This window comes from Streptomyces violaceoruber (genome assembly GCF_033406955.1).
In the GTDB taxonomy this organism is placed as follows: Bacteria; Actinomycetota; Actinomycetes; order Streptomycetales; family Streptomycetaceae; genus Streptomyces; species Streptomyces violaceoruber.
The window spans coordinates 6,993,825-7,051,495 of sequence record NZ_CP137734.1 but is presented as its reverse complement, the minus strand read 5'-3'; the positions used below and the strand labels follow the sequence as shown (position 1 = coordinate 7,051,495).

Annotated in this window: 40 protein-coding genes, 3 rRNA genes and 1 riboswitch (2 of these 44 cut by a window edge); of the genes, 12 read left to right on the top strand and 31 right to left on the bottom strand. The window is 71.3% G+C overall.

Annotation, left to right across the window (positions count from 1 at the left end; all coding sequences use genetic code 11):
* On the bottom strand, nt 1–779 hold the 5' portion of the coding sequence (locus tag R2E43_RS31590; protein WP_011027753.1) for a CPBP family intramembrane glutamic endopeptidase. Its footprint begins 49 nt before the window's first position; only the first 779 of its 828 coding nucleotides appear in the window; the start codon lies at nt 777–779; the stop codon falls past the left edge of the window.
* 81 nt (nt 780–860) lie between these two features.
* On the bottom strand, nt 861–2,378 hold the full coding sequence (locus R2E43_RS31585) for a hypothetical protein (RefSeq protein WP_003977453.1): 1,518 nt from the start codon (nt 2,376–2,378) through the stop codon (nt 861–863).
* Nucleotides 2,379–2,937: 559 nt separating this feature from the next.
* Here R2E43_RS31585 and R2E43_RS31580 point away from each other — a divergent pair.
* The 4 genes from R2E43_RS31580 to R2E43_RS31565 all read left to right on the top strand — a co-directional run bounded on the left by R2E43_RS31580 (nt 2,938) and on the right by R2E43_RS31565 (nt 5,878).
* Nucleotides 2,938–3,522, top strand: a complete 585-nt coding sequence (locus R2E43_RS31580) for a hypothetical protein (protein ID WP_016325749.1) — start codon at nt 2,938–2,940, stop codon at nt 3,520–3,522.
* A gap of 299 nt (nt 3,523–3,821) precedes the next feature.
* Nucleotides 3,822–4,025: a DUF5999 family protein gene (locus R2E43_RS31575; protein WP_003977451.1), complete on the top strand. Its 204-nt coding sequence runs from the start codon at nt 3,822–3,824 to the stop codon at nt 4,023–4,025.
* A 230-nt stretch (nt 4,026–4,255) separates the two neighbouring features.
* Complete coding sequence (locus R2E43_RS31570) at nt 4,256–5,326, top strand: LacI family DNA-binding transcriptional regulator (RefSeq protein WP_003977450.1); 1,071 nt, start codon at nt 4,256–4,258, stop codon at nt 5,324–5,326.
* A gap of 132 nt (nt 5,327–5,458) precedes the next feature.
* Nucleotides 5,459–5,878 carry a TOBE domain-containing protein gene (locus R2E43_RS31565; RefSeq protein ID WP_003977449.1) on the top strand — a complete coding sequence of 140 codons (420 nt, stop codon included), beginning with the start codon at nt 5,459–5,461 and terminating at the stop codon, nt 5,876–5,878.
* A 67-nt stretch (nt 5,879–5,945) separates the two neighbouring features.
* Here the strand turns inward: R2E43_RS31565 and gcvP are convergent, their stop codons facing one another.
* Entirely contained in the window at nt 5,946–8,831 is a 2,886-nt protein-coding gene (gene gcvP / locus R2E43_RS31560; protein WP_332056767.1) for an aminomethyl-transferring glycine dehydrogenase, read from the bottom strand.
* 178 nt (nt 8,832–9,009) lie between these two features.
* Nucleotides 9,010–9,105: riboswitch (glycine riboswitch) on the bottom strand.
* Between the two features lie 150 nt (nt 9,106–9,255).
* On the opposite strand from gcvP, the gene R2E43_RS31555 reads away from it, so the two are divergent.
* Nucleotides 9,256–9,639, top strand: a complete 384-nt coding sequence (locus tag R2E43_RS31555; protein WP_173668708.1) for a PRC-barrel domain-containing protein — start codon at nt 9,256–9,258, stop codon at nt 9,637–9,639.
* Here the strand turns inward: R2E43_RS31555 and R2E43_RS31550 are convergent.
* The 13 genes from R2E43_RS31550 to R2E43_RS31490 all read right to left on the bottom strand — a co-directional run bounded on the left by R2E43_RS31550 (nt 9,549) and on the right by R2E43_RS31490 (nt 24,887).
* Nucleotides 9,549–10,988 carry a DNA polymerase IV gene (locus R2E43_RS31550; protein WP_011027755.1) on the bottom strand — a complete coding sequence of 480 codons (1,440 nt, stop codon included), beginning with the start codon at nt 10,986–10,988 and terminating at the stop codon, nt 9,549–9,551. The genes R2E43_RS31555 and R2E43_RS31550 overlap by 91 nt on opposite strands.
* Nucleotides 10,989–11,052: 64 nt before the next feature.
* Nucleotides 11,053–11,739, bottom strand: a complete 687-nt coding sequence (locus R2E43_RS31545) for a MerR family transcriptional regulator (protein WP_003977445.1) — start codon at nt 11,737–11,739, stop codon at nt 11,053–11,055.
* 162 nt (nt 11,740–11,901) lie between these two features.
* Nucleotides 11,902–12,375, bottom strand: a complete 474-nt coding sequence (locus R2E43_RS31540) for a bifunctional nuclease family protein (protein ID WP_003977444.1) — start codon at nt 12,373–12,375, stop codon at nt 11,902–11,904.
* Nucleotides 12,376–12,458: 83 nt separating this feature from the next.
* Nucleotides 12,459–13,199 (bottom strand): transcriptional regulator FtsR, encoded by a 741-nt coding sequence (ftsR, locus tag R2E43_RS31535; RefSeq protein WP_003977443.1) that lies wholly within the window; start codon nt 13,197–13,199, stop codon nt 12,459–12,461.
* A gap of 44 nt (nt 13,200–13,243) precedes the next feature.
* Entirely contained in the window at nt 13,244–14,089 is an 846-nt protein-coding gene (locus R2E43_RS31530) for an FHA domain-containing protein (protein ID WP_003977442.1), read from the bottom strand.
* A gap of 148 nt (nt 14,090–14,237) precedes the next feature.
* Nucleotides 14,238–15,092, bottom strand: a complete 855-nt coding sequence (locus R2E43_RS31525; protein ID WP_106518392.1) for a DUF881 domain-containing protein — start codon at nt 15,090–15,092, stop codon at nt 14,238–14,240.
* A 5-nt stretch (nt 15,093–15,097) separates the two neighbouring features.
* The gene (locus R2E43_RS31520) at nt 15,098–15,430 is read right to left on the bottom strand and encodes a small basic family protein (protein WP_003977440.1); all 333 of its coding nucleotides are present in this window, start codon (nt 15,428–15,430) and stop codon (nt 15,098–15,100) included.
* Nucleotides 15,427–16,332: a DUF881 domain-containing protein gene (locus tag R2E43_RS31515; RefSeq protein ID WP_332056766.1), complete on the bottom strand. Its 906-nt coding sequence runs from the start codon at nt 16,330–16,332 to the stop codon at nt 15,427–15,429. Before R2E43_RS31515 ends, R2E43_RS31520 begins: the two co-directional genes overlap by 4 nt.
* A 99-nt stretch (nt 16,333–16,431) precedes the next feature.
* Nucleotides 16,432–18,927 carry a mannose-1-phosphate guanyltransferase gene (locus R2E43_RS31510; RefSeq protein WP_011027759.1) on the bottom strand — a complete coding sequence of 832 codons (2,496 nt, stop codon included), beginning with the start codon at nt 18,925–18,927 and terminating at the stop codon, nt 16,432–16,434.
* 112 nt (nt 18,928–19,039) lie between these two features.
* Complete coding sequence (locus tag R2E43_RS31505; protein WP_007388195.1) at nt 19,040–19,648, bottom strand: CDP-alcohol phosphatidyltransferase family protein; 609 nt, start codon at nt 19,646–19,648, stop codon at nt 19,040–19,042.
* A 109-nt stretch (nt 19,649–19,757) separates the two neighbouring features.
* Nucleotides 19,758–19,874, bottom strand: a 5S ribosomal RNA gene (rrf, locus tag R2E43_RS31500).
* 84 nt (nt 19,875–19,958) lie between these two features.
* Nucleotides 19,959–23,080 (bottom strand): 23S ribosomal RNA (locus R2E43_RS31495).
* 280 nt (nt 23,081–23,360) lie between these two features.
* Nucleotides 23,361–24,887, bottom strand: a 16S ribosomal RNA gene (locus tag R2E43_RS31490).
* The 16S, 23S and 5S rRNA genes sit together here, the layout of an rRNA operon.
* A 570-nt stretch (nt 24,888–25,457) precedes the next feature.
* Between R2E43_RS31490 and R2E43_RS31485 the strand changes: the two genes are divergently transcribed.
* Together R2E43_RS31485 and ptsP are read left to right on the top strand one after the other, a co-directional pair.
* Nucleotides 25,458–25,907 carry a PTS sugar transporter subunit IIA gene (locus R2E43_RS31485; RefSeq protein ID WP_003977435.1) on the top strand — a complete coding sequence of 150 codons (450 nt, stop codon included), beginning with the start codon at nt 25,458–25,460 and terminating at the stop codon, nt 25,905–25,907.
* Nucleotides 25,908–25,993: 86 nt separating this feature from the next.
* Nucleotides 25,994–27,664, top strand: a complete 1,671-nt coding sequence (ptsP, locus tag R2E43_RS31480) for a phosphoenolpyruvate--protein phosphotransferase (RefSeq protein WP_030866927.1) — start codon at nt 25,994–25,996, stop codon at nt 27,662–27,664.
* Nucleotides 27,665–27,736: 72 nt separating this feature from the next.
* On the opposite strand, the gene R2E43_RS31475 is transcribed toward ptsP, so the two are convergent.
* Together R2E43_RS31475 and R2E43_RS31470 are read right to left on the bottom strand one after the other, a co-directional pair.
* Complete coding sequence (locus R2E43_RS31475) at nt 27,737–28,639, bottom strand: hypothetical protein (RefSeq protein ID WP_003977433.1); 903 nt, start codon at nt 28,637–28,639, stop codon at nt 27,737–27,739.
* 123 nt (nt 28,640–28,762) lie between these two features.
* Nucleotides 28,763–30,739, bottom strand: a complete 1,977-nt coding sequence (locus tag R2E43_RS31470) for an acetoacetate--CoA ligase (protein WP_332056765.1) — start codon at nt 30,737–30,739, stop codon at nt 28,763–28,765.
* A gap of 213 nt (nt 30,740–30,952) precedes the next feature.
* Between R2E43_RS31470 and R2E43_RS31465 the strand changes: the two genes are divergently transcribed.
* Nucleotides 30,953–33,340: a glycoside hydrolase family 31 protein gene (locus R2E43_RS31465; RefSeq protein WP_332056764.1), complete on the top strand. Its 2,388-nt coding sequence runs from the start codon at nt 30,953–30,955 to the stop codon at nt 33,338–33,340.
* On the opposite strand, the gene R2E43_RS31460 is transcribed toward R2E43_RS31465, so the two are convergent.
* Together R2E43_RS31460 and R2E43_RS31455 are read right to left on the bottom strand one after the other, a co-directional pair.
* Nucleotides 33,331–33,867, bottom strand: coding sequence for an NUDIX domain-containing protein (locus R2E43_RS31460; protein ID WP_134112125.1), 537 nt, complete (start codon nt 33,865–33,867; stop codon nt 33,331–33,333). The genes R2E43_RS31465 and R2E43_RS31460 overlap by 10 nt on opposite strands.
* Before the next feature lie 47 nt (nt 33,868–33,914).
* Nucleotides 33,915–34,739, bottom strand: coding sequence for a M15 family metallopeptidase (locus R2E43_RS31455; RefSeq protein WP_011027763.1), 825 nt, complete (start codon nt 34,737–34,739; stop codon nt 33,915–33,917).
* 149 nt (nt 34,740–34,888) lie between these two features.
* Here R2E43_RS31455 and R2E43_RS31450 point away from each other — a divergent pair, with 149 nt between their 5' ends.
* Nucleotides 34,889–36,514 carry a GGDEF domain-containing protein gene (locus tag R2E43_RS31450; RefSeq protein ID WP_332056763.1) on the top strand — a complete coding sequence of 542 codons (1,626 nt, stop codon included), beginning with the start codon at nt 34,889–34,891 and terminating at the stop codon, nt 36,512–36,514.
* A gap of 222 nt (nt 36,515–36,736) precedes the next feature.
* Here R2E43_RS31450 and R2E43_RS31445 read toward each other — a convergent pair whose 3' ends face one another.
* From R2E43_RS31445 to R2E43_RS31430, 4 genes are read right to left on the bottom strand one after another with little or no spacing between them, the layout of a single operon-like run.
* Nucleotides 36,737–37,342, bottom strand: a complete 606-nt coding sequence (locus R2E43_RS31445; protein WP_003977427.1) for a GTP-binding protein — start codon at nt 37,340–37,342, stop codon at nt 36,737–36,739.
* A gap of 49 nt (nt 37,343–37,391) precedes the next feature.
* On the bottom strand, nt 37,392–37,787 hold the full coding sequence (locus tag R2E43_RS31440) for a DUF742 domain-containing protein (protein ID WP_003977426.1): 396 nt from the start codon (nt 37,785–37,787) through the stop codon (nt 37,392–37,394).
* 10 nt (nt 37,788–37,797) lie between these two features.
* Nucleotides 37,798–38,232, bottom strand: a complete 435-nt coding sequence (locus tag R2E43_RS31435) for a roadblock/LC7 domain-containing protein (protein ID WP_003977425.1) — start codon at nt 38,230–38,232, stop codon at nt 37,798–37,800.
* On the bottom strand, nt 38,229–41,060 hold the full coding sequence (locus R2E43_RS31430) for a sensor histidine kinase (protein ID WP_329432701.1): 2,832 nt from the start codon (nt 41,058–41,060) through the stop codon (nt 38,229–38,231). The genes R2E43_RS31435 and R2E43_RS31430 overlap by 4 nt, the downstream gene beginning before the upstream one ends.
* A 419-nt stretch (nt 41,061–41,479) precedes the next feature.
* Between R2E43_RS31430 and R2E43_RS31425 the strand changes: the two genes are divergently transcribed.
* The gene (locus R2E43_RS31425; RefSeq protein ID WP_011027767.1) at nt 41,480–42,022 is read left to right on the top strand and encodes a hypothetical protein; all 543 of its coding nucleotides are present in this window, start codon (nt 41,480–41,482) and stop codon (nt 42,020–42,022) included.
* A gap of 46 nt (nt 42,023–42,068) precedes the next feature.
* Here R2E43_RS31425 and R2E43_RS31420 read toward each other — a convergent pair whose 3' ends face one another.
* The 7 genes from R2E43_RS31420 to R2E43_RS31390 all read right to left on the bottom strand — a co-directional run bounded on the left by R2E43_RS31420 (nt 42,069) and on the right by R2E43_RS31390 (nt 56,194).
* Nucleotides 42,069–45,092 (bottom strand): hypothetical protein, encoded by a 3,024-nt coding sequence (locus tag R2E43_RS31420; protein ID WP_030866943.1) that lies wholly within the window; start codon nt 45,090–45,092, stop codon nt 42,069–42,071.
* Nucleotides 45,093–45,094: 2 nt separating this feature from the next.
* Complete coding sequence (locus R2E43_RS31415; RefSeq protein WP_016325763.1) at nt 45,095–46,942, bottom strand: HSP90 family protein; 1,848 nt, start codon at nt 46,940–46,942, stop codon at nt 45,095–45,097.
* 92 nt (nt 46,943–47,034) lie between these two features.
* Nucleotides 47,035–48,021, bottom strand: a complete 987-nt coding sequence (locus R2E43_RS31410) for a hypothetical protein (RefSeq protein WP_011027770.1) — start codon at nt 48,019–48,021, stop codon at nt 47,035–47,037.
* Between the two features lie 105 nt (nt 48,022–48,126).
* Nucleotides 48,127–52,788 (bottom strand): coiled-coil domain-containing protein, encoded by a 4,662-nt coding sequence (locus R2E43_RS31405; protein WP_191849199.1) that lies wholly within the window; start codon nt 52,786–52,788, stop codon nt 48,127–48,129.
* A gap of 105 nt (nt 52,789–52,893) precedes the next feature.
* Nucleotides 52,894–53,775 (bottom strand): hypothetical protein, encoded by an 882-nt coding sequence (locus R2E43_RS31400; protein WP_003977418.1) that lies wholly within the window; start codon nt 53,773–53,775, stop codon nt 52,894–52,896.
* 88 nt (nt 53,776–53,863) lie between these two features.
* Complete coding sequence (locus R2E43_RS31395; protein WP_003977417.1) at nt 53,864–55,390, bottom strand: hypothetical protein; 1,527 nt, start codon at nt 55,388–55,390, stop codon at nt 53,864–53,866.
* A gap of 108 nt (nt 55,391–55,498) precedes the next feature.
* On the bottom strand, nt 55,499–56,194 hold the full coding sequence (locus R2E43_RS31390) for a GntR family transcriptional regulator (protein WP_003977416.1): 696 nt from the start codon (nt 56,192–56,194) through the stop codon (nt 55,499–55,501).
* A 137-nt stretch (nt 56,195–56,331) separates the two neighbouring features.
* Between R2E43_RS31390 and R2E43_RS31385 the strand changes: the two genes are divergently transcribed.
* Both R2E43_RS31385 and R2E43_RS31380 read left to right on the top strand, forming a co-directional pair.
* A complete protein-coding gene (locus tag R2E43_RS31385; RefSeq protein WP_003977415.1) occupies nt 56,332–57,654 on the top strand; it encodes an MFS transporter in 1,323 nt (440 codons plus the stop codon).
* A protein-coding gene (locus R2E43_RS31380; protein WP_030866955.1) for a putative hydro-lyase crosses the window boundary here: on the top strand, nt 57,651–57,671 show its start. It continues 813 nt past the right edge of the window; the window shows 21 of its 834 coding nt (coding positions 1–21); its start codon is at nt 57,651–57,653; its stop codon lies off the right edge, out of view. The genes R2E43_RS31385 and R2E43_RS31380 overlap by 4 nt, the downstream gene beginning before the upstream one ends.

The window sequence follows — 57,671 nt, the reverse complement described above, 5'->3', positions numbered from 1 at the left end:
ACGAAGGCCCCGATGTCGAGCAGCGAGTGCGCCACGACCAGCGGGCCCACGCGGCCCCAGCGGCGGTACAGGTGGACGAACACGACGCCCATCACCATGTTGCCGACGAACCCGCCGATCCCCTGGTAGAGGTGGTACGACCCGCGCAGCACGGAACTGGCCGCCAGTGACGCACCCGCGCCCCAGCCGAGCTGGTCGAGCCGGCGCAGCAGGTAGCCGACGACGACGACCTCCTCCAGGACGGAGTTCTGCACCGCCGAGAGGATGAGCACCGGGTATTTCCACCACACGTCGGGCAGGGCCTCGGGCACCACGGTGAGGTTGAAGCCGAGGCCGCGCGCGGCGAGGTAGAAGGCGATGCCGGTGCTGCCGATGACGGCGGCGACGGCGGCCCCGCGGCCCAGGTCCGGCCAGGGGCGGGTGCGGTCGAAGCCGAGGGTGCGCAGACTGCGCCCCTCGCGCAGCAGGAAGTGCGCGACGAGGGCGACCGGGACGAGCGCCGTGGTGATCCCGAAGAGCTGCCAGGCCAGGTCGAGCCAGGGACGGCCGGGCGCCGCGGAGGCGTTGAGCGTGGCCGCCTGGTCCTTGAGCCCGCCCGGCCGGGTGACCGAGCCGATGAAGCTGATGAGCGCGGACACGCCGCTCGCCCCGAGCGACAGTGCGAGGACGAGCAGCGTCTCGTCACGCAGGATCCGCCGCGCGGGGCGCTCCTCGGTCGAGGACTGCTCGCCGAGTCGCTTCTGAGGGAACGCATCGTCCACCGGGCCCGCCTCCGCCATGCACACCTGCCTCCAGCTGGGACGTCACAGCTTGCCCGATCAGTATGGGGCGGCGCGCGGCGGGGGCGGGTCGGACGGCGGTCAGCCGAGCGGCACCGGTTCCGGAAGGCCCACCGGCCACAGGTGCACCGGGTCCCCCTCGCGCATCAGCTCGACGTAGCGGCGGGTCGTGGCGGCCAGCGCGGCCTCCCGGGACATTCCCGCCTCCAGCGCCCGGTGGAACGTGGCGGCCTGCCAGGACGCGCCGTTGACCCGGCGGCGGCACCGCTCCTCGATGACGCCGAGGTAGAAGTCCCGGTCGGCGGGCTCCACCCCCCACGCGTCGAGACCGGCCTCGGCGAGCGGCAGCAGCTCGTCACGGACGAGTACGGCGGCGTCGACCTCGGTGGTGCCGCCGAGGCGGCCGCGCCGGGGCCATTCGAAGCGCGCGTCGATGCCGTGGCGGCACGCGGCCTCGAAGTTGGCGGCGGCGGCCTCGAACGGCAGCCTGGTCCACACCGGCCGGGGCTCCTCGGCGAGCGCGCGCACGACCCCGTAGTAGAAGGCCGCGTTGGCGATGACGTCGGTGACGGTGGGCCCGGCGGGCAGGACGCGGTTCTCGACACGCAGGTGCGGGACGCCGTCGGCGATGTCGTAGACGGGCCGGTTCCAGCGGTAGACGGTGCCGTTGTGCAGGACCAGCTCGGACAGGGAGGGCACGCCGCCCGCGTCGAGGACGTCCAGTGGGTCCTCGTCGTCGCAGATCGGCAGCAGCGCCGGGAAGTAGCGCCGGTTCTCCTCGAAGAGGTCGTGGGCCGAGGTCACCCACCGCTCCCCGAACCAGGTGCGCGGCCGCACGCCCTGGGCCTGCAGTTCGGGCGGGCGGGTGTCGGTGGACTGCTGGAACAGCGGGGGCCGCGACTCGCGCCACAGTTCGCGCCCGAAGAGGAAGGGTGCGTTGGCGCCGAGGGCGATCTGGGCGGCGGTCACCGCCTGGGCCGCGTTCCACACGTCGGCGAAGCGGTCCGGGGTGACCTGGAGGTGGAGCTGCACCGAGGTGCAGGCCGCCTCGGGCGCGATGGACTTGGAGGTGCAGGTCAGTCGTTCGACGCCCTCGATGTCGAGGGTGAAGTCCTCCCCGCGGGCGGCCACGATCTGTTCGTTGAGCAGGGCGTAGCGGTCGACGGCGGAGAGATTGGACGAGACCAGGTCGTCCCGGTCCAGCGTCGGCAGAATTCCGATCATCGCGATTCCGGCGTCGACCTCGCCCGCCTTGCGGTCCGCGTATGCCAAGGACGTGCGGATCTCCTCGGCGAGGCGATCGAATACCCGGCCGCCGAGGCGGTGCGGGGCGATGTTGACTTCCAGGTTGAACATGGCGAGCTCCGTCTGGAAGTCACGGCTCGCGATGCGCTCGAGGACTTGCGCATTCAACATTTTCGGCATCCCGTCGGCACCGACGAGATTCAATTCGATCTCCAGCCCCATCAGGTTCTTCGGGCGGTCGAACCGCTTCTCCGCCAGAAGTCGCTCCAGGCCCGTCAGGCACCGCTGGAGCTTCTCGCGGTAGCGCTGGCGATCGGACAGGTCGAACTGACCTGCCGCGACCTTCTCCCCCATGGAAGAGTCCCTTCTCGGAGCGATGAGTGGAAGATCCGGCCGCCGCTGGCCGGTGGCCGGTCAGGTTGGATGATGCCCAGCCGAAGCGATCGATAACGTCCCCGCACCGGCCCGGCAGCCGCTACGCTGTGCCGGTGTGACCGGTGGCACATTCACCGGGCATGGCACGTCGAGCAGTTTCCCGGGCCGACAACTCGTGAAAAACGCCGACGACAATTGGCCGACCGCTCGGTGAACATTCCCCGAGGTCACCGCCGTACACCCGGTCCGGAATCCGGAGGATTCCCACATATCGACGGCCGAATGCAACCTTGTACCGGTTACCGGAATCGGCTAGCCGAAACACAGTCTGAACACATGTCGTATAAACTCCGCGGACAGGCAGTGGACCGGCTCCCACGGTCGCAGGATCCTGCCGTCGAGTTGACGCGCGGCAGGCCTCTCCCACTTCTCGGTTCCCGGACCCGGTCCCTGCCTCTCCCAGCCCTGTGAGCCGACAGCGTCGTCCGCCCAGCTCCGCCCTCGCGCCACCGTGCCTTCGAATGAGAGGCGACCCATCATGCCCCTGCGTGTCCCCCCGGCCCCCGCGCCCGCCCTGCGCTCCGTCCTCACCGCTCTCTCCTCGCCCACCGCGGTCCGCGAGGCCCGGACCCCCGCCCTGCTCGGCGCCCAGGGACCCGCCACACCCGAACTGCCGCTTCCCGTGCACGTCCTCGACCGGGTCACGACGGAGGGCGTGGCGGCGACGCGGCTGGCCGGGTGGCGGTTCCACATCCGGCTGGGCGACCGGGCGGTGGCGGCGGCGGAGACGATGCTGACCCCCGACGGCTGGGCGTTCTCGCACTTCTTCGAGGGCCCCTACGTCGCCTCGACCGAACGCGCGCTGCGGCAGGCCGAGTCGGTGCCCCAGTCCTACCAGCCGCGCCTGCTGTCGGTGCCCGAGCTGTACATGCTCACGCTGTGGCTGCACGGCGACTGCACGGCGGACGCCGGCACGGGGCACCCCGCGGCCACCGATCTGCTGGTGCCGCTGGCGCCGGCCCCGCCCGGCATCGCCGCGCACCGGCCGCACCGGGTCGCCGAACTGCTGCCGGTCCTCACGCACCGGGTGACGCCGACGCGGTTGCTGGGTTCTCCCGCCTGACCTGCCCCGCGCCCCGCTCGCCACCCCGTCGCCCGGTCACCCACCCGCGCGGACTAGCCCCATCCGGCCATGCCGAACCATCCGAAGTGACAGTGCGGTTCAGCTGAACCGTCCGCGCGGGTGATGCGTCATCAACCTGTGAGAAGCGGTGCTGCCAAATGCCTGCGGATCGAGGCCCGCGGGGCAACACTGGGTTCCGAACGACTCGACAACGGGGGGCGGCCATGAACGAGGCTTCACGCCGCAGGACAGACAACACAGCGACCTCACCCATCACCACGGACCGAGAGACCCCACTCATGTGTCAGCACCAGCCACCGTGCCCCTCAGCCGTCTCCGCCGACCGGGAGTCCGCCCGTCTCGTGGCGCACCACCCGGAGCAGGGCTGGAGCCTGCTGTGCAACGGTGTCGTCCTCTTCGAGGACACCGGTGAGCTACTGCCGGACGGTCGGGTCATCGCCCCGCACCGTCCCGTCGGCGCGGGCCTGACGACCGCCGCCTGACCACCGGCCGGGCGGGGGCGTCCCCCTGCGCCCGGTGCATCACGGGGCCGGCCCGCAGCCACGGCTGTGCACCGGCCCCCACACGTGTCCGTGGCCGGTCACTCCGCGTGGTCTGCCCGCGCGGACGTGGTGACTGCCCGGTTTCCGGGTCCGGAACGCCTTCCCCCGAGCACCCGGTTTCCGGAAGACTCCGGGGCGTCCGGCGGTCGGCGTCGGCGGAGGTGGGGGAAGTGGCAACAGACGAGGCCCGGGCCGAGACGGTCTCCGGCCGCCGGGGCAGGGTCACGATCACGGACATCGCGCGCCGCGCGGGCGTCTCGGTCCCGACCGTGTCCCGGGTGGTGAACGGCCGCTCGGACGTGTCGCCCGGGACCAGGGCGCGGGTGGAGGAACTGCTGCGCCGGCACGGGTACCGCAAGCGCGCCGCGGCGCCCGGCCGCCGGGCCGCCCTGATCGACCTGGTCTTCAACGACCTGGACAGCCCCTGGGCCGTGGAGATCATCCGCGGGGTCGAGGAGGTGGCCCACGCCGCCGGGGTCGGCACCGTGGTCTCCGCGATCCACGGACGTTCGGGCGACGCCCGTCAGTGGATGCGCAATCTGCGGGCCCGGGCCTCCGACGGCGTCGTGGTCGTCACCTCCGCCCTGGACCCCGTGCTCCACCAGGAGCTGCGGATCCTGGGCGTGCCCCTGGTGGTCGTCGACCCGGCCGGCGCCCCCGACCTGGACGTGCCCATCGTCGGCGCCGCCAACCATTCGGGCGGACGGGCGGCCACCGAGCATCTGCTGGCGCTGGGGCACCGCAGGATCGGGCTGATCGCCGGTCCGCCGCGGCTGCTGTGCTCGCGGGCCCGCCGCGACGGCTACCGCGCCGCCCTGGAGGACGCCGGGGTCGCCGTGGACGAGTCGCTGGTCGTACCCGGGGACTTCCGTCACGAGTCCGGCTTCGCGGCCTGCGCCACCCTGCTGGGCCTGCCCGAGCCGCCGACGGCGGTCTTCGCGGCCAGCGACCAGATGGCGCTCGGCGCGATCGAGGCACTGCGCCGTCGCGGGCTGCGGGTGCCGCAGGACATGAGCGTCGTCGGCTTCGACGACCTTCCGGAGGTCCGCTGGTCGGCGCCGCCCCTGACGACCGTGCGCCAGCCGCTCGCCGACATGGGCAGGCAGGCCGCGCGCGCGGTGCTCCGCCGTACTCGCGGCGAACCTGCGGACCCGCCACGGACCGAGCTGGGCACGGAGCTGATCGTCCGCTCCAGCACGGCGCCGCCGCCCCCGCCCGTCCCGGCGACACCCTCCCGCTGAGTCGTCCCGCCGATCACCCTCCCGCTCGGGGCCCGGCGTGGAAGGTCCGCGACGTCTTCGTCCCGGCGAGGCCGAGGCGACGCGGACGCACGCGTACCCGCCGCAACGCCTTCACCGGGCTACCGTGCCCCCATGAGCCTGAGCATCCGCAACCAGCTCCCCGGCACCGTCACCGCCGTCACCCCGGGCGAGGCCATGGCGACGGTCGCCGTCCGTCTCTCCGGCGGCCAGGACCTCACCGCGGCGATCACCCGGGAGGCCGCCGAGGACCTCGCGCTCACCCCCGGCACCGCCGTACGGGCCCTGGTGAAGTCCACCGAGGTGGCTCTGGCCACCGGGCGGGTGGACGGGCTGTCCATCCGCAACCGGCTGCCGGGCACGGTCACCGCCCTCACCACCGGCGCCGCGATGGCCACGGTCGCGGTCGCCGTCGAGGGCGCCGAGCTGACCGCGGCCGTCACCCGGCAGGCCGCCGACGACCTGGGACTGTCCGTGGGGACTCCCGTCGTCGCGCTGGTCAAGTCGACGGAGGTGTCGCTCGCCACGGCCTGAGACGCCGAAAGGCCCCGCCCGGACACCGCGGGCCCGGGCGGGGCCTCCCTCACCTTCTTGGCGGGACTCAGTCCTCGTACGCGTCCAGCGGCGGGCAGGAGCAGACCAGGTTCCGGTCGCCGTAGGCCTGGTCGATGCGGCGCACCGGCGGCCAGTACTTGTCGGCGGCGGACACCCCGGCCGGGAAGACGGCCTCCTCGCGGGTGTACGCGTGGTCCCACTCACCGCCGAGCGCGTCCGCGGTGTGCGGGGCGCCGCGCAGCGGGTTGTCGTCGGCGGGCCAGGCGCCGGAGCCGACCTTCTCGATCTCCGCGCGGATGGCGATCATCGCCTCGCAGAACCGGTCCAGCTCGGCCAGGTCCTCGGACTCGGTCGGCTCGATCATCAGCGTGCCGGCCACCGGGAAGGACATCGTCGGCGCGTGGAAACCGTAGTCGATCAGCCGCTTGGCGACGTCGTCGACGCTCACGCCGGTGGCCTTGGTCAGCGGGCGCAGGTCGATGATGCACTCGTGCGCGACCAGCCCGCCGGGGCCGTTGTAGAGCACCGGGAAGTGCGGCTCCAGGCGCTTGGCGATGTAGTTGGCGGACAGCACGGCGACCTGCGTGGCGCGCTTGAGGCCCTCGCCGCCCATCAGGCGGACGTAGGACCAGGAGATCGGCAGGATGCCGGCCGAGCCCCACGGCGCCGCCGAGATCGGGCCGACGCCCGTCTGCGGACCGGCCGCGGGCTGCAGCGGGTGGTTGGGCAGGTACGGCGCCAGGTGCGACCGTACGCCGACGGGGCCCACGCCGGGGCCGCCGCCGCCGTGCGGGATGCAGAACGTCTTGTGCAGGTTCAGGTGGGAGACGTCGCCGCCGAAGTGGCCGGGCTTGGCGAGGCCGACCAGGGCGTTGAGGTTGGCGCCGTCCACGTAGACCTGGCCGCCCGCGTCGTGCACCTGCGCGCAGATGTCGGCGACGTGCTCCTCGAACACGCCGTGCGTGGACGGGTAGGTGATCATCAGCACGGCCAGCTCGTCGCGGTGCTTGTCGATCTTGGCGCGCAGGTCCTCGACGTCGATCTCGCCGTCCTCGGCGGTCTTGACGACGACGACCTTCATGCCGGCCATCACGGCGCTGGCGGCGTTGGTGCCGTGCGCCGAGGACGGGATGAGGCAGACGGTGCGCTGCTCGTCGCCGTTGGCCCGGTGGTAGCCGCGTACGGCGAGCAGGCCCGCGAACTCGCCCTGCGACCCGGCGTTCGGCTGGAGCGAGACCTTGTCGTACCCGGTGACCTCGGCGAGCCGCTCCTCCAGCTCGCGGATGAGGGTGAGGTAGCCCTGCGCCTGCTCGGCGGGCGCGAAGGGGTGCAGCGCGCCGAACTCGGGCCAGGTGACCGGCTCCATCTCGGTGGTCGCGTTGAGCTTCATGGTGCAGGAGCCCAGCGGGATCATGCCGCGGTCCAGCGCGTAGTCCCGGTCGGCGAGGCGGCGCAGGTAGCGCAGCATCGCGGTCTCGGAGCGGTGCTGGTGGAAGACGGGATGGGTGAGGAAGTCGTCGGTGCGCAGCAGCGCCTCGGGCAGCGTCTCCCCGGCCTCCGCGTCCAGCGACTCGATGTCGCCCTCCACGCCGAAAGCGTGCCACACGCCGCCGACCTGGGCGCGCGTGGTGGTCTCGTCGCAGGCGAACGACACGTGGTCGGCGTCGACGAGCCGCAGGTTGATGCCGTTCTCGCGGGCGGCGTGCACGATCCCGGCGGCCCGGCCGGGCACCCGCGCGGTGACGGTGTCGAAGTAGGAGCCGTGGACGATCTCGACGCCGCCAGCGGCGAGGCCGGCGGCGGTGATCGTGGCGTACCGGTGGGTTCGGCGGGCGATGGCCCGCAGGCCCTCGGGGCCGTGGTAGACGGCGTACATGCCGGCCATGACGGCGAGCAGCACCTGCGCGGTGCAGATGTTGCTGGTGGCCTTCTCGCGGCGGATGTGCTGCTCGCGGGTCTGCAGAGCCAGGCGGTAGGCCTTGTTGCCGTCGGCGTCGACGGAGACGCCGACCAGGCGGCCGGGGAGGCTGCGGGCGAACTTCTCGTGCACCGCCATGTAGCCGGCGTGCGGTCCGCCGAAGCCCATCGGCACGCCGAAGCGCTGGGTGGTGCCCACCGCGATGTCCGCGCCCAGCTCGCCGGGCGAGGTGAGCAGGGTGAGGGCGAGCAGGTCGGCGGCGACGGTGACGAGCGCGCCCAGCTCGTGCGCCCGGTCGATCACCGGCTTGATGTCGCGGACGGCTCCGGAGGCGCCCGGGTACTGGAGCAGGACGCCGTTGATCTCGCGCTCGGCGATCTCGGCCGGGATGCCCTCGCTCAGGTCGGCGACGACGACCTCGACGCCGGTCGGCTCGGCGCGGGTCCGTATCACGGCGACGGTCTGCGGCAGGGCGTCCGCGTCGACCAGGAACAGGCCCTTCTTGTTCTTGCCCATGCGCCGGGAGAGGGCCATCGCCTCGGCGGCGGCGGTGCCCTCGTCGAGCAGCGAGGCGCCGGAGGTGGGCAGGCCGGTCAGCTCGGCGACCATCGTCTGGAAGTTCAGCAGGGCTTCGAGACGGCCCTGGGAGATCTCCGGCTGGTAGGGCGTGTACGCCGTGTACCAGGACGGGTTCTCCATGACGTTGCGCAGGATCACCGGCGGGGTGAAGGTGCCGTAGTAACCGAGGCCGATCATGGAGTCGAGGACCTGGTTGCGGTCGGCCAGGGAGCGCAGCTCGGCCAGCACCTCGGCCTCGGAGCGCGCGCCCGGCAGGTCCAGCGCGTCGGCGTTCTTGATCACATCCGGCACCGCGGCGGCCGTCAGTTCGTCGAGCGAACCGTAACCGACCTGCGCGAGCATCTTGGCCCGGGCCTCGTGGTCGGGGCCGATGTGGCGCTGCTCGAAGGGCATGGCCTGTTCGAGTTCGGAGAGCGGAGTGCGATGGGCGGTCATTGCGGAGGCCTCCTGGTCTGACGACCTTCGAGGGGCACCACGGCGCGGGTACCCGGACGGCCTCCCCCTCTGTCATCTCAACCTGAGAGCTTCACCGGGCGAGCCCTGGAGCTCTGCCCGGCTTTCACCGTCGGTGAGAGCGGAAGCCGTCGACACCCGCCCTGCTTTCCAGAGTGACCTCGTCCGTGCGGTACGTGAGCCTGAGAGATTCCGGGGAGGATTTGCTCCTTCGGCGCCTCCGGTGATGTCCGGAGGACTCTCCCGCGCGGGGTCAGCAGCCGTTTGCCAGCGTACCAGCGAGGTCGCCGCACGGACTTCGAGTGGCCGACCGGGCATTTGTGCCGTTTTGTAGTACTTACGGATGATTAGGCGGCTGGTGTGCGACCCCAGTCCGGCCCAGTGGTGCGATCAAGTGGAGGGCCCCGTGCGTACTGACATCGATCCGCGGAACCTGATCGGCCGCAAGGCGTTCGACCGCGACGGCAGCAGGATCGGCACCGTGGACGAGGTCTACCTCGACGATGCCACCGGCGTCCCCGAGTGGGCGGCGATACGGACCGGCCTCTTCAGCAGGGACGCCTTCGTCCCGCTGGAGCCCAGCGAGCTGGTCGACGGCGCCCTGCGCGTGCCCTTCGACCGGGCCCTGATCAAGGAGGCGCCCGACTTCGGTGTCGGCCGCCACCTCTCGCCGGAACAGGAGCTCCAGCTCTACCACCACTACGGCCTGGACGTGGCGGCCGCTCCCCCGCCTCCCGACCACGACTTCGGCAAGCTGGCCGGCAAGGGCAAGGGGCCCGACGAGGGCTGACCCGCCCCGCCCTCCGTGTCGGCGACCAGCGGCAGTGGATCCGCCGGTGTCAGCTCCGGGTCGTCCACCAGGAAGGTCCGCACCCGCCCGACCCCCGAGTACGGCGTCTCGAAGCGCACGGTGACCCGTCCGAGACCGCTGCCCTGGACCCAGCCGTGCCCCAGCTCCGTGTGCCGCACGTCGTGCCCCGACGGCCACCGGCGCTCGGCGGGCGAGGGGCTGTGCGCCTCGGCGGGCTCGGTCCCGGGCTCCTCGGCCGGTTCCTCCGCCCGGTCCCCTGCCGCCTGCGCGAACAGGTCCTCCTGCGTGTAGTCGGCGAGCCCGCTGACACCCACCCCGAGCAGCCGCACGCCGCCCGTGGTGTCCACCGAGTCCAGCAGTCTGGCCGCCGCCTCCCGCACCACCGCGGGGTCGTCGGTGGGGCCGCGCAGGGTCTCGGAGCGCGTGAGCGTGGAGAAGTCGTATCTGCGCACCTTGAGCACGATGGTCCGCCCGGACAGTCCGGAGGCGCGCAGCCGCCGCACGCACCGGTCCGCCAGCCGCCCCACCTCGACGCCGACCCGCACCCGGTCGTGGATGTCCACGTCGTAGGTGTCCTCGACCGACACCGACTTGGTCTCCCGCTCGGCCACCACCGGCCGCTCGTCCCGCGCCAGCGCCATGGCGTACAGGGCGTGGCCGTGCGCCTTGCCCAGCAGCCGCACCAGCTCGTCCTCGCCCGCCTCGGCGATCTCGCCGACCGTGGTGATCCCGGCCCGCCGCAGGTGGTCTCCCGTGGCCGGTCCCACCCCGGGCAGCGTCCGCACCGTCATCGGCTCCAGCATGGCGCGCTCGGTCCCCGGCGGGATGAGCACCAGTCCGTCGGGCTTGGCCGCCTCCGAGGCGATCTTGGCGAGCATCTTGGAGGCGGCGAGGCCCACGGACCCGGTGAGGCCGGTGACGGTGCGGATGTCCGTGCGCAGCTTCGTCCCGGCCAGTCGCGCCGTCTCCGCGTCCCGGGCCGCCCCGCCGGCGTCCAGGTCCACGAAGGCCTCGTCCAGGCTCAGCGGCTCGACCAGCGGCGACAGCTCCCGCAGCAGCCGCATCACCTGCTCGCTGATCGACCGGTAGAGCTCGAAGCGCGGCACGAGGTAGGCGGCGTGCGGCGCGAGCCGGCGGGCCTGGCCCATCGGCATCGCGGAGTGCACCCCGAACACCCGCGCCTCGTACGAGCAGGTGGCGACCACGCCGCGCGGTCCGAGGCCGCCCACCACGACGGCCTTCCCACGCAGGCTCGGCTTGGACGCCTGCTCCACCGAGGCGAAGAAGGCGTCCATGTCGAGATGCAGGATCGTGGGCGCGGTTCTCACATCTCCGATGCTGCCCTACGCCACTGACAATGCCCTCACCGGACGGCCCCGGGGCGCGGCGGGATCAGACCGCCCGGTTGTTCCGCCGCCGGGCCAGTTCGTCGGCCGGATTGTGTCCGACCAGGGTCTCCCCCGTGTCGATCCGCTCGCCGTGCAGCTGGGACAGCGCGCTCTCCACGTCCCGCCAGACCACGCCGACGGCGATCCCGAAGATGCCCTGCCCGCCCTGGAGCAGGGCGTGCACCTCCTCGGGCGAGGTGCACTCGTGGACGGTGGCGCCGTCGCTCATCAGCGTCATCCGCTCCAGGTCGCGAAAGCCGCGCTCCCTGAGGTGCTGGACGGCGGTGCGGATGTTCTGCAGGGACACACCGGTGTCGAGGAAGCGTTTGACGATCTTCAGCACGACCACGTCGCGGAAGCTGTACAACCGCTGCGTCCCGGAACCGTGCGCGGGCCGCACACTGGGCTCGACGAGGCCCGTGCGGGCCCAGTAGTCCAGTTGCCGGTAGGTGATGCCGGCGGCCGCGCAGGCCGTCGGCCCGCGGTAGCCGATCTGCTCGGACGCCATGGACGTCGCCCCTCCGCTGGTCGGCACCGCTGCCGGTCGCTGCGGACCGGGATCGGCCGCAACACCGTGCTGGGCGTGGCCCGCGCCTGCGCGAAGCCGGGAGCCCGGGGGAGGGTACGGACCACCTGCCCCGAAGCTGTGCCCGGGGCCACCCCCAACCGTACCGTCGCCGCTGATTCTCACGCCGACCTCCGTCCTTGACCTGCCTCCTCGAAGGTAGGCAGTCACCAAGGGTGCGTCAACGATCGCCACACTCGGCACGCCGAGTGATAATCACCCTACGAGTGGTTTCCCGTGTCCGATCCCGGGAAAGGCTAGCCGGATGTGCCCGTACGGGCCCGCGTCTCACTGATTGCTGGTCCCGAAGTCCTCCGGCGAGATCTGGTCGAGGAACTCGCGGAACTTCTCCACCTCGTCCTCCTGCTCGTCCGGAATGGCGATACCGGCGTCGTCGAGGACCGTGTCGCTGCCGTAGATCGGCGTACCGGTACGCAGGGCCAGCGCTATGGCGTCGGACGGCCTGGCGCTGACCTCGACCCCGCTCGCGAAGACCAGCTCGGCATAGAAGACCCCGTCGCGCAGGTCGGTGATGCGTACTTCGGAGAGCTCCTGGCCGACGGCTTCCAGCACGTCCTTGAAGAGGTCGTGGGTCAGCGGCCGTGCGGGAGCCATGCCCTGCTGGGCGAAGGCGATCGCCGTCGCCTCCCCCGGTCCGATCCAGATGGGAAGGTAACGGTCGCCGCCCACCTCGCGCAGCAGCACGATCGGCTGGTTGGAGGGCATCTCGACCCGGACACCTACGACATCGAGCTCGTTCACACAGCAACCCTAGGCCGTGCCCGGGACGTTTGGGTAGTCGGGCCGGGATCGGGTGGGCGATCCGGGTCCCCGGCCCGCCCGTTTCAGGGCAGCCGCACGCCCAGAGCGGTCTGCACCAGCGCCGCGTGCAGTTTCACCGCGAGTCCCGCCAGCTCCTTGGTGCGGGCTTCCGCGTGTGCCCTGGTCTGAGGGTTGCGGTGGCGCTTCAGCGGAGCCACCACCTGGTCCACGAGCCCGGCCTCGCGGTCGGCGGCGGCCTTCATCACCCGCAGGTGCCGCGGCTCGATCCCGAACCGCCCCAGCTGCACCACCAGCGACGCCACGGTGACCGCCTCGGCGTCGTACGCGCCGTCGGGCAGCGGGACGAGGAGTCCGTACGACTCCCACTCCTTCAGCTCCTGCTCGCCGATCCCGGCCGTGGCGAGCAGCTCGTCCCGCCCGATCCGGGCCACCGTCGGGCCCTCGGCGGGCTCGGGCGCGGCCGCCTCGCCGTCCCGCTGCCGGCCGACCCTCGGCAGCGCCACGGCCTCGCCGCGCTCCACGGCGTCCAGATGCTCACGGATCACCTTGAGCGGCAGATAGTGGTCCCGCTGCATGCGCAGCACCTGGCCGAGGCGCTCGACGTCGTGCGCGCCGAACTTGCGATACCCGGCCGGGGTCCGTCGCGGCTCGACGAGGCCCTCCGACTCCAGGAAACGGATCTTGGAGATGGTGATGTCGGGGAACTCGTCACGCAGCGCGTTCAGCACTGCGCCGATGCTCATCAGCCCACTGTCCGCGGCGGCGGCGCCTTGCCCGGCACCGCCGCTCGGTGTTTGAAACATGGACCTTCCCTGAAGGTTCCCCGGGCGGGCGGCCCGGGGGCGGGTCAGTAACCCCGCTGGCTCGCGTAGAACACCAGCCGGTACTTGCCGATCTGCACCTCGTCACCGTTCGACAGGGCGACCTGGTCGATGCGCTCCCGGTTGACGTAGGTGCCGTTCAGGCTGCCGACGTCGGCGACCGTGAAGGAACCGTCCGGACTGCGGCGGAACTCCACGTGCCGGCGCGAGACCGTCACGTCGTCCAGGAAGATGTCGCTCTGCGGATGACGCCCGGCGGTGGTCAGCTCGCCGTCCAGCAGGAAGCGGCTGCCCGAGTTCGGACCGCGGCGCACGACCAGGAGGGCGGAGCCCAGCGGCAGCGCGTCCACGGCCGCCTGCGCCTCGGGAGAGAGCGCCGGCATCGCCGTCTGGCCGGTGACCTCGGCGTCGTAGGCCTCCAGACCGGAGATGGAGATGGTGGAGGTCGTCTCGGACGCACGCTCCGGGACCGCACCGGGCCGCAGCGGAGCACCGCAGTTGGAGCAGAAACGGCTGTTCTCCGCGTTGCGGTTGCCGCACCTCGTACAGACCAGGGCCGACATGGACGGATCCTCCTGCCGCGACTGCCCCGCCGGGGCGTTCGACGCGTACGGGTCGGGGGTGAACCCTCCACCCGGGGCCGAGGGCTGGCCGAAACCTATGCCGCCGGACTGAGCAGGGTCAACAGACGGCGCGCCGGGACCACCCACCTGGTCCCGGTACATCGGGCGTCGGCCCTCCGCGTCGGGCTGTGCGCGATGGCGGGCGGTCGCGTTGTCGCCGCTGCCCTCTCGCGCGCTCTTGCCGAACAACTTCGCAAACAACTTCACGGGCGATTCCCCTTGACCGAAACAGACCCGCCCGTGGGGCAGGACGAACCCTTACTGAACGCACTGGCCGACCCGGACACCTTCACAACGTCCGTCTCCACCAGACAGTTTCCACCACGCACCACCCAATCGGTGCGCCGACCCCCCGCAACCTCATGCCCTCGCCGGACGCCCCCCATGCACCGCCGGTTCACTGGGAGGACGACCGAGCGTAGTCAGGCCGCTCCGCCGCTCGCAAGGCGTCCACGACGATCTTGCTCGACCGCTCAACAGTAACGGTGGCCTGTTCCTTCTCCAGAGTCTGCACCACTCCTCCAGGAATGTTGAGAGCCGGTTCGAGGTCCTGCGGCTTGCCGATGACCTGGAAACGATAGGGCGCGTTGATCTTGTTCCCGTCGACGGTGACGGAGTTGCCGGCGTCCGCGAGATACGTGCCTGCCACCACCCGTACGCCGTTCACCTGGATCGCCTCCGCACCCGCCGCGCGCAGCTCCTGGACGGCGTCGAGCAGCATGTCCGCCTCGACCGTCCCCTTCGTGTCCTCGATGGTCACCGTGATGCCGGGCCCCTGCGCGGCCACGGTGCCCGCGAGGATGCCCAGTTGCCGCTCCTTCTCGAGCGTCTGCTTGCGGGCCTCCTCCGCCTGGTCGGAGCTGTTCTCCAGCTCGTCGCGCTGCTTCTCGAGTCCCTGCTTCTCGTCTTCAAGACGCTGAGTACGGTCGTCCAGTTCATCCAGGATGCGGACCAGATCCTCCTGGCGGGCACCCCGCAGCGCGCTGTCGCTGTCACTGTTGGACGCCACCTGCACCGCGAGACCGAACCCGAGCCCGAACAGGAGCAGGGCGACGATCAGTTGGGCCCGCGTCAGGCGCGGCGGCCACAGCCCCTTCAGAAGCCGCTGCCTGCCGGTCACTCCGTTCCGCTCCCCCCGCGCGGCCCCCGGGAGGCCGCCCGCGGGGTCGTCCGCCGACGGGGACCGCGACGGCGGCACCTCGTCCGGCAGCTCCTTGCGCAGCCTGTTCGCCGGCTGCTCGTCGTCGCTCATCGGCCTCACGCCCGGAAGACGTGGCGTCGGATCGCCGCGGCGTTGGAGAAGATACGGATGCCGAGGACCACCACGACCCCGGTGGACAGCTGGGCTCCGACGCCCAACTTGTCGCCCAGGAACACGATCAGTGCGGCCACGACCACGTTCGACAGGAACGACACCACGAAGACCTTGTCGTCGAAGATGCCGTCGAGCATGGCCCTCAGCCCGCCGAACACGGCGTCCAGCGCCGCCACGACGGCGATCGGCAGATACGGCTCCACGGCCGCCGGCACCTCGGGCCGGACCAGCAATCCGGCCACGACTCCCACGACGAGGCCCAGTACGGCGATCACGATGTGCCCTTCTCGGTTATCGGCTGTGCTGTACGTACGATCACACTCGGTGCGGCCGGCAGCTTGAGGTCGTCCGCGACGGAGATGGCGGTCCGGATGCCGTAGCTCTCCTCCAGGGCATGCAGGTACAGCCCGTCCGCACTGTCCTGGAATCCCCTGCTCAGCCGCTCGCCGTCCCCCACCGCGAGCACCGTGTACGGCGGCACCAGCGGCCTGTTGTCGACCAGTATCGCGTCACCGGCGGCCCTGATCGCCGACAGCGCGGTCAGCCGCTGCCCGTTGACGGAGATCGCCTCGGCGCCCGACTCCCACAGCCCGTTCACCACGCGCTGCATGTCCCGGTCCCGCACCCGCCCCGTGTCGGAGAACCCGGAGGTGTCACGCGGCTGCCCGTCGGCCCCCGTGGCGACGTCCTTGGCATCGTTCACCACGAGCTTCACGCCGGGGCCGTGCACCTCCACCGCGCCCGACAGGATCCCCACCAGGTCGGACCGGTCGCCGTCGCCGCTCTTCTCCAGCGCCTCGCGCCGGCGGGCGTCCACGTCGTCGCGCAGCTCGTCGACGCTCTTCTCCAGCTCGTCGGCCGCCGAGGTCTCCCCCTCTATGCGGTCGACCAGTTCCTCACGCTCCTTGGCCACGACGGGAGCGGCGACCCGTGCCTGGGCCGCTCCGACCGTCACGACCAGGGCCGCGAGGACCAGACCGGCCGCCAGGCCCAGCTTGGCACGCAGCGTCCTGGGCATGCCCCCGCTGCCGTCGGTCTGCTTCCGCGCGGCGGCCTCGGCGTACCCGTCGTCGAGGCTGTGGTCCATGACGTTCGTGAGCAGCGACATGGACGCGTCCGGGCGCGCGGGCCGCCCGGGTGTGCTCCGAACGGGGGGTGGCTGCGGCATGCCGCACATCGTCGCACGCCACCGCCACTACCTCCGAACGGCCCCACCGGCGTGCCGGACCGGCCCCCTTGAGGACACGTGTCCGGCACGCGCGCGTGCGGTGTGTTCTCAGCGGCCCGCGCTGTCCACCACCGCGGCCCACTCGTCCAGCAGCGCCTGTGCGGAGGCGTCGTCGGGGCCCTCCGCCCACAGATGGGTGACCGCCTCCGCGGGGTCGGGCAGGACCATCACCCAGCGCCCGTCGGTCTCGACCACCCGCACCCCGTCCGTGGTGTCCACGAACCGGTCTCCGGCCGCCTCGACGACCCGCCGCATCACCAGGCCCTTGACCGCCCACGGAGTGGCCAGATCGCGCTTGAGGACGTGGGCCCGCGGGATCCGCGCGTCGATCTGGCTCAGCGTGAGCTGCGTGCGCGCGACCAGTCCGATCAGCCGTACGAAGGCCGCCGTGCCGTCGTACACACTGCTGAACTCGGGGACGATGAAGCCGCCCTTGCCGTCTCCGCCGAAGATCGCGCCTTCCTCGCCCCCCACCCGCGTCAGATCGTCCGGGGAGGTGGTCGTCCACTCGACCTGCGTGCCGTGGTACGCGGCGACCTGCTCGGCGATCCTGGTGGTGGTCACCGGGAGCGCCACCCGGCCGCTGCGCCGCTCGGCCGCGATCAGGTCGAGCATCACCAGCAGCGCCCGGTCGTCCTCGATGATGCGGCCCTTCTCGTCGACGAGCGACAGCCGTTCACCGACGGGGTCGAACCGCACGCCGAACGCGGCCCGCGAGGACGCCACGATCTCCCCGAGGCGCACCAGACCGGACCGCCGCATGTCGGCCGACTCGGTGGGCCTGGCCTCGTCGAGACCGGGATTGATCGTCAGGGAGTCGACGCCGAGCTTCCCGAGCAGGCTCGGCAGCACCAGTCCCGCGCTGCCGTTGGAGGCGTCGACGACCACCTTGAGCCCGGACTCCGCGATGCCGGTGATGTCGACGTTGCGCAGCAGGGACCCGGTGTAGGAGTCGAACACGCTGGACGGGAAGTGCAGGTCCCCGATCTCGCCGGGGAACGCCCGCCGGTACTCCTGGCGCGCGAAGACCCGGTCCAGCTTTCGCTGGCTGCCCTGCGAGAGGTCGGCCCCCTGGCCGTCGAAGAACATGATGTCGACGGAGTCCGGCACCCCGAGGGTGGTCCGGATCATGATCCCGCCGGCGCTGCCCCGCGCGGTCTGCTGCCGCGCCACGGGCAGGGGTACGTTCTCCAGGTCGCGTACGTCGATGGCGCTGGCCTGCAGCGCGGAGATCACCGCCCGCTTCAGCGCCCGGGCGCCACGGGAGTGGTCACGGGCCGTGGTGACGGTGGACCCCTTCTTCAGGGTCGTCGCGTACGCACCGGCCAGCCGCACGGCCAGCTCCGGGGTGATCTCCACGTTGAGGATGCCGGAGACCCCGCGCGCACCGAAGAGATGCGCCTGCCCGCGGGACTCCCAGATCACCGAGGTGTTGACGAACGCGCCTGCCTCGATGGTCTTGAACGGGTAGACCCGCACATTGCCCTGGATGATCGATTCTTCACCGACCAGGCATTCGTCGCCGATGACCGCGCCGTCCTCGATCCGCGCGGCGCGCATGATGTCGGTGTTCTTGCCGACCACACAGCCGCGCAGATTGCTGTGCGGGCCGACGTACACGTTGTCGGCGACCACGGCCTTGTGCAGGAAGGCGCCGCTCTTGACGACGACGTTGGACCCGATCACCGTGTGTTCGCGGATCTCCGCGCCGGCCTCGACCTTCGCGTAGTCGCCGACGTAGAGGGGTCCGCGCAGCACCGCGTCGGGATGCACCTCCGCACCCTCGGCCACCCAGACGCCGGGCGAGATCTCGAAGCCGTCGATGTCGACGTCGACCTTGCGTTCCAGAACGTCGGCCTGGGCCTTCACATAGCTCTCATGGGTACCGACGTCCTCCCAGTAGCCCTCGGCGACATAGCCGTAGATGGGCTTGCCTTCCTTCATCAACTGCGGGAAGACGTCACCGGACCAGTCCACGGGCACATCGGGGTCGACATAGTTGAAGACCTCGGGCTCCATGACGTAGATCCCGGTGTTCACGGTGTCCGAGAAGACCTGGCCCCAGGTCGGCTTCTCCAGGAAGCGCTCGACCTTGCCCTCTTCGTCGACGATGGTGATACCGAATTCCAGCGGGTTGGGCACGCGCGTCAGACACACGGTGACGAGCGAGCCCTTTTCCTTGTGGAAGTTGATCAGATCGGTGAGGTCGAAGTCGGTCAGGGCATCGCCGGAAATGACGAGGAAGGCATCGTCCTTCAATGCCTCCTCGGCGTTCTTGACGCTTCCGGCGGTACCGAGTGGCTTCTCCTCGTTGGCATAGGTGAGCTCCATTCCGAGCTCCTCGCCGTCACCGAAGTAGTTCTTGACCAGTGAGGCCAGGAACTGGACGGTCACGACGGTCTCGTTGAGCCCATGCCTTTTGAGCAGCCGAAGAACATGCTCCATGATCGGCCGGTTGACCACCGGCAGGAGCGGCTTGGGCATGCTCGAGGTCATGGGACGAAGGCGTGTGCCTTCGCCTCCAGCCATCACGACGGCCTTCATGTCGGAAGCGTCCTCCTCTGAGAGACCACGGTTTAGCCGACTTCACCCGTCCAGGGTCCCGCACTTTTCCAGCGGGGGCCATCCGGCCACCGGGACCGCACAATCGGCGAGTTCAATCGGCTGCGACGTCCGCACGAACCAGGCGGCGGACCTGCACCACGTAGAGAACACCTGCCCACCAATACAGGGTTGTACCCCATCCGGCGAACGCCCATCCGAAAACTGCGGCCAGTGACGCGATCCATCCGCTGCCGTCGCTCAGCAGAAGCAGGGGGAAGGCGTACATGAGGTTGAAGGTGGCGGCCTTGCCCAGGAAGTTCACCTGCGGCGGAGGATAGCCGTGCCGCCGGAGGATGCCCACCATCACCAGCAGCATCGCTTCCCTGGCAAGCAGTACAAGGGTCAACCAGAGCGGGAGAATCTCGCGCCAGGTGAGACCCACCAGCGTGGAGAGGATATAGAGGCGGTCGGCCGCCGGGTCCAGGAGCCGGCCAAGGCTGCTGATCTGATTCCAGCGCCGTGCGAGCTTTCCGTCCAGGTAGTCGCTGACCCCGCTCAGGGCCAGCACCAACAGCGCCCAGCCGTCGCTCTGCGGGCCGCCGAACTCGGGCCGCAGGATGAGCCACAGGAACAGAGGCACGCCGGCCAGGCGCGCCATGCTGAGGATGTTCGGGATGGTGAGGACCCGGTCGGTCTGCACGCGGGTCTCCTGGACCTCCACGCGGGGGCCTCCTGGGGGAAACGAGCCAATGATGCTCACTGACCTTACCTCAACGCAAAAAAGCTCTGGCTCTCGGGCTGAATGCCCAAGAGCCAGAGCTCTAAAAGGAGTTCGGCGGCGTCCTACTCTCCCACAGGGTCCCCCCTGCAGTACCATCGGCGCTGTAAGGCTTAGCTTCCGGGTTCGAAATGTAACCGGGCGTTTCCCCTACGCTATGACCACCGAAACACTATGAAACACTCAACCGCACCATGTGTGGCACATGGGGTTGTTCGTGGTTTCAGAACCAACACAGTGGACGCGAGCAACTGAGGACAAGCCCTCGGCCTATTAGTACCGGTCACCTCCACACCTCACGGTGCTTCCAGATCCGGCCTATCAACCCAGTCGTCTACTGGGAGCCTTAACCCCTCAAGGGGGTGGGAGTCCTCATCTCGAAGCAGGCTTCCCGCTTAGATGCTTTCAGCGGTTATCCCTCCCGAACGTAGCCAACCAGCCATGCCCTTGGCAGGACAACTGGCACACCAGAGGTTCGTCCGTCCCGGTCCTCTCGTACTAGGGACAGCCCTTCTCAAGACTCCTACGCGCACAGCGGATAGGGACCGAACTGTCTCACGACGTTCTAAACCCAGCTCGCGTACCGCTTTAATGGGCGAACAGCCCAACCCTTGGGACCGACTCCAGCCCCAGGATGCGACGAGCCGACATCGAGGTGCCAAACCATCCCGTCGATATGGACTCTTGGGGAAGATCAGCCTGTTATCCCCGGGGTACCTTTTATCCGTTGAGCGACGGCGCTTCCACAAGCCACCGCCGGATCACTAGTCCCGACTTTCGTCCCTGCTCGACCCGTCGGTCTCACAGTCAAGCTCCCTTGTGCACTTACACTCAACACCTGATTGCCAACCAGGCTGAGGGAACCTTTGGGCGCCTCCGTTACTCTTTAGGAGGCAACCGCCCCAGTTAAACTACCCATCAGACACTGTCCCTGATCCGGATCACGGACCCAGGTTAGACATCCAGCACGACCAGACTGGTATTTCAACGACGACTCCACCCACACTGGCGTGCGAGCTTCAAAGTCTCCCAGCTATCCTACACAAGCCGAACCGAACACCAATATCAAACTGTAGTAAAGGTCCCGGGGTCTTTCCGTCCTGCTGCGCGAAACGAGCATCTTTACTCGTAGTGCAATTTCACCGGGCCTATGGTTGAGACAGTCGAGAAGTCGTTACGCCATTCGTGCAGGTCGGAACTTACCCGACAAGGAATTTCGCTACCTTAGGATGGTTATAGTTACCACCGCCGTTTACTGGCGCTTAAGTTCTCAGCTTCGCCACACCGAAATGTGACTAACCGGTCCCCTTAACGTTCCAGCACCGGGCAGGCGTCAGTCCGTATACATCGCCTTACGGCTTCGCACGGACCTGTGTTTTTAGTAAACAGTCGCTTCTCGCTGGTCTCTGCGGCCACCCCCAGCTCAGAGTGCAAAACTCGTCACCAGGTGTGGCCCCCCTTCTCCCGAAGTTACGGGGGCATTTTGCCGAGTTCCTTAACCATAGTTCACCCGAACGCCTCGGTATTCTCTACCTGACCACCTGAGTCGGTTTAGGGTACGGGCCGCCATGAAACTCGCTAGAGGCTTTTCTCGACAGCATAGGATCATCCACTTCACCACAATCGGCTCGGCATCAGGTCTCAGCCACAAGGTGTGCGGATTTACCTACACACCGGCCTACACCCTTACCCCGGGACAACCACCGCCCGGGATGGACTACCTTCCTGCGTCACCCCATCACTCACCTACTAACCGCTTGGTTCGGCGGCTCCACCACTCCCCTCAACTCCGAAGAGATCAGGGCGGCTTCACGGCCTTAGCATCACGATGCTCGATGTTTGACGCTTCACAGCGGGTACCGGAATATCAACCGGTTATCCATCGACTACGCCTGTCGGCCTCGCCTTAGGTCCCGACTTACCCTGGGCAGATCAGCTTGACCCAGGAACCCTTAGTCAATCGGCGCAAACGTTTCTCACGTTTGTATCGCTACTCATGCCTGCATTCTCACTCGTGAACCGTCCACAACTCGCTTCCGCGGCTGCTTCACCCGGCACACGACGCTCCCCTACCCATCACAGCCGGCGTTGGCCGTATTGCTGCAATGACACGACTTCGGCGGTACGCTTGAGCCCCGCTACATTGTCGGCGCGGAATCACTAGACCAGTGAGCTATTACGCACTCTTTCAAGGGTGGCTGCTTCTAAGCCAACCTCCTGGTTGTCTGTGCGACTCCACATCCTTTCCCACTTAGCGTACGCTTAGGGGCCTTAGTCGATGCTCTGGGCTGTTTCCCTCTCGACCATGGAGCTTATCCCCCACAGTCTCACTGCCGCGCTCTCACTTACCGGCATTCGGAGTTTGGCTAAGGTCAGTAACCCGGTAGGGCCCATCGCCTATCCAGTGCTCTACCTCCGGCAAGAAACACACGACGCTGCACCTAAATGCATTTCGGGGAGAACCAGCTATCACGGAGTTTGATTGGCCTTTCACCCCTAACCACAGGTCATCCCCCAGGTTTTCAACCCTGGTGGGTTCGGTCCTCCACGACCTCTTACAGCCGCTTCAACCTGCCCATGGCTAGATCACTCCGCTTCGGGTCTTGAGCGTGCTACTAAAAACGCCCTATTCGGACTCGCTTTCGCTACGGCTTCCCCACCCGGGTTAACCTCGCAACACACCGCAAACTCGCAGGCTCATTCTTCAAAAGGCACGCAGTCACGAGGATGGAGCAAGCTCCATCCCGACGCTCCCACGGCTTGTAGGCACACGGTTTCAGGTACTATTTCACTCCGCTCCCGCGGTACTTTTCACCATTCCCTCACGGTACTATCCGCTATCGGTCACCAGGGAATATTTAGGCTTAGCGGGTGGTCCCGCCAGATTCACACGGGATTTCTCGGGCCCCGTGCTACTTGGGTGTCTCTCAAACGAGCCGTTGACGTTTCGACTACGGGGGTCTTACCCTCTACGCCGGACCTTTCGCATGTCCTTCGCCTACATCAACGGTTTCTGACTCGTCTCACGGCCGGCAGACCGTAAAAGAGAGATCCCACAACCCCGCACACGCAACCCCTGCCGGGTCTCACACGTATACGGTTTGGCCTCATCCGGTTTCGCTCGCCACTACTCCCGGAATCACGGTTGTTTTCTCTTCCTGCGGGTACTGAGATGTTTCACTTCCCCGCGTTCCCTCCACACTGCCTATGTGTTCAGCAGCGGGTGACAGCCCATGACGACTGCCGGGTTTCCCCATTCGGACACCCCCGGATCAAAGCCTGGTTGACGACTCCCCGGGGCCTATCGTGGCCTCCCACGTCCTTCATCGGTTCCTGGTGCCAAGGCATCCACCGTGCGCCCTTAAAAACTTGGCCACAGATGCTCGCGTCCACTGTGCAGTTCTCAAACAACGACCAACCACCCGTCACAACCCACTCACGCGGATTTTTACCGGGGCCGGCAACTGAAGGCGACCTCACGGCCGTACCCTCAGATACCCAACAGCGTGCCCGACACCCTTGCCTTCCCTTACTCGTGTTCCACGCCGAAGCAGTACTGACGAGAAGATCAGGATCAAGTGTGCCGAGTAGTCAACGTTCCACCCATGAGCAACCGTGCAGGACATTTGCCTGCAGTCGGCTATGTGCTCCTTAGAAAGGAGGTGATCCAGCCGCACCTTCCGGTACGGCTACCTTGTTACGACTTCGTCCCAATCGCCAGTCCCACCTTCGACAGCTCCCTCCCACAAGGGGTTGGGCCACCGGCTTCGGGTGTTACCGACTTTCGTGACGTGACGGGCGGTGTGTACAAGGCCCGGGAACGTATTCACCGCAGCAATGCTGATCTGCGATTACTAGCGACTCCGACTTCATGGGGTCGAGTTGCAGACCCCAATCCGAACTGAGACCGGCTTTTTGAGATTCGCTCCACCTTGCGGTATCGCAGCTCATTGTACCGGCCATTGTAGCACGTGTGCAGCCCAAGACATAAGGGGCATGATGACTTGACGTCGTCCCCACCTTCCTCCGAGTTGACCCCGGCGGTCTCCCGTGAGTCCCCAACACCCCGAAGGGCTTGCTGGCAACACGGGACAAGGGTTGCGCTCGTTGCGGGACTTAACCCAACATCTCACGACACGAGCTGACGACAGCCATGCACCACCTGTACACCGACCACAAGGGGGGCACCATCTCTGATGCTTTCCGGTGTATGTCAAGCCTTGGTAAGGTTCTTCGCGTTGCGTCGAATTAAGCCACATGCTCCGCCGCTTGTGCGGGCCCCCGTCAATTCCTTTGAGTTTTAGCCTTGCGGCCGTACTCCCCAGGCGGGGCACTTAATGCGTTAGCTGCGGCACGGACAACGTGGAATGTTGCCCACACCTAGTGCCCACCGTTTACGGCGTGGACTACCAGGGTATCTAATCCTGTTCGCTCCCCACGCTTTCGCTCCTCAGCGTCAGTATCGGCCCAGAGATCCGCCTTCGCCACCGGTGTTCCTCCTGATATCTGCGCATTTCACCGCTACACCAGGAATTCCGATCTCCCCTACCGAACTCTAGCCTGCCCGTATCGACTGCAGACCCGGGGTTAAGCCCCGGGCTTTCACAACCGACGTGACAAGCCGCCTACGAGCTCTTTACGCCCAATAATTCCGGACAACGCTTGCGCCCTACGTATTACCGCGGCTGCTGGCACGTAGTTAGCCGGCGCTTCTTCTGCAGGTACCGTCACTTTCGCTTCTTCCCTGCTGAAAGAGGTTTACAACCCGAAGGCCGTCATCCCTCACGCGGCGTCGCTGCATCAGGCTTTCGCCCATTGTGCAATATTCCCCACTGCTGCCTCCCGTAGGAGTCTGGGCCGTGTCTCAGTCCCAGTGTGGCCGGTCGCCCTCTCAGGCCGGCTACCCGTCGTCGCCTTGGTGAGCCATTACCTCACCAACAAGCTGATAGGCCGCGGGCTCATCCTTCACCGCCGGAGCTTTCGAACCTCGCAGATGCCTGCGAGGGTCAGTATCCGGTATTAGACCCCGTTTCCAGGGCTTGTCCCAGAGTGAAGGGCAGATTGCCCACGTGTTACTCACCCGTTCGCCACTAATCCCCACCGAAGTGGTTCATCGTTCGACTTGCATGTGTTAAGCACGCCGCCAGCGTTCGTCCTGAGCCAGGATCAAACTCTCCGTGAATGTTTACCCGTAATCGGGTGACACCACGAGAGCGGAACAGTCGGAGGAATAGTCCGACCGTTCACAGCGTCCTCGCTGTTGTGTTACTTCAAAGGAACCTCAACCCGAACGGAGATCCGATCAGGTCGGGGTATCAACATATCTGGCGTTGACTTTTGGCACGCTGTTGAGTTCTCAAGGAACGGACGCTTCCTTTGTACTCACCCAAGAGACTCTCTTGTGGCTTTCCTCCGGGCGCTTCCCTTCGGTGTTTCCAACACTATCAGGCTTTCCCGATGCTCTTGACCACCGTCCTGCGGGCATGCAGAAGGCGATCCAGCGATAGGATCTGACAAGTTGGATGCTGCCGAGGCGAGGACACCTTGCTACGCATCGCTCAACCCCAGGCAGGAGTAACGACTGTACACGGGGCCGCGGAACGGGTGCAAATCCGTGAGGAGTGTGGTCTAGACCTCTAATCGGAACACTCATGCGGAACCGGTACTTCCTATGACATACCCTGCTGCTCAGTGTGCCGTCCGGGACAAGGCAGTGACGGCCCGTACAGATCCCCGCCCTGGGAGGCTTCCCATGACCACCGTCTCGTCCCCGCTCGCAGGACGCGCCATCGGACTGGCCGCCGTGCCCGATCCCGTCTTCTCCGGGGCCATGGTCGGCCCGGGCACCGCCATCGACCCCGTGCGGGAGCCCTCCGAGGCAGTCGCTCCGGTCGACGGCGTCATCGTTTCCCTGCACCCGCACGCCTTCGTCGTCGTCGACGAGAGCGGGCACGGCGTGCTGACCCATCTCGGCATCGACACCGTGCAGCTCAACGGCGAGGGCTTCGAGCTGCTCGTGAACAAGGGCGACACCGTCGTACGGGGTCAGGGCGTGGTGCGCTGGGACCCGGCCGCGGTCGAGGCCGCGGGCAAGTCGCCGATCTGCCCGATCGTGGCCCTGGAGGCCACCGCCGAGGCGCTCGCGGACCTCCGTGAGGACGGCGACGTGAAGGCCGGCGAGAGTCTCTTCCTCTGGAAGTGACGTCCGTGCCGTCGCACGGCGGCATCGACTGCTGGTAGGACAACCACCGCGGCGGCGGGACCCGCCGCACTATCGGGACGGGTGAGATGGAGACAACGCTGCGAGGCGTCGGTGTGAGCCACGGTGTGGCGATCGGCGAGGTTCGGCACATGGGGACGGCGGTTCTGGAACCGCCGGCGAAGCAGATTCCGGCCGAGGACGCGGAGCGTGAGCAGGGGCGCGCCCGCAAGGCGGTGGAAGCTGTGGCGGCCGATCTGATGGCGCGCGGCAACCTGGCCGGGGGCGAGGCGCAGGCCGTGCTCGAGGCGCAGGCCATGATGGCCCAGGACCCGGAACTGCTGGCCGACGTCGAGCGGCGGATCACCGTCGGGAGCACGGCCGAGCGTGCCGTGTACGACGCCTTCGCCGCCTACCGGGCCCTGCTGGCCGGTGCCGGTGAGTACCTGGCCGGCCGCGTGGCGGACCTCGACGACGTGCGGAATCGTATCGTCGCCCGTCTGCTCGGGGTCCCGATGCCGGGCGTTCCGGACAGCGACGAGCCGTACGTCCTCATCGCGCGGGATCTGGCGCCTGCCGACACCGCGCTGCTCGACCCGACGCTCGTCCTGGGCTTCGTCACCGAGGAGGGCGGGCCGACCAGCCACAGCGCAATTCTCGCGCGGGCGCTCGGCGTGCCCGCCGTCGTGGCCCTGCCGGGCGCCGGTGAGATTCCCGAGGGCACCGTCGTGGCGGTGGACGGTAGCACCGGTGAGATCTTCGTGAATCCCGCTGAGGAGAAGAAGGCACGGCTGGCGGCCGAGGCCGCCGAGCGCAAGGCCGCGCTCGCCGCAGCGACGGGTCCCGGCGCGACCTCGGACGGTCACAAGGTGCCGCTGCTGGCGAACATCGGTGGTCCCGCCGACGTGCCCGCGGCGGTCGAGGCCGGCGCCGAGGGTGTCGGCCTGTTCCGGACCGAGTTCCTCTTCCTCGACGACAGCGCGAACGCTCCGTCGGAGGAGAAGCAGATCACCGCCTACCGCCAGGTGCTGGAGGCGTTCCCGGAGGGCCGGGTCGTCGTGCGGGTGCTGGACGCCGGCGCCGACAAGCCGCTGGACTTCCTCACCCCGGGCGACGAGCCGAACCCCGCGCTCGGCGTGCGCGGTCTGCGGACGCTGCTCGACCACCCGGACGTGCTGCGGACGCAGCTGACGGCGCTGGCGAAGGCGGCGGAGGGGCTGCCGGTCTATCTCGAGGTCATGGCACCGATGGTGGCGGACCGGGCGGATGCCAAGGCGTTCGCGGACGCCTGCCGCGAGGCCGGGCTGCGGGCGAAGTTCGGCGCGATGGTGGAGATCCCGTCGGCCGCGCTGCGGGCGCGCTCGGTGCTGCAGGAGGTGGAGTTCCTGTCGCTGGGGACGAACGACCTCGCGCAGTACACCTTCGCCGCCGACCGTCAGGTGGGCGCGGTGTCGCGGCTGCAGGACCCGTGGCAGCCGGCTCTGCTCGACCTGGTCGCGCTGTCGGCCGAGGCGGCGAAGGCCGAGGGCAAGAGCTGCGGTGTCTGCGGCGAGGCCGCTGCGGATCCGCTGCTGGCGTGTGTGCTGACCGGTCTCGGTGTCACCTCCCTGTCCATGGGTGCGGCGTCGCTGCCGTACGTGCGGGCGACGCTGGCGAAGTTCACGCTGGCGCAGTGCGAGCGTGCCGCGGCCGCCGCCCGGGCGGCGGACAGTGCCGAGGAGGCGCGCAACGCCGCGCAGGCGGTGCTGTCCGGCGAGTAGGGCCGGGTGCGGCCTGCTGCTCAGGCTGTGGTGCGGGGCGTTCCACCTTCGGGTGGGGCGCCCCGCCCGCGTTCAGTGGTGGTGACCCGGTGGGAGCCGGTCGTCTCCGAGGTCGGGCGGTGCGCAGTAGTCGACGTTGGATTCCGGGGAGATGAGGTCGCCGGACTCGACGTCGGTGCAGTAGGCGTCGAAGACCTGGGCGGCGGTGAGGGGTTCGAGGCCGTATCCGCGCAGGCTCCAGCCGTGGATGCGGTCGGGGCCGCCCGGGGCGCTGATCCGCATGACGAGTCCGCCGGGGCTGTGCGTCGCCAGGCCGAGAGCGAGGACGCTGGTGAACTCCAGGGCCTCGGCCTCGTCGATGTGCGGGGTGCCGTCGGTCTCCTCGTCGACGAGGAGGACGGAGACGAGGGTCTCCTCCGGGTGGCCCGAGACGCTGCAGACCAGGTGCCGGCTGCCCGGTGGTGCCGTTTCGAGGACGCGGCGCAGGAGGCCGGAGGCCCGGGTGAAGGCGGCACGGCCGAGGTCCTCCCCGCAGGTGGCGCAGTTGCCGAGGCGGGCGAGGAGGGTCGACGTGTACTCCCAGGTGGCCTGGCGGACGGCTTCGTCGACGAGGGCCGGGAGCAGGTCGGTGAGGGGCTGGCCCTCGTAGGGCACGGTGGGGCCGTGGGCGGCGAGTTCGGCCGTGAAGCGGGCGCGGCTGGCGGAGGTGTCGGCTTCGAGGCCCGCCGCCGTGCAGAAGTCCGCGTACTCCTCCGGGTCGAAGAGCGCGACCGTGGTGTGGGTGCCCTGTGCCGCACGGGTCCTGAGCAGGGCTTCCACCTGGTGTAGGTAGGCGGTGTGATCGTGGAAGGTGAAGCTGCGGTAGCGCCGCATGGCGCGGAAGTCGTGTTCGTCGGTGAGCAGGCCGATGGTGCCCGCGATCTCGCGGCGCAGGACGCGTCGCATGGTGTGGTCGGTCTGGTCGGTGTGCGCCATTTCTTCCCCCTGTGCACGGTCGATCAATGCTCACTCACAGTAATCGGCGGCACTGACAACGGCGTCGGGGCGGGCGCGGGGAGCCGGACGCCGTGCGGGGCGGCCGGCTCGTCGGTGTGCTGCTCAGGAGCGCTTGCGGGCGAGTTCCTCGTAGAAGTGGAGCAGGTCGAGGTTGTCGATGGAGCCGGGGTTGACCGCCTTGTCCAGCGGGGTGCCCTGGAGGAGGCGCTTGACCGGGACCTCGATGCGTTTGCCGGTGAGGGTGTGCGGGATGCCGGGGACCTCGATGACCTCGTCGGGGACGTGGCGCGGGGAGAGGTTGGCGCGGATGGTCCGCTTGATGCGGTCCAGGAGCGCGTCGTCGAGGGTGGCTCCGGGTGCCAGATGCACGAAGAGGGGCATCCAGTAGCCGCCGTCGGGCTGTTCGATGCCGATGACGAGGGATTCCCTGATCTCGGGGAGCCGCTCGACGGCCTCGTAGATGTCGGCGGAGCCCATGCGGACGCCTTGGCGGTTGAGGGTGGAGTCGGAGCGGCCGTGGATGACGACGGAGCCGCGGGAGGTGAGGGTGATCCAGTCGCCGTGCCGCCAGACGCCGGGGTAGGTGTCGAAGTAGCTGTCGTGGTAGCGGCTGCCGTCGGGGTCGTTCCAGAAGCGGATCGGCATCGAGGGCATCGGGTTGGTGACGACCAGCTCGCCGACCTCGTCGGTCAGGGGGGTGCCGCTCGGGTCCCAGGACTGGAGGTCGGTGCCGAGGCCGGGGGCCTGGAGTTCGCCGATGTGGACGGGGAGGGTGGGGACGGCGCCCGCGAAGCAGGAGCACACGTCGGTGCCGCCGCTGACGGAGGCGATCCACAGGTCGGCGCCGTCGGCGGCGAACTCGTCGTGCAGCCAGCGGAAGCCGTCGGGCGGGAGCGGGGAGCCGGTGGTGGCGACGCACTGGATCGCGGAGAGGTCCAGGTCGCGGGCCGGGTGGACGCCGGCCTTGCGGCAGGCCATGACATAGGCGGCGGAGGTGCCGAAAAGGGTGGCGCCGGTGCGTTCCGCGATGCGCCACTGGGCGTCGGTGGCGGGGAAGCCGGGGCTGCCGTCGTAGAGGACGATCGTGGTGCCGGTGAGCAGGCCGGAGACGAGGAAGTTCCACATCATCCAGCCGGTCGAGGTGTACCAGAAGAAGCGGTCCCCGGGGCCGAGGTCGCAGTGCAGGCCGAGCTGCTTGAGGTGCTCGACGAGGATGCCGCCCTGGGACTGGACGATGGCCTTGGGCAGGCCGGTGGTGCCGGAGGAGTAGAGCACCCACAGGGGGTGGTCGAAGGGCACCTGCTCGTACACCGGCTCGGCGTCCGCGGCGGTGAGGGTCTCCCAGTCCAGCGCGCCGTCCGGGGCCTCGGTGCCGAGGAGCGGGATGTGGATCACCGCGCGGAGGGTGGGCAGTTCCCGGCGGAGTTCGGCGACGGTGTCGCGACGGTCGTGTTCCTTGCCCCCGTAGCGGTAGCCGTCGACGGTGAACAGGACGACGGGTTCGACCTGCTGGAAGCGGTCGAGGACGCTGCGGGCGCCGAAGTCGGGCGCGCAGGAGGTCCAGACGCCGCCCACGGCGGCCGTGGCGAGCAGCGCGACCACGGCCTGCGGGATGTTGGGGAGGTACCCGCTGACGCGGTCGCCGGGGCGTACGCCGAGGGCGCGCAGTTCGGCGGCGAGGGAGGCGACCTGGCGGCGCAGCTCTGCCCAGGTGACGGGGGCCGGTTCGTGGGTCTCGTCGACGTACAGGAGGGCTGGTTCGTCCGGGCGGGTGCCGGCCGCGCGCAGGGCGTGTTCGGCGTAGTTCAGCGTGGCGCCGGGAAACCACTGGGCGCCGGGCATGGTCCGGTCGCCGAGCACGCGCGCGCAGGGGGTGGAGAAGCGGACGTCGAACCACTCCGTGACGGCTTTCCAGAAGGTGTCCAGCTCGTCGACGGACCAGCGGTGCAGGGCGGCGTATCCGCCCTCGGCGGGGGCTCCGTGGTGCTCGGCCGCCCAGGCCTGGAACCTGGTGATGCGTGCCTGGGCGATGCGTTGCGCATCTGGCTGCCAGAGCGGCTGTGGGTTCTCGGTCGACATGGGGCGGCTCCCGGACTGTGCGCGTCGTGTGCGTCCTCCGCGCACGGGCTGGGGTGTGCGCGTGACGCGGCTGACAGGGACGATGCCATGTGATCGACTTCCGCACCAGGGCGCGCCCCACATAGTCGGTGACATGAATATGTGGTCCGGTCACGGGTGAACGGCAGTTGAACGACGCCTCCGGGCGCGGCGGTCGATGGCAGGGTGAGCAACATGGACGGTCGTGACCTGGTGCGTTCGATGAAGACGGTCGGTTCCGTGGGGGTGGCGCAGGGGTTGCGTACGGTACGGGCGGCATGGCGCAGGCGGCGTGCCGACGCGGCCGGGCTGCCGCCGCGGGGTGCGGAGCGGGCGCGGGTGCCCGGTCCGCTGCGGGAGGTGGAGCCGGGGCCCGGGGGTGGTGTCCTCCGGTTCGGCCGCTCGGAGCTGCGGGTTCTCGTGGCGGTGAACGGAGCGGTGTTCTGGGGGTGGGACGGGGCCGGTCCCGAGCCTTCGTACGCGTTGGCGGGCCGCTGTCCGGAGCCGGATCCGCGGGCGGTGCTGGAGCCGGACAAGGACGGCGGTTGGCGGGTGGTGGCGGAGCGCGCCACGGTGGCCGTGTCCCGGCACGGCGCGGTGGAGGTGCGTACGCCCGGGGGTGTGGTCCTGCGCCGTGAGCTGCCGCCCCGGTGGTGGGAGCCGGTCGGCGGCGGTCCCGCCCGCTGGACGCAGCGGGCGGAGGTGGCGGCGGACGCCCGGTTCTTCGGGCTCGGCGGGCGGTCCGCGGGGCCCCGGCTGCGCGAGGGCACGTACCGGCTGTGGAACACCGGTCCCGGCCTGCCCTTCGCGGCCGCCGAGGACGCGTCGTCCGCGTCGTCCATCACGATGCCGGTGCAGCTGGTGGTGGCGGACGCCGGGACGCACCTGGTCTTCCACGACAGCACCTGGGACGGCACGGTGGCGTTGCGGGAGGGTGCGGAGGGGGCCGGGTCGGGGCACGACCGGCCGGGGCGGAGCGTGCTGCGGATGGACGGCGGTCCGCTGCGGTGCTGGGTGACGGTGGGTACCCCCGCGCGCGTGCTGCTGGCCTGGGCGTCGCTGACCGGGGCGCCCGCGCTGCCGCCGGCGTGGGCGCTCGGTCATCATCACGCGCTGTGGGGTTCGGGCGACGAGCAGGATCTGAGGCGGGTCGTGGCCGGCCACCAGGAGCGGGATCTGCCCCTGGACGCGGTGCATCTGGGCATCGGGCACGGCACTGCCCGGCAGGTGTTCACCGTCGACGAGGAGCGGTTCCCGAAGCTGCCCGTACTCGCCGAGGAGCTGCGCAGGGAGGGGGTCCGGCTGGTGTCGGCCGTGGAGCCGGCGGTTCGGGCCGCGCCCGGCAACCTCGTGTACGACGGCGGTGGCCGCGGGGACGTGTTCGTGCGGGATGCGGCTGGGACGGTCGTCCGGGGGGTGGGGCGTCCGGGGGACGTGGTCTTCCCGGACTTCACGCACGCGCGTGCGCGCGAGTGGTGGGGCGGGCTCTACGAGGAGCGGCTCGGGCAGGGGTTCACCGGCTTCTGGCACGACCTGGACGAGCCCACCTCGTTCGCCGCCTTCGGGGAGTCGACGCTGCCCCGGTCGGCCCGGCATGCGCTGGAGGGCCGGGGCGGTGACCACAGGGAGGCGCACAACGTCTACGCGCTGTGCATGGCGCGGGCCGGATACGAGGGGCTGCGGGCACTGGCCCCCGACGAGCGGCCGTTCGTCCTCTCCCGTTCCGGGTGGGCCGGCCTGCAGCGCTACGGCGGCGCCTGGTCCGGGGCAACGGCCACGGGGTGGCCGGGGTTGCGGGCGTCGCTGGCACGGGTGCTGGGGCTCGGGCTGTGCGGGGTGCCGTTCTCGGGGCCGGATGCGGGCGGCTCCGAGGGGGGTTCTTCCCCGGAGCTGTATCTGCGGTGGTTGCAGCTGGCGGCGTACCTGCCGCTGTTCCGCACCCACGCCGGGCCGCGGGCCGGGCACCGGGAGCCGTGGGAGTTCGGGACCGAGGTGCTGGAGCACGCGCGCGTGGCGCTCGTCGAGCGGCGGCGGCTGCTGCCGTACTTCGTGACGCTGGCGCACCTGGCCCGGCGTACGGGTGCTCCCTGTGCGCGTCCCCTGTGGTGGTCGACGCCGGAGGACCGGATGCTGCGGGACTGCGAGGACGCGTTTCTGCTGGGGGACTGTCTGCTGGTGGCCCCGGTGCTCGAGGCGGGGGCGGACCGGCGTGCGGTGCGGTTGCCGCGGGGCCGCTGGTACGACGTGGCGACGGGACGGGCGTACGAAGGACCGGCGCAGGTGCTGGTCGACGCGCCTTCGGCGCGGATTCCGGTGTTCGCGCGCGCGGGAGCGGTGATTCCGGTCCTGGGGGCGGACGGCGGGCCGGAGCTCGAGGTGTGGGCGCCCGCGCGGGGGCGGACCGGCGGTGGACTGGTCGTGCCGGACGCGGGCGACGGCTGGGTGGAACCGGAGATCGAACGGTACGTGTCCCGCTGGGAGGGGCGGCGGGTCGTCGTGGAGCGGGAGGGCGAGGACGGTCTGAGCGAGCCGTCCTGCCCGGTCCGCGTCCGTGGGCTCGCGGAGCGTCCGGCTCAGATGTAGCGGCCCTCGAAGAAGGCGCGTACGGCCCTGGTGTGGAGCGGGAAGGCGAGCTCTTCCGACCTGCGCAGGAGGTGCCAGCCCCCGGTCTCGTCCGTGGCGGCGGAGAGCGGCAGTCCCTCGGCCGGCCGCTCGGGGAGCAGCCCGAAGAGCAGCAGGTGGCCGTCGGGCGAGCTCATGGCGTCGGCGAGCCGGACGTCGCGGCTCGCCGCGTCGATGCCGGTCTCCTCCTTGAGCTCGCGGACGACGGCCTGCCGCCAGTCCTCCCGGTCGTCGACGTAGCCGCCGGGCAGGGCCACGCCCCCGCGCGCGGGGGTCACGGTGCGGGTGATGACGACCAGGGCGGTGCCCTGCGTGTCGTACACGGGCTGGAGGGCCACCGCGACCGGCAGCGGGTTGCGGTAGGCCACGGTGCCGCACCCGGGACAGGTGCGGGGCCAGCCGGAGACGCCCTCTCCGTAGGGCGATCCGCAGCTCGAACAGTGGGAGCCGAGCGCGGAGTTGGGAACGGAGTTTTCAATTTCGGACACGCGGCGGACTGTATCCGATGGCGGAGTGGACGGCTCCGGCAGGCCGGTCAGCGGCGGCCGGAGAGCGACTTCGCGGAAACCGGGAAGTCGAAGTAGGTGTCCGGGTAGGGCTCGGGCTTGTAGGTGAAGTGCCACCATTCCTCGGGGAGGTTCACCAGGCCGGCCTCCTCCAGGGTGTCCTTGAGCAGCAGCCGGTTGGCACGCTGGACGCCCTCGATGCGGGGGTCGAGGGTGTGCGAGCGGGTGTCGAAGCAGTCGTATCCGGTGCCCATGTCGACGGAGTTGTCGGGGAAACGCTCGCCCTTCGGGGCGAAGCAGGGCACCAGGGGCTGCCCGGGGTGGTACGGGCGGGTGGGTTTGGCCGGGAGCCGTACGAGGGTGAGGTCCACGGTGGAGCCGCGGCTGTGGCCGGACTTCTCGGCGATGTAGCCGTCGGCGAAGAGGCGGGTCTTGTCGACGTCCGGGTAGAACTCGGCCTTCATGTCCTGGTCGTCGAGGTCTTCGGCCCAGCGCACGAAGTGGTCGACGGCGCGCTGGGGCCGGTAGCAGTCGTACACCTTGAGGGAGTAGCCCTGCCGCAGCAGCCGGGTCTGGGCGAGGTGGAGCGCTTCGGCCGCCGGGCGGGTGAGGATGCACAGGGGCTGCCGGTAGCCGTCGACGCGCTCCCCGACGAAGTTGTGCGCGGTGACGTAGCGCATCTCCTCGATGATCGTCGGGTCGACGCCGCGCAGGGCCACGAAGTCCTCGGGGGCCCTCGGCTCGTGCCGTGCCTGCGCGGTGGCGGGGGCGGACGCGGCGGGGACGGCGGTGACGGCGAGCAGGGCGGCGAAGGTGGTGGCCAGACCGCGGAGGGCGGCGGAGAGTCGTGTCATGTCCCCTGCATTTATCAGGCCGGGGCTCCGGGAGGGAAGTGGGCGGCGCGGCGACCCGCCGGGCACACGCCGCGTGAGCGCACCGGAATCCTGCGTGAACGTCGCGTGAACCGGGCCCGTTGGGGAGCCTGCCGCGCCATCCTGCTCCCGTGCGCTTCTGGACGGACACTCTCCGCTTCGCCTTCCAACCGGTGGTCAACCTGATGACCGGCGGGGTCGCGGCGCTGGAGATACTGGCCAGGCCGGAGAGCGGCGACGTGCTCGCCGAGGCGCGGCGCGATCCCGAACTCGACGGCCTGCTGGCGGTGTCGGCGCTGCGTGCGGCGGTGCGCCGGGAGACGCTGCTGCCGCTGCACGTCAACGTGTTCGCGGGCACGCTCGCGGACCTCGGTGGTCTCCAGCCCCTGCACGACGCCGTGCGCGAGGCGGGGCGGCTGCCGTGGGAGGTGACGCTGGACGTGTGCCCGCCGTACACGCACGTGCCGCGGCGGGCCCTGCTCGACGCGGTGGGCGTGCTGCGGGGGCAGGGATTCCGGATCTCGGCGGACGGGGTCGGTGACGGGGACGCGCCGTTGCGACTGCTGGCCGACCTGGCGCCGGAGCTGGTGAAGCTCGACGCGTCTCTGCTGGCGCGGCCGGCGGCCGTGCGGGCGATGCGGGTGCTGTGCGACGGGTCGGGGGCGCTGCTGACCGTCGAGGGCGTGGAGACGGAGGCGCAGTGCGCCGTGGCGCGGTCGGCGGGAGCGCAGTTGGCGCAGGGCGAGCTGTTCGCGCCGCCCGCGCGGCTGCCCGCCGCCGACGTGTACGTTCCGCCCGGCTCCCCCGGCCTCGTGCCGACTCCCCGGCCGGGGCCGCCGGTACGGCAGTTCGTGCGCCCGGCCGCGCTGTTGCCGGCGACGGCCTCGGCGGGGCGGGTGCGAGCGCTGCTGACCGGGTCGCCGGACGTGTCCGGGGTGCTGCTCGTGGACCGGGACGGGATTCCGGTCCGCTCGGTGCACCGCTCCCGCTTCCTGCTGTCGATGTCCGGGCGCTACGGGCACGCCCTGTACGCCGACCGGCCCGCCGCGAAGCTCGGCGACCCGCCGCGGACGGTGGGCGTCGACGCGACGGCGTGGGAGGTGCTGGACGTGGTGGCCGTCGGTGATCCGAGCCGTACGTCGGACGACGTGGCCGTGGTGGACGCGCGCGGGCGGTGTGTGGGCGTCGTACGGCTCTCTGACCTGGTGCGGGCGCTGGCGGAGAGCCGGGTGGAGGAGGCGGCCGGGCTCAATCCGCTGACGCGGCTGCCCGGTTCGCAGGCGATCACGGACGAGGTGGACCGGCGGATCGCGGCCGGGCGGGCGTTCGCCCTGAGCTGGCTCGACGTGGACCACTTCAAACAGGTCAACGACGGGGCCGGGTTCGCCGCGGGCGACGAGCTGATCCGGTCGGTCGGGCAGGCGCTGCTGCGCACGGCCGGCGGGGAGACCCGCGTCGGGCACATCGGCGGTGACGACTTCCTGGTGCTGAGCGACCCGGACGGGCTGGATCGGCTGGCCGCCGCCGTACTGGACGTGGCGTGGTCGGCCGGCGGGCGGCCCGTCACGCTGTCCCTGGCGACGGTCCTGTGCGGGCCGGGCAGTGTGCCCGACCACCGGCGGGCGGCGGCCCGCCTGGCGCCGCTGAAGAAGGCCGCGAAGGCGTTGGGCGGGGCGAGTTGGGTGCTGGGCACGGCGGACGTGCCGGGCCACGAGGTCATGCGCGGCACGGACCGGACGACGGCGCCGGCCGGCTGAGCGGCCGTGCGGGCGGGCGCCGCCGGTTCCGAGCGGAACCGGGCGGGTCCGGCCGCGGCACCCTGCGCGGTTTCCGGCAGACGTACGGCGGCCGAGCCGGCGACGACGTGCGGCGGCCCGGCGGCGAGCCCCTCAGGTCGGGACGGCTCGGGGGCGGGCCCCTCAGGTCAGGACAACCCGGCGGCGAGGCCCTCAAGTCGGGACAACCCGGCGGCGAGGCCCTCAGGTCGGGACGGCCCGGCGGCGGTCCGCCGCCTGGGTCATGGCGTGCTGGACGACGCCGATGAGGACCTCCTTGACGGACTCCCGGTCCCGGGCGTCGCACATCACCAGGGGCACGTCCTCGTCGAGGTCGAGGGCCTGGCGGACGGTCTCGCCCGGGTAGCGCGCCGACCCCTCGAAGCAGTTGACGCCGACCACGAACGGGATGGAGCGCCGCTCGAAGTAGTCGATGGCGGCGAAGCAGTCCTCCAGGCGCCGGGTGTCGGCCAGCACGACGGCGCCCAGCGCGCCCTCGGACAGCTCGTCCCACATGAACCAGAACCGCTCCTGGCCCGGGGTGCCGAAGAGATACAGCACCAGGTCCTCGCGCAGGGTGATCCGCCCGAAGTCCATGGCCACCGTGGTGGTGTGCTTGCCCTCCACCCCGCTGACGTCGTCGACGGGCCGCCCTGCCTCGGTGAGCAGCTCCTCGGTGCGCAGCGGCCTGATCTCGCTGACCGCGCCGACGAGGGTGGTCTTGCCCACGCCGAACCCGCCGGCCACCAGGATCTTGAGCGTGACGGGCTCGACCGGCGGCTTGCCGCGCTGGGAACGCCCGAAGATCATCGGTCTCTTCTCCTTAACCTGCCGCCGCCCGGCGGGCCCGGGGGCCGGCTCACAGTGCCCTCAACCCGTTGATCACGTCGCGCAGAATGTTCTCGTCCGGCAGTTCGGCCGGGGGCACGGGCCGGTTGACGTGGACGAGTTCGATGTCCACGAGGTCGCCCACCAGGACCCGCACGACCCCGATGGGGAGGTCGAGTCCGGCGGCGAGTTCGGCGACCGACTGCGGGGCGTCGCGGCACAGGCCGACGATGTCCACGTGCTCCGGGGAGAGGGTGACGTCCGCCTCCGGATCGTCCGCGTGCGGTTCCGTGACGACCACCGCGATCAGGTCGAGGCGGTGCTGGGCCGCGCTGCTGGTGCGGCCGCGCGTCATGGCGTACGGACGGACGACGGGGCCGGCCTCGTCGTCGAACCAGTGGTTTCTTCCCTGACCGTCTGCGCTCATGTCATCCCACTTACCCGCCCGAGGGCGGATCGGTGCGCGGCGCGGTGCCCAGGTGCACGCCGACCCGCTTGACGAGCAGGGTCATCTCGTAGGCGACCTGTCCGACGTCCGAGTCGGCGTCGGACAGGACGGCCAGGCAGCTGCCGTCGCCGGCGGCGGTGACGAAGAGGAAGGCTTCGTCGAGTTCGACGACGGTCTGCCGGACGCTGCCCGCCTCGAAGTGCCGGCCCACGCCCTTGGCGAGGCTGTGGAATCCCGACGCCACGGCGGCCAGATGCTCGCTGTCCTCCCTGGTCAGGTCCTTGGACACACCCGTGGCCAGGCCGTCGCCGGACAGGACGACGGCCTTGCGGATGCTCGCGACACGGTCCACCAGGTCGTCGAGGAGCCAGTTCAGCTCCCCGGACCTGGTCGCGGTGTGGCCGGTCGCCTTCGGTGCGGTCATCGACCGTCCCCCTTTGTCGTTCCTCGTGGTGCTGATGGTGCTGCGCCGCCGGGTGGGTCGTCACCCGTGGCGTTCTCCTTGCGGCCGCGCTGCCAGCCGCGCTGGAGCGAGGCCATGCGGCTGCGTACCTCGTCGGCGTCGCGGTCGGCGGGGTCGGAGCGGTCTGCGGCGGCCGGTTCGGGGCTCTGCCTGAGCTGGGGGGCCAGGCTGGCCTGCCGGACGCGTCGGGGCAGCGTCCCCGCCTCGGCGTTCGGGGGCGGACCGTCCTCGCGCGCGGCGGGCTCGCCGCCACCGCCCTCGGCGGTGGGGCCCCCGATGCGCCCGGCGGTGCGGTCCTCGGTACGCCCGGCGGTGCGGTCGGCGGTGCGGTCGGCCGTGCGGTCGGTGGGGCGATCTCCGCGTCGGCGGGCGGGCAGGGCGGGCAGCTCGTCCGCTCGGGTGCGGGACGCGGCCGGGGTCTCCGTCCGGTCCGGGCCGGCCGCGGGCGGCTCGTCGGAGCTGTTCCGGGCGCCGCGTTCGGTGACGGGTCGCCCGTGCGAGCTGACCAGCTTGGGAGTGCGGCGGCGGGGCAGCGCCACCGGCGCGTTCGCCTCGGTGGTGTCCTCGGCCGTCGCCTCGTCACCGTGACGGGACTCGGGGCGTCGTGGTCCGGTGCGGCGGGCCGCCTGGTCGTCGTCGGCCGCGGCCAGGGAGCGGCGCGGGCGGAACAGGCCGCCGCGTTCGCTGTCCCGGTCGTCGAGCGCGCCGGGGAGGCCGTCGAGGGCGTCCAGGTCTACGGGCGCCTCCAGCTCGACGGGGCCGTCCAGCAGCGCGGCCGGTCGCTCCGGGAGCCGTGCGGGCACGTGGGCGAGGGCGGAACGGCGGCCCTCCTCCCGCTCCTTGTCCTTGACGTGCTGGGGACGGTCGAGGCGGAAGCCGACGCCGTTGGTGTCCGGGGCGTCGTCGGTGAGCAGCGCGTCGGGGACGAAGACGACCGCGGTGGTGCCGCCGTAGGGGGACGGCTGGAGGGAGACCCGGACGTTCTGCCGCTGGGCGAGCCGGCTGACCACGAACAGGCCGAGCCGGTCGGTGTCGGACAGCTCGAACTCGGGTGTCTCGGCCAGCCGGAGATTGGCGTCGAGGAGGGCGTCGGCGGCCATGCCGAGGCCGCGGTCGTGGATCTCCAGGGTGAAGCCGTTGGCGACACGTTCGCCCAGCACCTGCACCGCGGTGTGCGGGGGCGAGAACACCGTGGCGTTCTCCAGGAGTTCGGCCACCAGATGGGTGAGGTCGGCGACCGCCGGTCCGGTGACGGCGACGCGGGGCAGCCTGCGGACCTCGATGCGCTCGTAGTCCTCGACCTCGGCGACGGCGGCCCGCACCACGTCCATCAGCTGGACGGGCTTGCGCCACTGCCGGGAGGGTGCGGCGCCGGAGAGGATGACCAGGCCCTCGGCGTGCCGGCGCATGCGGGTGGTCAGGTGGTCGAGGCGGAACAGGTCGGCGAGTTCCTCGGTGTCCTCGGTCCTGCGTTCCATGGTGTCGAGCAGGGTGAGCTGCTTGTGCAGCAGCACCTGGCTGCGGCGCGCGAGGTTGACGAAGACCTCGGAGACGCCCGCGCGCAGCTCGGCCTGTTTGACGGCGGCTTCCACGGCGGCGCGCTGGAGGGTGTTGAGGGCCTGGCCGACCTCGCCCATCTCGTTCCGGTCGTACTCGAGGCGCGGCACCTCGGTCTCGACGTCGACCTCCTCACCCGCCGACAGGCGGCGCATCACGCTGGGCAGGCGGACGCCGGAGGCCTCGTGGGCCTCCAGGCGCAGCTGCTTGAGGTCGCGGATGAGGGAGCGTCCGACGCGGACGGACAGGAAGAGGGAGTACAGCAGGGCGATCAGGCCGAGCGCTCCGGCGACGACGGCCTTGGCGATGGTGCTGGTGGCGACCGGGTCGACGCGGTCCTGGTAGCGGTCTGCGGCGTTGTCGTCGAGTTCGCCGAGTTCCTTGAGGACGCTCCCGGCGGCGGTGTCCCAGCTCTTGGCGGTGACTCCGCTCGGCGTGCCGGTGTCGGAGGAGACGGCGGCCTGCTCGGCGACCCGGAGGGGGGCGGAGGCGGCGTTCTTCCAGAAACGCTGGTAGCGGCCGCGTTCGGTGGCGGGCAGCAGCGGCAGGTTGATGTCGTACATCACGGTGCGCTGTGCGACGAGGTCGGAGACGTCCCGCACCTCCGTGCGGCTGAGCCGCCCGGTGACCAGGGCGGAGCCGAGGAGGGCGTCCTCTCGGGAGAGCAGTTCGCGGGCGCGGGAGACGTTGACGAGCGCGCGGTACTGCTTGTCGAGGCCCACGTCGTCGACGACGTTGAGGTTGGCCAGCAGGTCGTGGCAGGGGTCGACCAGGCGGTTGTAGAGGCCGAGGGCCTGGGCGCGGTCGACGGTGCCGTCCTCGACGCTGCGGCGCAGGGAACCGAGGCCGTCGAAGGCGTCCAGTACCGCGGTGAGCCGTTCGTCGCCGGCCCGGCCGAGGTCGTCCCGTATGCCGGCGTCAGCGGCGTTGCGGCGGATCTCCGCGACGGCCTCGTCGGTGGCGGTGCGGCTGCGCTCCAGTGCGGCCAGCCCGTCGGAGGCACGGGGGTCGGCGAGGTGGACGAGGGTCTGGCGGCGTTCCTGCTGGAGGACCCGGACGGTGTCCTCGACCGGGTAGCCGATCTCCTCGACGACGGCGGAGACGCTGAACAGCCGTGCCGCCTCCCGGCCCGTCAGGACCGTGGCGAAGGCCCAGATCGCGGTCAGGGACACCAGCGGCACGAGGAGCAGCGCCACGATCTTCCGGCGGATCGACTTCCCGCGAAAGCGCATGGCCTCCCCCAGCTCGTCCCCCACCGGTGGGGGTACTCACGTGCGTCAACAAACGGCGCGAGCCTACTACTGACGCACAGGTAACTCGAAGGCCCGTCCGGAGGCCGAACTTCCGCACTCGGGGCGGGCGATGGTCAGTTGTCCGGTCATTGCGGGAGATTGCCTCCCGGGATCGGTGGACGGGCGCGAGGCGGACACGACGGCGTGACGGGCGGATTGGCCGAAATTATTCGACTGCGCGGGATTTTCGGGAATCTTGGGGGCCCTTCGTTCGTCCTTCACTACGGGAACCGGAGGCGGAATCGGCCACAGGAGCCGCATCCCGCCCCTGGGCGGCGTAAAGCAGTGCAAGCCGGGCAGTCAGAGGGGAGACGTGTCCTCGGACACGGACGAGCGGTCTGCCGGCGGTGGGGAGTGACATGTTGATGGGCACGGCGGAGCGGCGCGGGGCGCCCGCGGACGACGGTGCGACCGGGGTGGCCGAGGAGCCCTCGGCGGTGCGCCCGCAGGCGCCGGATCGCGACATTCCGGCGGCCGCGCCGGACACACGGGCGGGCGAGCGGCAGCCGGGGTACCGGCCGTTGTGGCGCGAGGAGCCCGCGCGGCGCCGCCGGATGCCGGACCCGGTGCGTACGGCGGCCGTGCGCGCGGTGCTGGTGGTCGCCGTGACGCTGATACTGGCGATGGTGGCCTTCCTGTGCACGCTGGCGGAGTCCTGGCTGGCGTTCCCGATGGTGCTCGGCAGTGTGGCGGGCACGGTGGTGGCCACCTGGGGCGTGCTGGACGTGTGGGTGACCCGGCAGGTGTGGAACCAGCGGCACGGTGTCGTGTCCGTGCCGAGCAGCACCGCGCGAGCCATGCGTCGCGAGCGTCGCCGGGCGAGGCGGCAGGCACGGGCCGCCGAGCGGGGCCGGGGGCGGATAGGCCGGCGGGGCGGCGCGGGGCAGCTGTCGCATCCCTGAGCGGCGGGGCGGTGGGCGCCCGGCCGCTCCGGCCTCCGCCGCTTGCTCACTCCTCGTCGCGCAGTCGGGCCGCCAGTGACGTGAGGGGCTCGGTCTCCTCGGTGTGTCCCAGGGCGGTCAGCCGGGAGACGGCCGCGTCGAGGCGGGCGAGGGCGGGTGCGGGGCGTTCCAGGTAGACGCCCTCCATGGCGGCCGCGAAGCGGACGCACTCGGCCCACTCGCCGGCCCGGCCGTTGTCCGGCCCCGGCTCGCCGATCAGTGCGAGGGCCTTCTCCAGGGCGGCCAGGGCGTCCTCGTAGGCGTCGGCGTAGGCGTGGACCCGCCCGTACTCGTAGGCCAGCGCGGAGTCCAGGGGGCGTCCGTGGGCCTCGTACCCGGCGCTGTGGGCCTCTTCCGCGACCCGGCCGGCGTCGGCGAGGAAGGCCAGCGCCCCGGCCAGGCCGTCGGAGCCCTGCTGCCGGGCCTGGAGCCGGGCCAGTTCGCGCAGACAGTTGCTGAGCGCCTCGTGGCGCGGGTCGCGGGCGTGCGCGGCCAGGGCCTGGTCGGCCGCCTCGCGGGCCCGGTCGAACTCGTCGGCCTCGGCCAGGAGCACGGCCGTCTCCGCGGCGATCATGGCGTGGCTTCCCGGGTCGTCGTCCCAGCCGGCCGACTCGGCCGCGAGGGCGAGGAATTCCGTCGTGGCCGCCTTGAGGTCCTCCCCCGCGCGCAGCGCCCGGGCGCGGGTCAGGCGCAGCTGGGCGACCAGCCGGTCGTCCGGTTCTCCGGCGGCGACGTCCGGTTCGGCCAGCAGGGAGTCGAGGAGGGCGATGCAGTCCTCGACGCGTCCGAGGTCGAGGCTGAGCGTGGCGGCGTTGCTGTAGGCGCAGTACGCGTCGAAGCGGTCGCCGCGCCGGAGGTTCAGCTCCGCGGACCGGGTCAGGTGCCGCAGCGCCTCGTCCGGACGGCCCAGGTGCATACAGGCCTCGGCGAGGTCTCCGTGGAGGCGGGCGGTGTCGACGGCGTCGGCCGGCCAGTCGGCGGCCAGTCGCAGTGCCTCGCCCAGGTCGGCGTGGGCGGCCTCCGCGTCCTGGGCGCCGAGCCGGAGCCGGGCGCGCAGTCCCAGCGCCCGGGGCAGGTGCCAGGCGGGACCGTGCGCTTCCAGCCGGTCCAGGAGCGCGTCCGTCTCGGCGGCCGCGGCGGGCAGGTCGCCGGAGATCGCGAAGGTGCTGGCCCGCAGTACCAGGGCACCGGCGATCTGACCGGGGATGTCGTGCCGGGTGGCGAAGTCGTGCAGCAGGCCGACCTCGTGGAGGACCGCGGCGACGTGCCCGTCGCTCCGGGACGCCTGAAGGCGCAGGCCCAGGGCGGTGGCCCTGAGCCGCAGCAGGCGTACCTCCTGGTACGGCGCCAGGCCGGACGTCTCCGCGTGCAGGCGGACCATGGCCGCGTGGGCGGCGGTCAGCGCGGCGACCTCGGCCGGGATGTCGTCGGTGCCGTCGGCGTCGCCGGTGTCGCCGGTGTCCGCGGCGCCGTCCGCAGGCAGCCCGGACGGGGTCTCGGACGCGGCTCGTGCGGAGGTCTGCGGCGGGATCTCGGCGGTGGCGAGGACGGCGTGGGCCCGGGCGAGTGCCGCGTGGGCGGGTGTTCCGGCGTCGTCGTACAGGCCCGCGGCCTCCTCGTAGAGGGCGGCCGCCTCGGTGAAGTCGTCCCGCTCGCCCCGCCGGCTCGCCTCGTCGGCCAGCAGGTCGGCGCGCAGCCGGGCGAGCGGGCCCACGGCCGGGTCGTCGGGATGCGTGTAGTCAGGGGCGGTGACACGGGTACGCAGTTCCGTCCAGCAGGCCCGCGCGTCCGGGTGCCCCTGTTCGTCCAGTGCACGTGCCCGGGCGACCAGTTCGGGCAACGACTCGGGGAAGGCGGCGACCGCACGGGCGGCGGGGGCGGCGACCGGGACGCCGGGGACCACGGCCACCTCATCGAGACGGCGGGTGCGCAGGGTCAGTTCCAGCGCCTCAAGGAGCGGGGCGCGGCCGAGGCGGGCCCCGCGGCGATCCGTGTGGGCCGTGGTGCCGTTGCGCGCGTCGAAGCGGGCGGCGAGGTCGTCGGCGCGGCCGTGCACCTCGGCGCGCAGGCCGGTCACCGTCCAGGTGCGGCCCGGGAAACCGGCGGCGGGCAGTTCGCCGTGGCCGAGCTGTTCGACGCGCCGGAGGAGGACCTCGACGCCGTTGAGGAAGTCGAGGAGTTCGAGCGGCGAGTCGACCTCGTCGAACAGGTTCCGGTTCTCGGCGAGCAGTTCCAGGCCGCGTGCCTCGTTGCCGGTCAGCGCGCAGAACTCCAGGTGGCGGCCCACTTCGCCGGACATCGAGGGGTTGCGGCGGCAGCCGCGGTATCCGGCGAGGTGCAGTTCCCGCGCCCTGTCGGTGTGGCCGGCGCGCAGCAGGGGCAGCAGGGCGTGGGCGATGGAGCGGGCGGGTTCCTCCTGGCACGACTCCTTGCCGGCCAGGACGGGCTCCCAGGTCCGCAGCGCCCGCTCGTCGTCGCCCGACGCGAGGTGGTACAGGGCGCGTTCGGAGATCTCGCAGGCCTCGCAGTCACTGAGCGGGGTGCGCGTGCGCGCCGCCCACAGTTCGAAGGCGAGGTCGGTGTCCTCGCCCACGTGGGCGGCCAGCCGGTAGGCCTGCCCGTAGTAGGGCTGGAGGCCGAGACCGGCCTTCTCGTACCGCTCGCGCATCTCGGTCAGCCACTGGCGCAGGCTCGTCCGCGGTATCTCCGGCAGCGCACGCAGGGCGGAGGCCACCCACTTGAACCGCCAGAACACCAGGTGGCGCAGGTTCTCGTCGAAGACGTCGGGCTGCTCGTCGAAGAGGGTGAGCAACCGGGCGAAGGCCACGGGCGACTTGCGGGGCTCCGAGCCGTACGTGTACGCCTCCTGGAGTTCGAGCAGCGCGCGGACGAGTGGAAGCGTCTCCTCGAACCGTTCGGCGGCGTCGACGAGTTCCTCGGCCGTGACGGTGCGCGTACGGCCGTAGGGGCGCCGCTGGTTCGCCTGGAGCTCCTCGTACAGCTCGTCGGTGGTCTGGGGTGCGGTCGGCATCGTCAGTTGTCCTTGCGGAGGGCGTGGGCGAGGAGGTCGAGGAAGGAGCGGTTGATGAGGCTCGACTCGGCGGGCCTGAGCGGGCGCCGGGACAGCAGCGCCGCCTGTCCGTACAGGGCTTCGGCGCTGGTGCGGGCCAGTTCGGGTTCGTCGATGGCGACGGCGGTGCGGACCAGCGGGTTCAGCTGGTTGAGGATGAGCTGGGCGCGCGGGGCCTCCTGCCGCAGGGCGCCGAGGATGTCGCCCCACAGGCCGCCCTCCTGCTCGCGGGCGAGCTGCGAGCGGGTGCGCTCGTGCCGGGCCTCGCGGCTGTCGACGAGGAGCGCGGGGGCGGAGGCCGGCTGGAAGGTGCGCAGCGCGACGTCGCAGTCGAAGACGGCCAGGGCTTCGCGGGCGCGGGCGAGGTAGGCCGCCGCCGCCAGTTCCGTCTCCCGGTCGACCGGGTCGAGGTGTGCGGTCAAAGTCGCCGGGTCGAGGTCGGCGACGCTGGTCTGCGGCCTGATCTCGGGAAGCCGGTGGACCAGTTCGCGGTCGTAGGTGTAGCCGCCGTTGACGACGCCGAGCCCGGCGGCCGAGGCGATCGCCGCGACCTGCCGGAACTCCTCCACGCTCGACGTCACCAGCACCGTGCGGTGGGTGCGGGCGAACTCGTCGAGGGTGGTGTGCCCGTCGGTGGTCTCGAACGGCAGCCAGGGCAGCAGCATCCGCAGGATCTCGTCGTCGTGTACGGCGAGCGACTTCACGGCCAGGTGGTGGGCGTGGAGGAAGCGGGCGAGCAGGTCGGGGTCGCTGGCGGCGGCCCGGGCGATCCAGGCGCGCAGCCCCTCGGCGAGCGCGTCGCGGACCGCGGCGAGGGTGTCGTCCTCGTACAGGGACTCGCGGGAGGCCGTCGGACGCAGGCTCTCGGCGTCGACGACGCAGCGGACGAAGAACGCCCACTCGGGCAGGATCTCGTCGGCCTGTTCCGACAGCAGCATGCCTTTGACGTGCACGCGGTGGCCGTGGCGCCGACCGGCCGGTACCGCCTGGGGCAGTACGCAGGCGATGCCCTTCAGGCCGACGGCCGGCAGGTCCAGTTCGATGGTGTCCAGCGGCGTGAACCCGAGGACCTCCTCGCCGTAGGCGGCCAGGGCGCGGGATCGGGCCCCCGGGGTGGGGTACGCACGGGCCCAGGGCGCGGGCTCGGGGTTCACGGCGACACCCGTGCCGCCCGTACCGTCGTCGAAGGTCACGGGGTGCCGCAGCAGGGAGCCGAAGTGCCCGGCCAGCGCCCACACCTGCGCCGGCCGGGTCCACTCGCCGGCGTCGGCGCGGGGCGTCAGCGTGACGGTGGTGCCGGGCCGGGGCCGGGCGGAGGCGCGCAGGGTACGGACGGTGTAGCTGCCGTCGCCGCGTCCGCGCCACTCCACGGCGGGTGCGTCGGGGGTGCGGGCGGAGCGGCTCACGACGTGGATCTCGTCGGCGACCAGGAAGCAGGAGAGCAGTCCGATGCCGAACTGGCCGATGAAGTCGCCGCGTTGCTCGGCGACCTGCTCGGCACGCTTGCTGCTGCGTCCGATCGTGGCGAGGAAGGCGTGCACGTCGGCCTCGGTGAGGCCGACACCGTCGTCCTCGACCCGGACGACCGAGCCGTCGGCGTACAGCCGGATCCCGAAGGAGCCCGCGGGGGCGGCCGGTTCGAGGGAGTGCCGGGCGGTCAGCGCGTCGACCGCATTCTGCAGGAGTTCGCGCAGGTAGACGCGAGGGCTGGAGTAGAGGTGGTGGGAGAGGAGGTCGACGAGGCCGCGCAGATCCACCTGGAAGGTGCGATCGGTGCCGGCCGGGTTCGAAGGAGCGTCGGGCAGGGTCATCGGGCAGTCCCGGGGTGGCGTGATGGAGAGGTGAGGGGGCGCAGGGCAGCCGGGATGGCGGCCGAGTGGAGCGGAGTGCGGCCGGGGTCGGCTCAGGCGTGGCGGCGGAACCGGGCGTACGCCTTCTCCGGCTGTGCCATGTAGCGCCAGGGCCACGGGGTGCAGGCGCCGCCCAGCTCGTGGAAGACCCGCTGGACGACGATGCTCTCCCCGGCCAGCGACAGGGCCATGGCGAAGGTGTTGAAGTCCTGCTGCCAGCCCGGGCGTCGCTCGTACGCGGGGTGAAGGATGCTGCGTTTGGCCGCCTCCCGCAGCTCCCTCTGGATGTACGGCAGGTCGAGGCAGCTCGGACTGTCCGACTCCACCCAGTCCTCGATGTGGGCCATGGCCACCACGCAGCCGAGGCGGTGTCCCTCGGGCGCGCGGGTGAACGCCTCGCGGGCGTACGTCATCGCCTCCCCCGCCTCGCCGCCCCAGCGGGGCTGCAGCTGGGACACCCGCTCCAGGTGGGTCTCCAGGTCGAGCGGGTCGCGGCGCAGCGCCGCCTCGTACCGGGTCCGTTTGACGTCGTCCGGCAGCGACATGCCACGGGCGGAGGTGAGGAGGCGGCACCAGGGGGTGACCCAGTCCGGCCGCAGCTCGGCGGCGAGCAGCAGCTGTTCCTCGGCGATCTCGAGCCGCTCGTGGAAGAGGCGCCACTGCTCCCGCGTCACGTTCGCGGCGCGTTCGGTGGTCCGTGCCTCCCAGCCCCAAACGATGTGGCGCGCCCCGGACATCAGCAGCGCCGTCGCCCGGTGCTCCGCATCCTGCTCGGCGGCCCGGCCGATCCAGTCCTGCATCCCGTCCAGATCTGCCAGCTCACCGAGCACCTGGTGGTCCCGGCCGAGGTCGAACGGGGCCAGCGCCGCCTTCACTCCGTCCCAGTCCCCCGCGTCGGCCGCTTCCACCAGTGCCAGCACCCGTGTGTCACCGAGGGCGCGCACCGGGTACGTGCCGTTCCTGCGCCCGCGCGGCACGGGGAGGGCGTTCGGGTCCGCCGCCGGTCTCTCCCCCACCTTGCCGAACAGCTTGCCGAGCATGTCGCGCCCTCCCCAGGTGCCGCTTGATCAACTGGAGCAGCATAAGGGGAACCTCTGACAACGCCTCCACTTCATTTTCACACCGGCTTCACGTGTGGACGGCGGTCACGCGGGCGACTGCGCGGGCCGTTTGAACATGCGGGTCGCGGTGATCTCGCTGTGCACCGCCTCGCCCTCCCCCTCGGCGGCGGGCGTCGGCTGGGGCAGGCCGGGCCTGAGGTGCTCCTCCACGCTGATGTACTTCAGGCCGGCCCGGAGGTCGGCGTCGTTGCGCAGCCGGATGACCAGCGGGAACTCGGCCAGCGCGGTCGTGTCGAACAGGCCGGTGGTGTACAGGAGCTGGACGCCGAGCGCGTCGGAGACGGCCCGCTGGAGCTCCAGCAGGTAGGTGGCGTTGGCGCGGCCGATGGGGTTGTCGAGGAACAGGGTGCCGGCGTGGCGGTGCCGGTCGCGGCCCCGGTCGTTGCTGCGCAGCGCGGCCATCGTGCAGTAGAGGGCGATGGCCGCGGTGAGCAGCTGGCCGCCGGAGAAGACGTCGCCCATCTGGCCGACGGGGACGCGTTCGGCGCGCAGTACGGCGTCGGGCTTGAGGATCTCGACGGCGACGCCCTTGGGCTGCAGGGCGGCGGCGACGCCGCGCAGCAGCAGGGACATGCCGTCGCGGCGCAGGTCGGAATTCTTCTTCACGGCCGCGCGGGTGGCCTCGTCGACGACCTCGCCGAGCCGCTCGGTGAGGATGGCCTGGTCGGGTTCCTCGAAGCGGATGCGCAGGAACTCCTGCCCGGACCACTCGCCGAGGCCCTCCGGCAGCCGGGACAGTCGCTGGGCGGAGCGGAGGGTGGCCAGCGCGGACTCGACCAGGCCGCGCAACCGGTCCACGATCGAGTCGCGGTTGCGCTCCAGTTGGGCCAGTTCGTCGGTGAGGACGCGGAGCCGGGGCGCGAAGGCGTCCGCCCACTTGGCGGCGTGCTCGGGCAGCGCGGCGGCGGGCAGTTCGCGGATCTGCTGGCGGGCGGGCGTGCGGACCTGCTCGTAGCGGGTGGAGTTGGCGTGCCGGACGAGGACGTCGCTCGCCTCGCGCACGGCGGCCTCGGCGGCGGACAGGTCGGCGGCGCAGCCGCGGAGCGAACGGCGGGCCTCGGCGGCGGCCCTGCGGGCCTCCTCCAGGTCGCCGGCGTAGGGCTCGGGCTCGTCCTGCTCCTCCTCGGGCGCGTGGTCGCGCAGCAGGTCGCGGAGCATGGCGGCGATCTCGTCGAAGCCGCCGGCCGCGTCCTCGGCCGCGCGGTGCGCGTCGAGCAGTTCGGCGTGGGCCTCGCGGGACCGGGCCAGGGCCTCGGTAAGGGTGGTGAGTTCGGCGGTCGCCGTGCGCAGCAGGGACTGGGCGTGCTCGGCGTCGCGCGGCAGAAGCTCCTCGGGGAGGTCGGTGTGGGTGTCGCCGTCCTCGGGGGCGTGCCGTTCGGCTTCGCCGCGCAGCCGGCCGAGCTGTTCGCTCGCGCTCGACATGCGTGTTTCCAGGAGCTGCACCAGTTCCTCCGCGCGGGCGGCGGCGGCCTGCCGGGAAGGCCCGTCCGAGCCGTCGGGCGACTCCAGGAGCTGTGCGGCGCGGGTGCGCACCTTGTTGCTCAGCCGGTCGAGATCGGCGCGGGCGGCGCTCTCGTCGCTCTCCGCGCGGGCCTGTTCGGCGCGCAGGTCGGCGCCGACGCCGACCTTCTCGTACACCTGGGAGGCGGCGCGGTAGGCCTCGCGGAGGTCGGGCAGGGACGCCTTCGGCGCCTCGGCGCCGTCCCCGGGTGCCTCTTCGGGTACGTCGTCGGGGGCGCCGGCGATCTCGGAGCGCTCGGCGCGCAGCGCGCGGGCGGTGCGGCGGGCGTCGTCGGCGGCGCGCTGGGCGGCGCGCCGGTCCTCGTCGGCGGCGCGGGCCCGCTCCAGACAGGCCTGGGCGCGGGCCTCGGCCTCGGCGCCCTCGTCGGCCAGTTCACGGAGTCTGACCTGCCAGCCGGCGCGTTCGCGCAGCCGGAAGGCGAGTCCGGCGAGGGCGTCGGCGGCGCGGCGGGCCTTCTGCGCGGCCTCCTGCCGTTCGTCCCGCAGGTGGACGGCCTCGGCGGCCCGCTCGTCGGCCTCGGCGCGCAGGGTGCGGGCCTCGGTCAGCTCGGCCTCGGTCTCCTCGGCGAAGGCGCGGGCCTCCTCGGCGGTCCGGGCGAGCTCGGTGAGGCGTCCGGCGGGGCAGCCGGTGCGCCAGGAGGCGAGCCGGGCCGCCAGCTCACGGTCCTTGCCGAGCCGGGCGGCGAGGGCGCGGATCTCCTCGTCCCGCTCGCCCGCCCGCGCGCGCAGCGCGTGCCGCTCCTCGTCGGCGGCCTGCTCGTCGTGCATGGCCGGGTTCGGCGGTACGAGGAAGACGTCGCCGGTGCCGGACCCGGGGGCCGGGGCGGGGGCGAGGAGGGCGGCGGCGGTGCCCACGGCGACGGCGGAGCGCGGCAGCAGGGCCGCGTCGCCGAGGACCTCGCGGGCCCGGGTGTGCGAGCCCGGGTCGGTGATGATCACGCCGTCGACCAGCTCGGGACGGGCGGCCAGCACGCGCGCGTGGTCGGCGGGGTCGACGGCCTGGGCGAGGTAGCGCCAGCCGGGCAGGGCGGGGATGCCGTGCTCGCCGAGGAACTCGACGGTGGCCAGCACGTCCGGTCCCGGGGGCAGCAGTCCGCCGTCGCCGAGCGCGCCGAGGATGCGGGAGTCGTCGGCCGCGGCGGTGCGCAGATCGAATAGCTGGCGTTCGGCGGAGGAGACGGTGGCGTCGAGCAGTTCGCGCAGCTCGTCGGCGAAGCGGTCGAGTTCCTCGGGGGTCAGGGCGCCGTCCGCCGCGGTGCGGGCGGCGGCCCGGTCGTCGCGATCCGCGTCCCTGCGGGGCTGTGGGATGCCGGGGCGAGCCTCGGCCAGGCCGAGCAGCTCTGCCAGCCGCTCCTCCGCGGCCAACGCCTCGGCGGTGCGCCGTTCGGCCTCGTGGGCGCGCTCGGCCGCGGTGGCGGCGTCCGCCGCGCGGGCCGCGGTCAGTTCGGCGCGGCTCTCCGCGGCGGCGGCCTCGCGCGCGTGTTCGGTGGCCCGGCCGGCCGTCTCGCGGGCGGTGTCCCAGGCGGCGACGGTCGTCTTCTCCGCGTCGCTGGCCGCGAGGGCGGCGCGGGCGGGGTCGGCGTCGGGCGCGCTGTCGTCCAGCCAGCCCGCACGGACGGCCTCGGCGGTCTCCTGCTCGACCTCGGTGAGGCGCTGGCGCAGGTGTCCGGCCTCGCTGCGGGCGCGCTGCGCCTCGGTGGCGGCGGTGGTGGAGTCCCGGTGGGCGGCGTCGCCGGCCTCCTGGAGGGCGGCGGACCTCGCCTCCTCCTCGTTGGCGTGGTGCTCGGCCTTTCCGGCCGCCGCGTGCAGGGTGCGGACGAGGGCGACGGCGGCCTTGGCGCGGGCGGCGAGCGCCGGGGCGGCGTCCCGCTCGGCCTCCTGGATGGCCGCGGACACGCGGGCGACCCGGTCGGCGGCGGCACGGTGGCGCAGGACGGCCTCGGCGGCCTGCCAGGCGGAGTGCAGGGTGCGGGCCTCGGCCAGTTCGCGCTTCTGCGCGGCGGCCGCCTTCTCGGCGCCGGTCAGGGCCAGCGAGGCGTGCCGGTAGGCGAGTTCGGCGGCGATGAGGTTGCTGCGGTCCCGGGCGGACTCGGCGTGCGTGACGGCGTACGCGGCGGCCGTGACCCGCTGGGCGAGGTCACCGGCCCGGACCCGCTCCTGGGCGCCTCGGGCAGTGAGGCGGCGGGCCAGGTTCCTGGTGCGGCGTTCGGCGGCGGTGTGGACGTCACGCGCGCGGGTGCGCGCCTCGGCGGCCTCGACGATCCGGCCCAGGAGGTCGACGGATCCGGCGGTGAAGTCCCGTTCGGCCATCAGCTCGGCACGCCGGCCCAGCTTGTTGCCGAAGCCGCCGACCAGGTCGGCGAGGCCGTCGGTGTCGCGGGTGTCGGTGACGGCCCGCAGCAGCAGGTCGGTGAAGTCGGAGTCCTTCTTGACGGCGAAGAGGCCGGCCGCCTCGCCCTCGTCGGCGTTCATCTCGCGCTGGTAGCGGAAGAGTTCGGGGTCGAGTCCGAGGTCGCCGAGGTGCTCGATCCAGCGGTCGTGGATCTCCTCCCAGTGCACCTCCAGGTGCGGGTAGGCCTTGCCGGCCTCGGTGAGCGCGTCCCGGAAGCCCTTCATGGTGCGCCGCCTGCCCTGCGCCCCGGAGGCGCCCTCGACGGGCGCGCGGACGGCGGTGGCCTCGGCGACCGGCAGGTTGTCCAGGGTGAGTCCGGGGCCGGGCCGGAAGGAGTACCAGGCCTCGGCGAACTTCCGCGGGTCGCCCGAGACCTGCCGCCCGCGCCACTCGCTGACCTTACCGACGACGACGCACTCGCCGGTCTGCACGTGCTGCCACTCCAGCGCCACGTGGCCGCAGTCGTCGGCGAGCAGGAACTTGCGCAGCACGCCGGAACTGGCGCCGCCCAGGGTGTTGCGGTGGCCCGGCAGCATCACCGAGAAGATCAGCTTGAGGAGCACGGACTTGCCGCCGCCGTTCTCCAGGAAGAGCACACCGGCCGGCGCGGGCCGGCGCGGCGGGCCGACGGGCTCCTCCTCGAAGAACTCCGCCTGCGTGGGGGCGGGGTCGGGCACAAGTCGGCCCACACCGCGCAGGTCAAGCACGGTGTCGGCGTAGCGCGCACCGGCGGGCCCGATGGAGTAGAGGCGGACCCGGGACAGCTCGTACATGGCGGACTCTCGTAAGTCTTCGGACGTCGGGGACGGCGGGACGGGTGCGGTTCTTCGGTGGGGTTCGGCTATTCGGTGGGGTGCGGTCGTTCGGACCGGCGTGGGTCAGGAGGAGTGGAAGGGCAGGCCGGCGTCGGCGACCAGCTCCAGGTCGTCGGTCTCCTCGGCGGGCAGCAGCGTCGCCGTGCCGTCGGTGACCGGGACGACGCCCAGGTCGAGCAGCTCGGTCAGGGCGGCGCTGCCCGCCATGTCCCGCACCTGGAGCTGGTAGCGGGCCGTCGTCCGGTAGGTGCCGCCGTGGTCGTCGCCGGTGCGCTGGAGGAAGCCGGACTCGGTGAGGAACGCGGCGGCCTTGCCGACGATGCCGGTGGTGGAGCCGGGGAGTCTGCGCGCGTCCTTGGTGGCACCGGTCGCGCTGCGTCTGACCCAGATCCGCCAGGCGGCCTCCAGGCCCGGGGCGTCGGTGGCCGGGTCGGTGTTCTCGCCCTGCTGCTCGGCCCGCTCCTCGAGTCTGCGGCAGGCCTGGCGGACGAAGGCGTCCACGCCGTTGACCGTGACGCGGCCGATGTAGCCGTCGTCGGCGAGGTCCTCGGGGCGCGGGTAGGCCATGGCGGCCACGGCGAGGTGGGCGAGGCCGTGCAGGAAGCGGTCGCCGGAGTCGGTGGCGGCCCGGCGCGCGTAGTCGCCCATGCGGACGGCGAACACCGAGTCCTCGGCGGCGCTCACGGCCATCCCCGCGCGCGGGGACACCTCCAGGACGATCAGTCCCAGGCCCGCCGCCACGGCGTCGGCGAGCCGCGCGAAGGGCGGGTCCTCGCGGTAGCGGCGCAGCAGATCGGCGTACTCCTGGTCGCGGGCGGGCAGCAGCTTGGGCTGGAGGCCGAACGCGACGAGCCGCGCCGCGTCGGCGGCGTCGGCGGGCGTGACGGCCGCCGTGGCCGGCGCGGCACCCGCCTCCGGTTCGCTCCGGTCGACGTACTCGGTCACGGTCGGTGCTCCTCGCTGTGGTGTCGCGCTGTGCCGCGGTGGTGGATCAGATGGGGGCCGGGACGGTCGGAGGGCCGGTGCGGGCCGGTCATGCCGCCTCCGTCCGGTCCGCCGCCATCCCCGCCGCGTCCAGCAGGGCGGTGCCGACGATGAGATCGGCGCCGCCGAACTCGGGGTCGTCCAGCTCGGTGCCGTCGTCGACGGCGAACAGCAGCTTCGGCTCCCCCTGCCGGTAGGCGGTGCCGACCGGCGGGCTGGCCGCGTGGACGGCCAGCAGCGCGACGAGGTACGGCAGTTCGGCGTCGCGGGCGCGGGCGTCGGCCAGCAGCCCCGAGAGCCGGCGCGGGGCGTCGTGCGGCAGGTCGAGCAGTTCCATCGCCGCGGCGAGCTGCTCCTCGCTGAAGCGGCTGTCGTCCGGGGTGGCGATCAGGTCGGGCTCCGGCATCTCGGCGCCCAGGTGCTCCCGCTCCACCGGCGGGGTGAGCAGTATGTCGACGAGGTCGCCGACCCGGACGGAGACGGGGGTGCGCAGCCCGGTGCCGCGGGCGAAGAAGGCGTCGGTGACGCGGAGCGCGCTCTCCACGGGCAACGGCAGCACGGGGGCGACGAGATGGCCGTACAGGTCGAGGCCGGAGGTGGTCAGGGGGGTGGCGAAGGCCTGCCGGTCCTGTTCGGCGCGGAAGAGCGGGCCGGCCTCCAGGAGGCGGGACTGGAGCTGGGTGTGCCGGCGGATGCAGTCCTTGACGATGTCGACCAGCTCGGCGGCGCGGCGCTTGTGCTCGGCGTCCTCGGTCTCGTCGCGGGCCTTGCGGATGTTGGTGAGGATCGCGTTCTCGTGCCGGTACCGGTCGGCGACGTGGTCCAGGGCTTCGGCGATCATGTCGGGGACGGCGCTGAGCCAGTCGACCGCGCGGACGTTGCGCCGGGTGGCGTCCAGGGCGCGGCGCAGGGTCTCCGAGTACTGGACGGTCCGGTACCGGGCCTGTTCGGCGGCGAGCTGTGCGTCGGCGAGGCGGCCGCGGTTGATCAGCACCTCCAGCTTGACCTCGGCGGCGATCTGGGCGCTGGTGACGTCGGTGTCCAGGGCACCGACGAGGACGTTGACCGCTTCGTCGGTGGTGCGCAGGTAGACGGTGCCGCCGGGGCCGGGGACCTCTTCGAGCAGTTTGAAGTCGTAGTCGCGGCGGACGTAGGTGCCGTCGGGCCCGAAGGTGCCGTACACCGCGCGGAAGCCGCGGTCGACGCTGCCGACGTTGATCAGGTTCTCCAGGACCCAGCGGGCCACCCGCTCGTGCTCGGCGGCGGGGCGGTGCGGGGCCTGGGCGGCGACGCGCGGGATCAGCCTGGCCACTATCTGGTCGTGGTCGGCGCCGGTGTCGAAGTCCATGTTCAGCGTGACGAGGTCGATGGCGGCGAGGGCGACCTCCGCCATGCCGTACACCGAGTACTCGCCGGCGAGGTTGGCCTTGCGTGCGTCGAGGTCGTGCAGCGGCGCCGTGCAGGCGAGCGCGCGCAGCCGCCGCGCCAGCCCCTCGTCGGCGGCCGGGCCCGGGGCGGGGCGCGGCCCCGCGCTGAGCTGGGGCGGAACGCTGTCCGTCGATGCAGGCGAAGTCACGGTGCACAGACTAGGTCCTCGGTCCGACATCGGCCCAAACGACGCAGATGGGCCCCTGGGCGATGGGCGACACGGTGTCCGGCCGCCGTACGGCCCTGGCCTTAAGGCCTACCCCTCGTCGCCGACCCGACGCAGGTAGACCTCCACGACGCGCTTGAGCGAGTTCTCGAGGTAGACCGCCAGCAGTCGCGCCGCCGCCTCCCGCTCGCCGCTCTCCAGCGTCGAGAGGATCTCCGCGTTCCGGGCAATGTACGGCTCGTGCAGGCGCCGGGGGTCGTCCACGACGTGGAAGGCGAGGCGCAGTTCGGCGAAGACGCTGCGCATCAGTTCGTCGGTGCGTTCGCTGCCGGCGAGGGCCACCAGTTCCCGGTGGAAGTGGATGTTGGCCGTACCCACGCCTTTCCAGTCACCTTCGCGGGCCGACCGCCGCCCGTCCTCGACGGCATCGGCGAGCCCGTCCAGCGGGTACGGCGGCTCGCCGAGGCCGCGGACGACGGCGCACTCCACGAGGGAGCGGGTGCGGTAGATGTCCTCGACGTCCTCGACGGTGAGGACCCGGACGAAGACGCCGCGGTTCAGCTCGTGGACCAGGAGCCGTTCGTGTGTGAGCAGGCGGAACGACTCGCGCAGGGTGTTGCGGGAGACGCCGAGGGCGCCGCCGATGCTGTCCTCGGACAAGCGGGTCCCGGGCGGGAAGTAGCCCTCGGCTATCCGGCTCCTGAGGATGTCCGAGACGCGCTCGGCGGTGCTGGTGCGCCCGAGGAGGGCGCGGTCGTCGGCCAGTCCCGTCAACTGCTCTGCCATGCCCGGAATTCAATCGCAGATACCAGAACGAAACAACAGGGGTATTGAGGGATCGTTGAACGATCCCCTACGGTGCCCCAAGTACGTCGCTGTACCGCTCGACCAGCACCCTCCGTCCTCCCACTGCGAGGTGCACCATGAGCACTCCCCCTCCCCCACGGACCCTCTCCTCCGGCACTCGCCCCCCGGGCACGGCCGAACACCCCACGGAAGAGGGTCCGTTCGGCTGGCTGCGCGCCCTCGGCCCGCGGGGCCGCCGCGCCTTCGGCGGCGCGTTCGGCGGCTACGCCCTCGATTCCTACGACTACTTCACGCTGCCCCTGACCATGGTGGCGCTGGCCGCGTACTTCGGTCTGGACAGCGGCCAGACCGGGCTGCTCACCACGGTCACGCTGGTCGTCTCGGCGATCGGCGGCGCGCTCGCGGGTGTGCTGGCGGACCGCGTCGGCCGGGTCAGGGCGCTGCTGCTCACCGTGATCACCTACGCCGTGTTCACGGTGGCCTGCGGCTTCGCGCCCAACTACGAGACGCTGCTCGTCTTCCGCGCCCTCCAGGGCCTCGGCTTCGGCGGCGAGTGGGCGGTCGGCGCCATCCTGGTCGCCGAGTACGCGAGCCCCGGGCACCGCGGGCGCACGCTGGGTGCGATCCAGAGCTCCTGGGCCGTGGGCTGGGCACTCGCGGTGGTCGTGTACACGCTGGTCTTCTCGCTGGCCGGGGACGACCTGGCCTGGCGTGTCATGTTCTGGACGGGTGCACTGCCCGCGCTGCTCGTGGTGTGGGTGCGGCGCAGCGTCCAGGACGCGCCGCGCGCCGCCGAGGTCCGGGAGAGGGGAGCCGGCAAGGGTTCGTTCGCGGCGATCTTCAAGCCGGGCACGGCGGACTCACCGGGGCTGTTGCGCGTCACGCTCTTCGCGAGTCTGCTGTCCACCGGCGTCCAGGGCGGCTACTACACCCTCGCCACCTGGGTGCCGACGTACCTGAAGGACGAGCGCGACCTGTCGGTCGTCGGCACCGGCGGCTACCTGACGTTCCTCATCTCGGGCGCCTTCCTGGGCTACCTCACCGGCGGTGTGCTCACCGACGTGCTGGGCCGCAGGCGCAACATCTGGCTCTTCGCGCTGCTGTCGGCGGTCTGCATCCTGGCGTACGCGAACATCCCCCGCGGCGCCGACACCCTGCTCCTGGTGCTCGGTTTCCCGCTCGGCTTCTGCATGTCGGCCATCTTCAGCGGGTTCGGTTCGTATCTGAGCGAGCTGTACCCCACGGCGGTGCGGGGCGCGGGCCAGGGCTTCACGTACAACACCGGACGCGCCGTGGGCGCCGTCTTCCCCACCACGGTCGGCTTCCTCGCCGACAGCTGGGGCGTGGGCGGCGCGCTGGTCTTCGGCGCCATCGGCTACGGCATCGCGGCGCTGGCCCTGCTGGGGCTGCCGGAGACCCGCGGAAAGGAACTGGCATGAACCGTCCGCACTCCGCG

Bases quoted from the DNA above. Each gene is read 5' to 3' on its own strand.
- R2E43_RS31580 (WP_016325749.1), top strand. From the start codon at position 2,938: ATGCCCCTGCGTGTCCCCCCGGCCCCCGCGCCCGCCCTGCGCTCCGTC.
- R2E43_RS31425 (WP_011027767.1), top strand. From the start codon at position 41,480: ATGTTGATGGGCACGGCGGAGCGGCGCGGGGCGCCCGCGGACGACGGT.
- ftsR (WP_003977443.1), bottom strand. From the start codon at position 13,199: ATGTTTCAAACACCGAGCGGCGGTGCCGGGCAAGGCGCCGCCGCCGCG.
- R2E43_RS31410 (WP_011027770.1), bottom strand. From the start codon at position 48,021: ATGCTCGGCAAGCTGTTCGGCAAGGTGGGGGAGAGACCGGCGGCGGAC.
- R2E43_RS31455 (WP_011027763.1), bottom strand. From the start codon at position 34,739: ATGACACGACTCTCCGCCGCCCTCCGCGGTCTGGCCACCACCTTCGCC.
- R2E43_RS31390 (WP_003977416.1), bottom strand. From the start codon at position 56,194: ATGGCAGAGCAGTTGACGGGACTGGCCGACGACCGCGCCCTCCTCGGG.
- R2E43_RS31420 (WP_030866943.1), bottom strand. From the start codon at position 45,092: ATGCCGACCGCACCCCAGACCACCGACGAGCTGTACGAGGAGCTCCAG.
- R2E43_RS31445 (WP_003977427.1), bottom strand. From the start codon at position 37,342: ATGATCTTCGGGCGTTCCCAGCGCGGCAAGCCGCCGGTCGAGCCCGTC.
- R2E43_RS31470 (WP_332056765.1), bottom strand. From the start codon at position 30,739: ATGTCGACCGAGAACCCACAGCCGCTCTGGCAGCCAGATGCGCAACGC.
- R2E43_RS31435 (WP_003977425.1), bottom strand. From the start codon at position 38,232: ATGACCGCACCGAAGGCGACCGGCCACACCGCGACCAGGTCCGGGGAG.
- R2E43_RS31415 (WP_016325763.1), bottom strand. From the start codon at position 46,942: ATGACCCTGCCCGACGCTCCTTCGAACCCGGCCGGCACCGATCGCACC.
- R2E43_RS31510 (WP_011027759.1), bottom strand. From the start codon at position 18,927: ATGAAGGCCGTCGTGATGGCTGGAGGCGAAGGCACACGCCTTCGTCCC.
- R2E43_RS31525 (WP_106518392.1), bottom strand. From the start codon at position 15,092: ATGAGCGACGACGAGCAGCCGGCGAACAGGCTGCGCAAGGAGCTGCCG.
- R2E43_RS31440 (WP_003977426.1), bottom strand. From the start codon at position 37,787: ATGAGCGCAGACGGTCAGGGAAGAAACCACTGGTTCGACGACGAGGCC.
- R2E43_RS31430 (WP_329432701.1), bottom strand. From the start codon at position 41,060: ATGCGCTTTCGCGGGAAGTCGATCCGCCGGAAGATCGTGGCGCTGCTC.
- R2E43_RS31585 (WP_003977453.1), bottom strand. From the start codon at position 2,378: ATGGGGGAGAAGGTCGCGGCAGGTCAGTTCGACCTGTCCGATCGCCAG.
- R2E43_RS31385 (WP_003977415.1), top strand. From the start codon at position 56,332: ATGAGCACTCCCCCTCCCCCACGGACCCTCTCCTCCGGCACTCGCCCC.
- gcvP (WP_332056767.1), bottom strand. From the start codon at position 8,831: ATGACCGCCCATCGCACTCCGCTCTCCGAACTCGAACAGGCCATGCCC.
- R2E43_RS31515 (WP_332056766.1), bottom strand. From the start codon at position 16,332: ATGTGCGGCATGCCGCAGCCACCCCCCGTTCGGAGCACACCCGGGCGG.
- R2E43_RS31575 (WP_003977451.1), top strand. From the start codon at position 3,822: ATGTGTCAGCACCAGCCACCGTGCCCCTCAGCCGTCTCCGCCGACCGG.
- ptsP (WP_030866927.1), top strand. From the start codon at position 25,994: ATGGAGACAACGCTGCGAGGCGTCGGTGTGAGCCACGGTGTGGCGATC.
- R2E43_RS31485 (WP_003977435.1), top strand. From the start codon at position 25,458: ATGACCACCGTCTCGTCCCCGCTCGCAGGACGCGCCATCGGACTGGCC.
- R2E43_RS31465 (WP_332056764.1), top strand. From the start codon at position 30,953: ATGGACGGTCGTGACCTGGTGCGTTCGATGAAGACGGTCGGTTCCGTG.
- R2E43_RS31405 (WP_191849199.1), bottom strand. From the start codon at position 52,788: ATGTACGAGCTGTCCCGGGTCCGCCTCTACTCCATCGGGCCCGCCGGT.
- R2E43_RS31565 (WP_003977449.1), top strand. From the start codon at position 5,459: ATGAGCCTGAGCATCCGCAACCAGCTCCCCGGCACCGTCACCGCCGTC.
- R2E43_RS31475 (WP_003977433.1), bottom strand. From the start codon at position 28,639: ATGGCGCACACCGACCAGACCGACCACACCATGCGACGCGTCCTGCGC.